The organism is Tessaracoccus flavus (genome assembly GCF_001997295.1).
Lineage (GTDB): Bacteria > Actinomycetota > Actinomycetes > Propionibacteriales > Propionibacteriaceae > Arachnia > Arachnia flava.
In genome coordinates this window covers 2629973-2685115 of sequence record NZ_CP019605.1, presented here as the reverse complement: position 1 = coordinate 2685115, position 55143 = coordinate 2629973, and the positions used below count along the sequence as shown (strand labels likewise).

55 protein-coding genes and 5 tRNA genes (2 of these 60 only partly in view) are annotated in these 55143 nt (G+C 68.9%); 26 read left to right on the top strand and 34 right to left on the bottom strand.

From position 1 onward, the window contains the following. The 10 genes from RPIT_RS12400 to RPIT_RS12355 form a co-directional block, all read right to left on the bottom strand. Positions 1–287, bottom strand: partial view of a NifB/NifX family molybdenum-iron cluster-binding protein gene (locus tag RPIT_RS12400; RefSeq protein WP_077343729.1) — the 5' portion only. Its footprint begins 52 nt before the window's first position; 287 of the gene's 339 nt are visible here — the first part of the coding sequence; its start codon is at positions 285–287; the stop codon falls past the left edge of the window. Positions 288–372: 85 nt separating this feature from the next. Continuing rightward, positions 373–561: a hypothetical protein gene (locus tag RPIT_RS12395; RefSeq protein WP_077343728.1), complete on the bottom strand. Its 189-nt coding sequence runs from the start codon at positions 559–561 to the stop codon at positions 373–375. Between the two features lie 26 nt (positions 562–587). Then, positions 588–1409, bottom strand: coding sequence for an ABC transporter permease subunit (locus RPIT_RS12390; protein WP_077343727.1), 822 nt, complete (start codon positions 1407–1409; stop codon positions 588–590). After that, entirely contained in the window at positions 1406–2308 is a 903-nt protein-coding gene (locus tag RPIT_RS12385) for an ABC transporter ATP-binding protein (RefSeq protein ID WP_077343726.1), read from the bottom strand. The genes RPIT_RS12390 and RPIT_RS12385 overlap by 4 nt, the downstream gene beginning before the upstream one ends. Then, positions 2305–3756 (bottom strand): PH domain-containing protein, encoded by a 1452-nt coding sequence (locus tag RPIT_RS12380; RefSeq protein WP_077343725.1) that lies wholly within the window; start codon positions 3754–3756, stop codon positions 2305–2307. Before RPIT_RS12380 ends, RPIT_RS12385 begins: the two co-directional genes overlap by 4 nt. After that, positions 3753–4229 (bottom strand): PH domain-containing protein, encoded by a 477-nt coding sequence (locus tag RPIT_RS12375; RefSeq protein ID WP_077343724.1) that lies wholly within the window; start codon positions 4227–4229, stop codon positions 3753–3755. The genes RPIT_RS12380 and RPIT_RS12375 overlap by 4 nt, the downstream gene beginning before the upstream one ends. Beyond that, on the bottom strand, positions 4226–4372 hold the full coding sequence (locus RPIT_RS16180; protein WP_162274556.1) for a hypothetical protein: 147 nt from the start codon (positions 4370–4372) through the stop codon (positions 4226–4228). Before RPIT_RS16180 ends, RPIT_RS12375 begins: the two co-directional genes overlap by 4 nt. Before the next feature lie 604 nt (positions 4373–4976). Continuing rightward, positions 4977–5378: a HEPN domain-containing protein gene (locus tag RPIT_RS12370; protein ID WP_077343723.1), complete on the bottom strand. Its 402-nt coding sequence runs from the start codon at positions 5376–5378 to the stop codon at positions 4977–4979. After that, positions 5378–5971, bottom strand: a complete 594-nt coding sequence (locus tag RPIT_RS12365) for a nucleotidyltransferase family protein (RefSeq protein ID WP_077343722.1) — start codon at positions 5969–5971, stop codon at positions 5378–5380. Before RPIT_RS12365 ends, RPIT_RS12370 begins: the two co-directional genes overlap by 1 nt. Before the next feature lie 366 nt (positions 5972–6337). Then, a tRNA-Leu gene (locus RPIT_RS12355) sits at positions 6338–6420 on the bottom strand. A gap of 139 nt (positions 6421–6559) precedes the next feature. On the opposite strand from RPIT_RS12355, the gene RPIT_RS12350 reads away from it, so the two are divergent. Beyond that, positions 6560–7246: a response regulator transcription factor gene (locus RPIT_RS12350; RefSeq protein ID WP_077343720.1), complete on the top strand. Its 687-nt coding sequence runs from the start codon at positions 6560–6562 to the stop codon at positions 7244–7246. Continuing rightward, positions 7243–8349, top strand: a complete 1107-nt coding sequence (locus RPIT_RS12345) for a sensor histidine kinase (RefSeq protein WP_077343719.1) — start codon at positions 7243–7245, stop codon at positions 8347–8349. Before RPIT_RS12350 ends, RPIT_RS12345 begins: the two co-directional genes overlap by 4 nt. Before the next feature lie 101 nt (positions 8350–8450). On the opposite strand, the gene RPIT_RS12340 is transcribed toward RPIT_RS12345, so the two are convergent. From RPIT_RS12340 to RPIT_RS12320, 5 genes are all read right to left on the bottom strand, one after another. Then, positions 8451–9218, bottom strand: coding sequence for a DUF2202 domain-containing protein (locus RPIT_RS12340; RefSeq protein WP_077343718.1), 768 nt, complete (start codon positions 9216–9218; stop codon positions 8451–8453). 574 nt (positions 9219–9792) lie between these two features. Continuing rightward, positions 9793–10194 carry a rhodanese-like domain-containing protein gene (locus RPIT_RS12335; protein WP_077343717.1) on the bottom strand — a complete coding sequence of 134 codons (402 nt, stop codon included), beginning with the start codon at positions 10192–10194 and terminating at the stop codon, positions 9793–9795. Then, positions 10191–10859, bottom strand: a complete 669-nt coding sequence (locus tag RPIT_RS12330) for a PIG-L deacetylase family protein (RefSeq protein WP_077343716.1) — start codon at positions 10857–10859, stop codon at positions 10191–10193. Before RPIT_RS12330 ends, RPIT_RS12335 begins: the two co-directional genes overlap by 4 nt. Before the next feature lie 86 nt (positions 10860–10945). Then, the gene (locus RPIT_RS12325; protein WP_218121584.1) at positions 10946–12253 is read right to left on the bottom strand and encodes an MFS transporter; all 1308 of its coding nucleotides are present in this window, start codon (positions 12251–12253) and stop codon (positions 10946–10948) included. Next, positions 12253–13014: a FadR/GntR family transcriptional regulator gene (locus tag RPIT_RS12320; RefSeq protein ID WP_162274555.1), complete on the bottom strand. Its 762-nt coding sequence runs from the start codon at positions 13012–13014 to the stop codon at positions 12253–12255. The genes RPIT_RS12325 and RPIT_RS12320 overlap by 1 nt, the downstream gene beginning before the upstream one ends. A gap of 123 nt (positions 13015–13137) precedes the next feature. On the opposite strand from RPIT_RS12320, the gene RPIT_RS12315 reads away from it, so the two are divergent. From RPIT_RS12315 to RPIT_RS12280, 8 genes are all read left to right on the top strand, one after another. Further along, positions 13138–14802 (top strand): ABC transporter substrate-binding protein, encoded by a 1665-nt coding sequence (locus RPIT_RS12315; RefSeq protein ID WP_077343715.1) that lies wholly within the window; start codon positions 13138–13140, stop codon positions 14800–14802. A 103-nt stretch (positions 14803–14905) separates the two neighbouring features. After that, positions 14906–15871: an ABC transporter permease gene (locus tag RPIT_RS12310; protein ID WP_068752174.1), complete on the top strand. Its 966-nt coding sequence runs from the start codon at positions 14906–14908 to the stop codon at positions 15869–15871. Then, positions 15871–17952, top strand: a complete 2082-nt coding sequence (locus RPIT_RS12305) for a dipeptide/oligopeptide/nickel ABC transporter permease/ATP-binding protein (RefSeq protein WP_077343714.1) — start codon at positions 15871–15873, stop codon at positions 17950–17952. The genes RPIT_RS12310 and RPIT_RS12305 overlap by 1 nt, the downstream gene beginning before the upstream one ends. Then, a complete protein-coding gene (locus RPIT_RS12300) occupies positions 17949–18737 on the top strand; it encodes an ATP-binding cassette domain-containing protein (protein ID WP_077343713.1) in 789 nt (262 codons plus the stop codon). The genes RPIT_RS12305 and RPIT_RS12300 overlap by 4 nt, the downstream gene beginning before the upstream one ends. A gap of 26 nt (positions 18738–18763) precedes the next feature. After that, positions 18764–19681 carry a dihydrodipicolinate synthase family protein gene (locus RPIT_RS12295; RefSeq protein ID WP_077343712.1) on the top strand — a complete coding sequence of 306 codons (918 nt, stop codon included), beginning with the start codon at positions 18764–18766 and terminating at the stop codon, positions 19679–19681. Beyond that, complete coding sequence (locus RPIT_RS12290) at positions 19678–20607, top strand: ROK family protein (protein WP_077343711.1); 930 nt, start codon at positions 19678–19680, stop codon at positions 20605–20607. Before RPIT_RS12295 ends, RPIT_RS12290 begins: the two co-directional genes overlap by 4 nt. After that, positions 20604–21284, top strand: a complete 681-nt coding sequence (locus RPIT_RS12285; RefSeq protein WP_077343710.1) for an N-acetylmannosamine-6-phosphate 2-epimerase — start codon at positions 20604–20606, stop codon at positions 21282–21284. The genes RPIT_RS12290 and RPIT_RS12285 overlap by 4 nt, the downstream gene beginning before the upstream one ends. Continuing rightward, the gene (locus RPIT_RS12280; RefSeq protein ID WP_077343709.1) at positions 21281–22375 is read left to right on the top strand and encodes a sialidase family protein; all 1095 of its coding nucleotides are present in this window, start codon (positions 21281–21283) and stop codon (positions 22373–22375) included. Before RPIT_RS12285 ends, RPIT_RS12280 begins: the two co-directional genes overlap by 4 nt. 162 nt (positions 22376–22537) lie before the next feature. Here the strand turns inward: RPIT_RS12280 and RPIT_RS12275 are convergent, their stop codons facing one another. The 3 genes from RPIT_RS12275 to RPIT_RS12265 all read right to left on the bottom strand — a co-directional run bounded on the left by RPIT_RS12275 (position 22538) and on the right by RPIT_RS12265 (position 25946). Continuing rightward, positions 22538–23815, bottom strand: coding sequence for an IS110 family RNA-guided transposase (locus tag RPIT_RS12275; RefSeq protein WP_077339774.1), 1278 nt, complete (start codon positions 23813–23815; stop codon positions 22538–22540). A gap of 681 nt (positions 23816–24496) precedes the next feature. Continuing rightward, the gene (locus RPIT_RS12270; protein WP_077343708.1) at positions 24497–25303 is read right to left on the bottom strand and encodes a DUF2231 domain-containing protein; all 807 of its coding nucleotides are present in this window, start codon (positions 25301–25303) and stop codon (positions 24497–24499) included. Between the two features lie 37 nt (positions 25304–25340). Further along, on the bottom strand, positions 25341–25946 hold the full coding sequence (locus RPIT_RS12265) for a GNAT family N-acetyltransferase (protein ID WP_077343707.1): 606 nt from the start codon (positions 25944–25946) through the stop codon (positions 25341–25343). Between the two features lie 129 nt (positions 25947–26075). Between RPIT_RS12265 and RPIT_RS12260 the strand changes: the two genes are divergently transcribed. Further along, positions 26076–27146, top strand: coding sequence for an LCP family protein (locus RPIT_RS12260; RefSeq protein WP_077343706.1), 1071 nt, complete (start codon positions 26076–26078; stop codon positions 27144–27146). A 46-nt stretch (positions 27147–27192) separates the two neighbouring features. Here RPIT_RS12260 and RPIT_RS12255 read toward each other — a convergent pair whose 3' ends face one another. After that, positions 27193–28563, bottom strand: coding sequence for an MFS transporter (locus RPIT_RS12255; protein ID WP_077343704.1), 1371 nt, complete (start codon positions 28561–28563; stop codon positions 27193–27195). A gap of 80 nt (positions 28564–28643) precedes the next feature. On the opposite strand from RPIT_RS12255, the gene RPIT_RS12250 reads away from it, so the two are divergent. Further along, on the top strand, positions 28644–29267 hold the full coding sequence (locus tag RPIT_RS12250) for a beta/alpha barrel domain-containing protein (protein WP_077343702.1): 624 nt from the start codon (positions 28644–28646) through the stop codon (positions 29265–29267). A gap of 349 nt (positions 29268–29616) precedes the next feature. On the opposite strand, the gene RPIT_RS15080 is transcribed toward RPIT_RS12250, so the two are convergent. After that, positions 29617–30858, bottom strand: a complete 1242-nt coding sequence (locus RPIT_RS15080; protein WP_157633352.1) for a hypothetical protein — start codon at positions 30856–30858, stop codon at positions 29617–29619. Between the two features lie 138 nt (positions 30859–30996). On the opposite strand from RPIT_RS15080, the gene RPIT_RS12240 reads away from it, so the two are divergent. Beyond that, a complete protein-coding gene (locus RPIT_RS12240; protein WP_077343701.1) occupies positions 30997–32175 on the top strand; it encodes an SH3 domain-containing protein in 1179 nt (392 codons plus the stop codon). 1 nt (position 32176) lies between these two features. Here RPIT_RS12240 and RPIT_RS15075 read toward each other — a convergent pair whose 3' ends face one another. The 5 genes from RPIT_RS15075 to RPIT_RS12215 all read right to left on the bottom strand — a co-directional run bounded on the left by RPIT_RS15075 (position 32177) and on the right by RPIT_RS12215 (position 37179). Further along, positions 32177–32950: a hypothetical protein gene (locus tag RPIT_RS15075; RefSeq protein WP_143028245.1), complete on the bottom strand. Its 774-nt coding sequence runs from the start codon at positions 32948–32950 to the stop codon at positions 32177–32179. Beyond that, a complete protein-coding gene (locus tag RPIT_RS12230; protein WP_077343697.1) occupies positions 32947–34869 on the bottom strand; it encodes a M15 family metallopeptidase in 1923 nt (640 codons plus the stop codon). The genes RPIT_RS15075 and RPIT_RS12230 overlap by 4 nt, the downstream gene beginning before the upstream one ends. Next, positions 34869–35714 carry a pseudouridine synthase gene (locus tag RPIT_RS12225; protein ID WP_218121607.1) on the bottom strand — a complete coding sequence of 282 codons (846 nt, stop codon included), beginning with the start codon at positions 35712–35714 and terminating at the stop codon, positions 34869–34871. Before RPIT_RS12225 ends, RPIT_RS12230 begins: the two co-directional genes overlap by 1 nt. Positions 35715–35832: 118 nt before the next feature. Beyond that, a tRNA-Ser gene (locus tag RPIT_RS12220) sits at positions 35833–35920 on the bottom strand. Positions 35921–35934: 14 nt separating this feature from the next. Continuing rightward, a complete protein-coding gene (locus tag RPIT_RS12215; RefSeq protein WP_162274554.1) occupies positions 35935–37179 on the bottom strand; it encodes an acyltransferase family protein in 1245 nt (414 codons plus the stop codon). A 187-nt stretch (positions 37180–37366) separates the two neighbouring features. Between RPIT_RS12215 and RPIT_RS15250 the strand changes: the two genes are divergently transcribed. After that, positions 37367–37804: a hypothetical protein gene (locus RPIT_RS15250; protein WP_162274553.1), complete on the top strand. Its 438-nt coding sequence runs from the start codon at positions 37367–37369 to the stop codon at positions 37802–37804. Positions 37805–37813: 9 nt separating this feature from the next. Here the strand turns inward: RPIT_RS15250 and RPIT_RS12205 are convergent, their stop codons facing one another. Continuing rightward, on the bottom strand, positions 37814–39688 hold the full coding sequence (locus RPIT_RS12205) for an LCP family protein (protein ID WP_077343689.1): 1875 nt from the start codon (positions 39686–39688) through the stop codon (positions 37814–37816). Positions 39689–39762: 74 nt separating this feature from the next. Here RPIT_RS12205 and RPIT_RS12200 point away from each other — a divergent pair. Beyond that, positions 39763–39856: transfer RNA gene (locus RPIT_RS12200), tRNA-Ser, on the top strand. Between the two features lie 46 nt (positions 39857–39902). On the opposite strand, the gene RPIT_RS12195 is transcribed toward RPIT_RS12200, so the two are convergent. Continuing rightward, positions 39903–40391, bottom strand: a complete 489-nt coding sequence (locus RPIT_RS12195) for a methylated-DNA--[protein]-cysteine S-methyltransferase (protein WP_077343687.1) — start codon at positions 40389–40391, stop codon at positions 39903–39905. Positions 40392–40495: 104 nt separating this feature from the next. Between RPIT_RS12195 and RPIT_RS12190 the strand changes: the two genes are divergently transcribed. From RPIT_RS12190 to RPIT_RS12175, 4 genes are all read left to right on the top strand, one after another. Beyond that, positions 40496–40568, top strand: a tRNA-Arg gene (locus RPIT_RS12190). A gap of 532 nt (positions 40569–41100) precedes the next feature. Continuing rightward, positions 41101–41376, top strand: a complete 276-nt coding sequence (locus RPIT_RS12185) for a hypothetical protein (protein ID WP_143028248.1) — start codon at positions 41101–41103, stop codon at positions 41374–41376. A 213-nt stretch (positions 41377–41589) separates the two neighbouring features. Continuing rightward, a complete protein-coding gene (locus RPIT_RS12180) occupies positions 41590–42318 on the top strand; it encodes a glycerophosphodiester phosphodiesterase (protein ID WP_162274552.1) in 729 nt (242 codons plus the stop codon). A 24-nt stretch (positions 42319–42342) separates the two neighbouring features. After that, positions 42343–43239, top strand: a complete 897-nt coding sequence (locus RPIT_RS12175) for a 1,4-dihydroxy-2-naphthoyl-CoA synthase (RefSeq protein ID WP_077343681.1) — start codon at positions 42343–42345, stop codon at positions 43237–43239. 81 nt (positions 43240–43320) lie between these two features. Here RPIT_RS12175 and RPIT_RS12170 read toward each other — a convergent pair whose 3' ends face one another. Both RPIT_RS12170 and upp read right to left on the bottom strand, forming a co-directional pair. Next, complete coding sequence (locus tag RPIT_RS12170; protein ID WP_077343679.1) at positions 43321–44085, bottom strand: YwiC-like family protein; 765 nt, start codon at positions 44083–44085, stop codon at positions 43321–43323. A gap of 53 nt (positions 44086–44138) precedes the next feature. After that, positions 44139–44798 (bottom strand): uracil phosphoribosyltransferase, encoded by a 660-nt coding sequence (gene upp, locus RPIT_RS12165; RefSeq protein ID WP_176789325.1) that lies wholly within the window; start codon positions 44796–44798, stop codon positions 44139–44141. 45 nt (positions 44799–44843) lie between these two features. Here upp and RPIT_RS12160 point away from each other — a divergent pair, with 45 nt between their 5' ends. The 3 genes from RPIT_RS12160 to RPIT_RS12150 all read left to right on the top strand — a co-directional run bounded on the left by RPIT_RS12160 (position 44844) and on the right by RPIT_RS12150 (position 46551). Continuing rightward, positions 44844–45467 (top strand): tRNA adenosine deaminase-associated protein, encoded by a 624-nt coding sequence (locus tag RPIT_RS12160; RefSeq protein WP_418361360.1) that lies wholly within the window; start codon positions 44844–44846, stop codon positions 45465–45467. A 23-nt stretch (positions 45468–45490) separates the two neighbouring features. Further along, positions 45491–45940, top strand: coding sequence for a tRNA adenosine(34) deaminase TadA (gene tadA / locus RPIT_RS12155; protein WP_077344324.1), 450 nt, complete (start codon positions 45491–45493; stop codon positions 45938–45940). A gap of 206 nt (positions 45941–46146) precedes the next feature. After that, positions 46147–46551: a hypothetical protein gene (locus tag RPIT_RS12150; RefSeq protein WP_077343673.1), complete on the top strand. Its 405-nt coding sequence runs from the start codon at positions 46147–46149 to the stop codon at positions 46549–46551. Here the strand turns inward: RPIT_RS12150 and RPIT_RS12145 are convergent. After that, positions 46548–47720 (bottom strand): MFS transporter, encoded by a 1173-nt coding sequence (locus RPIT_RS12145; protein ID WP_077343671.1) that lies wholly within the window; start codon positions 47718–47720, stop codon positions 46548–46550. The two genes, RPIT_RS12150 and RPIT_RS12145, sit on opposite strands and share 4 nt — an antisense overlap. An 86-nt stretch (positions 47721–47806) precedes the next feature. Here RPIT_RS12145 and RPIT_RS12140 point away from each other — a divergent pair, with 86 nt between their 5' ends. Then, the gene (locus RPIT_RS12140) at positions 47807–48634 is read left to right on the top strand and encodes an ERCC4 domain-containing protein (protein ID WP_077343669.1); all 828 of its coding nucleotides are present in this window, start codon (positions 47807–47809) and stop codon (positions 48632–48634) included. Positions 48635–48678: 44 nt separating this feature from the next. Beyond that, a tRNA-Ser gene (locus RPIT_RS12135) sits at positions 48679–48763 on the top strand. Positions 48764–48828: 65 nt separating this feature from the next. On the opposite strand, the gene RPIT_RS12130 is transcribed toward RPIT_RS12135, so the two are convergent. Beyond that, entirely contained in the window at positions 48829–49398 is a 570-nt protein-coding gene (locus tag RPIT_RS12130; protein WP_077343667.1) for a LytR C-terminal domain-containing protein, read from the bottom strand. 39 nt (positions 49399–49437) lie between these two features. After that, positions 49438–49731, bottom strand: a complete 294-nt coding sequence (locus RPIT_RS12125; RefSeq protein WP_077343665.1) for a type II toxin-antitoxin system VapB family antitoxin — start codon at positions 49729–49731, stop codon at positions 49438–49440. 181 nt (positions 49732–49912) lie between these two features. On the opposite strand from RPIT_RS12125, the gene RPIT_RS12120 reads away from it, so the two are divergent. Further along, a complete protein-coding gene (locus RPIT_RS12120; RefSeq protein WP_077343663.1) occupies positions 49913–51559 on the top strand; it encodes a helicase HerA-like domain-containing protein in 1647 nt (548 codons plus the stop codon). Positions 51560–51763: 204 nt separating this feature from the next. Here RPIT_RS12120 and ngcE read toward each other — a convergent pair whose 3' ends face one another. Both ngcE and RPIT_RS12110 read right to left on the bottom strand, forming a co-directional pair. Further along, complete coding sequence (gene ngcE, locus RPIT_RS12115) at positions 51764–53149, bottom strand: N-acetylglucosamine/diacetylchitobiose ABC transporter substrate-binding protein (RefSeq protein WP_077343661.1); 1386 nt, start codon at positions 53147–53149, stop codon at positions 51764–51766. A 52-nt stretch (positions 53150–53201) separates the two neighbouring features. After that, positions 53202–54476 carry an aspartate kinase gene (locus RPIT_RS12110; protein WP_077343659.1) on the bottom strand — a complete coding sequence of 425 codons (1275 nt, stop codon included), beginning with the start codon at positions 54474–54476 and terminating at the stop codon, positions 53202–53204. A gap of 71 nt (positions 54477–54547) precedes the next feature. On the opposite strand from RPIT_RS12110, the gene RPIT_RS12105 reads away from it, so the two are divergent. Next, positions 54548–55143 carry the 5' portion of a DUF480 domain-containing protein gene (locus RPIT_RS12105; RefSeq protein WP_218121603.1) on the top strand. It continues 580 nt past the right edge of the window, so only the first 596 of its 1176 coding nucleotides appear in the window; its start codon is at positions 54548–54550; its stop codon lies beyond the right edge, outside the window.

Genomic DNA, 55143 nt, shown 5'->3' with positions numbered 1-55143 from the left:
GGGGAGGACTGCAGGGTGGGTATGCCCATCGTGTGCAGCGTCCGGGCCATGCCATCGCCGACGTGATCAACGACGACGGCCTCGATCTGCTGCTCCTTGAGGAACCGCACGACCCTCGCGTGATGGGACCCGTGCGTTCCCGCATCGTGGGACTCGTCCCATCGCACTTCGTGCACCGTCCAATCAGCAACGGAGCCGTCGCGCACGTCGGCCACGCCGATCCACTGAGCCTTGCCCCAACTGTGGGCGGACCGACCTTCGGGGTCGATCGGTGTCGCAATGATCATGGGTCACGTCCTTTGCATCGTTGATTCGATGCTAGGCCCCACGTATTGGCGTCCTGGACCGGCCCGCCCCAGTCGCGGCAGGCAGCTACACGCCGCGCTTGAAGGCCTTCCCCAGGGTGCCGAAAGCGCCGAGGAGAGCGACCACCGCGAGGATGGTGATCACCACGGGCATTGGTTCCCCCAGGTCCGCGCCACCCTGGGTCCGGTAGACGAGAAGCGCGACGCCGACGGCCAGGAGAACGAGTCCGAGGGCGATGGAAGAGGTGCGGTTCATGGGGTTACCTTTCACTGTTGACGACATCAGGCGGTCTGGCCTTCACGGCGGAACTGGACGCTGGCTCCGACGGCGACGATCGCGACCCACCCGGCCAGCACGGCCAGGCCGGTCAGCGCAACGGGCACAGGGCCCTGGTTGGCGGCCGACACGCTGAGCGACTGCAGCACTGCTACGCCGGGAGTGGCCTGCAGCGCGTAGCCGAGAGCGGGGCCGAGAGCCGGGGGAGCGGCGAGTTGCGCTGCACCTACGGCGAGGGGCAGGACGAGCAGCGCGAACATCGCAATAGCCATCGCGGGCGCCCCACGACGCACGAGGGTCCCGGTGAGAAATCCGAGGAGAGCCGTGAGAGGCGCGGCCACGGCGATCGCGAGGAGAGACAGCGCTACAACGCCCAGGTCGATCCGTGACCCGCCTGACATCGCCAACCCTCCGGCGAGCACCGCGCCAGCGGCGGTGAGAGCAGTGACCTCCCCGATCACCATGGGGGCGACCGCGCGGGCGGCGAGGAGCCGACGACGGTCGGGCACGAGGAGCAGGGAGCTCAAGACGGTGCCGTCGGAGGTCTCCGCCGCCGCCGCACCGAGGGCGCTCAGGCCCAGCAGGATGGCGACGACTCCGCCGGCGGTCTCCATGGCGGTGGGGACAGACCCGCCGGTGGCGGCAGCGCCCTCGGGATCGAACGAGGCCACGAAGGCGAGAGCTCCCATGCCGGCGAGCAGGCCTGCGGCGGCGATGAGCGCCAGCCGGACGAGGTGGCGCCGCGACGACAGATGGCGTCGGAGTTCCGCCCTGACGACGGTGGAGAACCGTTGGTGGCTCCGCACCTGGACTGGGTTCTGGTTCATGCCGCGGACTCCTGCTTCTGCGAGGTGCTGGTGGACGAGAGGAACAGGTCCTCGAGCGAGTGGACGTTGGGGGCGAGGTGGGAGAGCGTCAGCCCGGCCCCGAAGACGATGCGGCCGACCTGCTCCGGGTCGGCGCCGGCGACCAGTGCGCCGTCGCCCTCGGGCCGGGTATCCAGGCCCTGCCGGTGCAGCAGTTCGAGGACGGCTGCCAGTTCGGTCGAGGCGATGTAGACCTCAGGGCGGTTCTCGCGCGTGGAGAGCTCGGCCAACGTGCCGGCCCGGACCACCTGGCCCTCGTGGAGCATGACCACCCGGTCGGCCACCAATTCGAGCTCGGACATCAGGTGTGACGACAGGAGGACGGCCTTGCCATGGGCGGCCTGTTCCTTCAACAACTCGCGCAGCCAGATGACACCGCCCGGGTCGAGACCGTTGACCGGCTCGTCGAGCATGATGTTGACCGGATCCCCGATCAGAGCCGCGGCGATACCCAGCCTCTGTCGCATGCCGAGCGAATAGGTGCCGATCGCCCTGTCGTGGACGCCCCAGAGCCCAACCGTCTCCAGCATCGGCCGCACCCGCGCGGCGGGAATCGACTGGGTGTCGCAGACGAAGCGGAGGTGGTCGCTGCCGGAGCGCCGGGTGGGCAGCCACTCGCCGCTCATGTAGACGCCGAGGGCGCGGCCCGGGACCGCTGCCTGCGTGAAAGGCACGCCGTCGATCAGCGCCGTGCCCGAGTCTGCGGGGAGGAGGCCCGCGATGATCTTCATCAGCGTCGTCTTGCCGGCGCCGTTGGGGCCGACGAAGCCGGTGACGTGGCCGTCGCGTGCCTGGAGTGACACGTCGTGGAGGACCTGCTTCGCGCCGAGGCGCTTGGACACGGAGGTGGTCTCGATCATGGCGTGCTTTCTGTGAGAGGGGAGCGGTGGGTGGCAATTGCGCTGGCCACGGCGGCGAGGTCAGCGAAAGGGGTCCGGAGGGAGACGTAGCGCCGCGGGCCGCCCGCGTAGACCCCCAGCCACGCAGCCCACAGGCGGTGTGGAGCCGACCTCCACGCGGTACTGCCGAGACCGTGGACGGCGCTTGCCCTGAGGGTTGTCTCCCGGACATGTGTGAACTGCGTCGTGACGTGGATCGCCCTCCGCGACGGGTCCCAGGCGAACTGGGTCACGGCGGCCTTTGCGGCCACCGACAGCAGCAGCCAGGCGCTCGCCGCGATGAGCAGGGCGGACCACAGGGGAAGGCCGACCCACTCGGCGGCGAGACCTAGGCCGACGGCGGGGGAGACGAGCCCCACGGCCCACCCCAGCGCCCGGGCGGCCCGGTGGTCGTCCCGAACTCTGGACGGCGCGGGCGAGAGGTGGCCGAAGTGCTCACCTGCGACTCTCTCGACGGTGGCCAGAGGAGCCGAGGGGATCACCGTGTTGCTGGCCAGGCGTGCCCCGGAGTCGCGGGTGAGGACGCCGAGCCGAGCCCGCCCCAGGAGCAGTTCGACGATGTTTCGGTGCACGATCAGGCCCTGGACGGCGTCGGCGTCGAACCGGCGTTCCCGGCGCGCGAACCAGCCGTAGGAGGTCAGCAGCTGGCCATCGGGGAGGCTCTCCACGCGGAAGTCGTGGTAGCGGGCGAGGGTGATCAACAGACCTCCGGAGAGCCCCACCACCAGGCCGACGGCCACCCGCGTCACGAGCGGTAGGTCGCTGACGAGCGGGCCAACTGCGCCCGTCAGGCCGAGCTGATCGGCCAACTCCCAAGCCGAGAGGAGGAGCGCCAGACCAACGACGACGATCTGTCCGTGGGCCACCGACATCACGGCCAAGGAACCCTTGCCGGCGCGGTGGACGATCGTCCCCGCCGGGGACGGCGTGGGGTCGGTGGGGCGTTCCCCGTCTGCGATGGTCGGTCTGGCAGTGTCGGCAAGCCGTGCCCGCAGCGCGTCGACGAGTTGCGGGTCGAGGCCTCGCAGTGCGACGCGGGTCTCCTCTCCACCCGCTTGCGCGATGGTTACCTTGTGCACGCCCAGGAGTCGGTGGGCCCAGGGCGTGTCCACGTCGAATCCGGTGATCGAATCCCAGGGGATCGAGCGCACGGTCTTGTGGATGATGCCGCGGTCGTGGACGAGCGCGGCGGGGGTCATCAAGAACCGGTTGCCCCAGTAGCCGACTGGGGGCTCCAGGACGAGAACCGCGAGGTACAGCCAGCCCGCCACCCGAAGGACCTCGCTCAGTCCCGTGCCGGGCGTCGTCTCGACCACGACGAGCCCGACTATGGCCAAGGCGAGGTTCGGCAGCGCGCCGAGGTACTCGGCCGCGACCGCTCGCCGCGAGTTTCTGAACCACTGCGTCATGACTCGTCCACCGTGCGGCCGGAGCCACTGAGGATCGTGCGGCGGATCGCGTCCGCCTCCTGCGTGGTCACTGGGCCCAGCTCATGGTCGCCCACCACCATCTTGACCCGCACCGTTGCGAGGCCGAACTGGCGGAGCACGGGGCCCTGGATCACCTCGGCGTGGAGGATCTGGGGCACGGCCACCGTGACCGTGGTGAGGAGGAACCGGCCCCGGCTGACGAAGTACTCGTCCTCGCTGACGCGGTAGCGGAACCAGTGGTGCCGCAGGGGGATGAACACGAGGTCTACGGTGAGAAAGAGCGCTCCGACGGCGACGACGAACGGCAAGGGAACGGGCAGGCGCAGGAGGACGACCGCAGCACAGGCCACGGCAGTGAGAATGCCGGCGACGGTAACCGCCTGGATCATCCGGTACGTGCGGGCAGCCTCGGGTAGACGCTTGACACCGTCACCGGTCTGCGTCTCGTTCACGGGGGTCGGCCTCCATCGGTCAGCGGGCAGGGAAGGGCCGTGCAGGGGGAAAGCGTATCCCCCTGCGCGGCGGGTCTGGGTGTCCGAGATCGGCCGATCCCGAGGATGCGCAGGATCAGCTCGATGATCGTGGTCACCGACATGCCACGCTCAATCCACTTCTTGACCGTGCTCCAGTTTGTTCTTGATCCAAGGAGCTGAACCCTGTTGTTCGGCTGCCGTCCGGAACGCTAGGGGCGGCCGGGGTGCAGCCTGCGGGTGCCCTGGCGTCGCGCTGTCGAAGGATGACCTGGTTGTCAACCAGAGGAATGGGTGAGTCAACCGGAGATGACCCGGGCGTGGCTCCCAAGCAACTTTGGTAGCTGCTGCGCGGTTCCTGTCCCTGACGTGAACCCCTCCATGTGCAAAGAGCTGACGGGTGGCACGGCCAGTGGCGTGCGTCCCCGAATGCAAAATCGCCCGGCTGTAACCAGCCGGGCGATCAGTGGTGCGCGTGAGAGGAGTTGAAGCTTTCTGCTATCCAGCGATAATAGCCTCCTGACAAGGCCTTTTGATGGGCCTGAGGCATGTCGTCACCTTGTCGTGGGAAATGTGTGGGGGATTTGTAGAGCCGCCACTGCGCGCGTTGCGGTCAACTGCAATCGCGAGATTGGCGCAGAACGGCTGCATCCTCGGCGCCGTGGAACGGAACAGGCGGAAGCGTAGCAACCGTGCCGGCACGGGGGCTCGGCATCGGCGCGGCGATCGTCACCCGTTGAGGCGGACGACGCGGACGGCGATCTCGACCAGGCTCCGAGCGCGACGGACGAGCGCCTCAGCCTTCACAGCAGACATGAGGCTGACGCCGTACTCGACGTCAGCCTTGTTCGACACCAGTTCGCGGAGTCCCTTCTCGGCACCGGCGGCGTCCGGTCGCTGCCCTAGTGCCCGACGAAGCTCCTTCGCGGCAAGCGCGTGGTCCTTGCCCTTCACCGTCGAACCGGTGAGTTGAGTGACGATGGCGTCCTTGGCGCAGATGCCCGCGTGGATGGCATCCCCCGCAGCAACGGTGTACCGCTCCGCATTCAGATTGGCCTCCGCGGAGGCCAGGTACTCCTCGGCTTTCCTCAGGAAGCTTCGTGCGTGATTGCGGTGTTCGAGCGTCGCCATCACGCCACACCAACGGTCGCCTGCGGGAGCGACCCGAGCAGAACCACCCCGTCAGCGACGATCTGAGCGACGACCGGCTCCTCGCCGCTGCCTGCGAGCCGCCCGAACTCCTCCGGTGTGAACACCAGCACATCGCAGTCGTTGCCCAGCCGAGTGCGGACCGCGTCTTCCAGTTCCGTCCGACCCTCCCAGCCCGAGGGCGCAACGACTGCCAAGTCGACATCGCTCTCGGCCGTTGCCTCCCCCCGCGCCACCGACCCGAACAGGACCACCACATCGACACTCGACCCGACCACTGCCCGAACCGCCTCCCGGAGCGCAGCAATCGGATCGAGCAGGACCCGCAGAGGCTGGATGGCGTAGTGGTCCTCATTGATCGTGTGAACCATCGCCCGGCCCACAGCGCGGCTCTCCACCACACCGAGATCGGCGAGGGAGGCCAGCGCCTGCTGAACCGACCACAGGCTGCACTGATCGCGGACCAGGCCGTGCACCTGCCGCCCGGTCAGCGGAACACCCGTGCGCAGCAGCACGGCCAGCACCGCCCCGCTCGCACCTGGGATCAAGCCCCCGAACGCAACCTCAAATCGCATATGACCAGTCTACCTGCCATATGACTGTATCTCCAGTCACTTGGGGCGATCACGTGGTTAGGCCGCTGAGACCCAAGCGGGGCGACGAATCCCTGATCGGTGTCCCCGGTGTAGAGGCCGACACGCGCCAGCCGATCCAGATCTTTCCCGGCCCGAGCGTCAATGTGCCTGTCGAAGTCGTCTCCGTCGTCGAGCGTAAGCGTGACCTGTGAGTCCAAGGCCGCGAGCAGTCGGGCGACCGTCATCGCGGCCACGGGGAATACGTCGCGAATGGGAGGCCTCTGAAGGCGATCCGTGTCCACGACTGAGAAGGACCGAAGTCCTTGTCAGAGGTTATTTGATGCAGTCAGGGACCATGCATCGTTGTGCGCGTGAGAGGAGTTGAACCTCCACGCCCTTGCGGGCACCGGCACCTGAAGCCGGCGCGTCTGCCATTCCGCCACACGCGCATCCGGACCTTGCGATCCGACGTCAAAGACTAGCACCGCTTCGGCGGACGGCCAAACGACGGCGGGTCCGGTCGCCACGCCCCGAACGCCTTGCCGCGCCGATACCCTCAGGGGTACCGTCGTAGTGAGGTGAGCGCCCATGAGCCCAACTGTCCTCGTCGTCGACGACGAACCCGACATCGCTTCGCTGCTGCGCCGATACCTCGAGACCGACGGGATGTCCGTGCTGACGGCCGCCACCGGGGCTGAGGCGCTTCGGCAGGTGGAGCGCGCCGACGTCGTCCTGCTCGACCTCGGGCTGCCCGACCAGAGCGGGCTGGACGTGCTGGCCCGAATCAGAGCCACGTCGTCGGTGTACGTCATGGTTGTGACGGCCAGGGCCGAGGAGGTGGACCGGATCGTCGGGCTCAGCCTCGGCGCCGACGACTACATCGTCAAACCGTTCAGCCCACGCGAGGTCGTGGCCCGGGTCCATGCGCTCCTGCGCCGCCCGCGTGGGGAGGGGCCGTCGGACTCGTCGCTCAGCTTCGGCGAGCTCGCGATCGACCCCGAGCGGCGCGAGGTGACCGTCGAGGGTCAGCAGGTGGCGCTCAGCGCCCTCGACTTCGACCTGCTGCTGGCGCTGGCCCGCAAACCGGGGCGCGTCTTCTCCCGAGGTCAGCTGCTCGAGCAGGTGTGGGGCTACGACTTCTACGGTGACGAACGCGTGGTCGACGTCCACATCCGCACCATCCGGGCGGCGCTGGGGGAGGCTGCGGCCGGCTTCGTCGGGACCGTCCGGGGGGTGGGCTACCGGTTCCTGCCCGACCCGGGTGGCGCGCGATGAGGAGCCTCCGGGCGCGGCTGACGGCCAGTCACGTGGCCGTCGTACTCGTGGCCGCCGCGATCACGTTGCTGCTGACCCGGGCCATCACCCCGGCGCTCTACGACCGCCTGGACCGCGGGCCGCACCGTGGCCCGCCCACCGCGTTGGGGTTCAGGCAGCAGATGCTCGACGCCGTCGACCTGGCCCTGCTCATCGGTGCCGGGGTGGGCGTGCTCACCGCCACCATCCTCGGCTCAGTGGTGGCCTGGCGGTTCGCTGGCCGGATCCGCTCCCTCCAGCAGGCTGCGCGGGAAATCGCGGCGGGTGGTTACGACACCCCCGTGCCGCGCCCGCCGGAGCGGGAACTCGCTGCCCTGGCGGCCGACCTGGACGGGCTCGGGGCCTCGCTCGGCGATACTGAGGCGCGTCGGGTGAGGCTGCTGGGCGACGTCGCGCACGAGCTGCGCACCCCGCTGACCGTCGTCGGCGGTTACGTGGAGGGGATGATCGACGGCGTCGTGCCCACGACCCCCGAGCAGTTGGCGCTCATCAGCCGTGAGGTGGAGCGGATGCGCCGGCTCTCCGACGACCTGACGGCGCTGTCCAAGGCCCAGGAGCCCGCCGGGCTCGAGCTGCGCCGGTCCAGGATCGACGTGTCGCACGTGGTGGAGGAGGCAGCACGGAGGCTGGCGCCGCAGGCGGCGGACGCGGGCGTCACGCTGAGCGTCGAGGCCAGCGAGGCGTGGGCGGAGGTCGACGGGGAGCGCGTCGCGCAGATCGTGACGAACCTCGTCGGCAACGCGCTGCGCGCCGTGAACGACGGCGGGCGCGTGGAGGTGCTGAGCCGACCGGTCGGGGACCGGGTCGAGGTCACCGTCAGCGACGACGGCGAAGGGCTGGCCGCCGACGACCTGGAGCGAGTCTTCGAGAGGTTCTACCGCGTGCATCGGCGCTCCGGCGACGAGCGCGGCGGCGGCTCCGGGATCGGCCTGACCATCGCCCGCCAGATCGCCCGCGCGCACGGCGGCGACCTCGTCGCCCGCTCTCCGGGGCCGGGTCTGGGTGCCACGTTCACCCTGCTCCTCCCGGCGCTGGCTGAGCGGGGGGTGAGGTTGAGCAAATGAGATGGGTCAACGAATAGAAACGCTGTTATCCCGGCGTGTCGCAGCAACGACCCATCTCAGTTGCTCAACTCACGCGCGAGCCCGGCCGGAGGGGAGGGAGGTCAGCGACGGCCGCCCTGTCCGCGTGGCCCGCCGCCCTTGCGGTCCTGCTGGGGTCCGGTGCCGTCGCAGGTCTCCGGGCGATCTTCGCGCTGAGCGGCGCGCGGGGCGTCGGCGCGGGGACCCATCTGGCCCGGCTCCCGCTGCCCCATCTGACCGGGCTGCCCCTTGCCCGGCTGCCCCTGCTGGTTGCCCCGATTCGGGCCGTTGCCGTTGGGACGGTTGCCCGGCTGACCCATCGTCTGGTCGCCTTCGGACCAGCGGGTGAAGGCGGCGAGATGGTTCTCCGAGCCCTTCAGCAGCCGCTCGTAGACGTTCTCGACGGCGTCGTCATCGACGATCTTCAGCTGAGCCTTGAGGTCGGCGATGTCGCGCTCCTCGAGTTCGATCGCTGCCTTGAAGGCCGCGTCCTCGTTCGCCTTGCCGTCGGCGAGCCAGTCGTCGTAGAGGTTCTGCAGCGTAGCGTCGCTGTAGGTGCCGGCCGCGAGGCCGGCGCTGGGGTCGTCGAGCTCATACGTCGTGAGCAGCCGCCCGATGGCGTCGAAGTGGCGTTGCTCGCTTCTTGCGATGCGGTCCCAGACGACCGAGTCGTACAGTTTGCCGAACTCGGTGTAGAGGTCTCGGGCCAGCCGCTCCTCTTCGCGGCTGAACGCGACGCTGGCCTTCTCGTCAGCGTCGAGAGTGTCGTCAGCGGAGGCGACCATCGCCCCGCTGAATGCCAGGCCAGCAGCGGTGACGCTGACGGCGATGGTTCGAAGTGTTGCCTTCATGGGAGTGCTCCTTCTTGAGTGACCCTTCACCACTCAGTGCACCCTGCGGGGATGAAGGAACCCCCCGCGACAGTGTGAAGCTTTCGTGAAGCACGTCGTTCTCTGACGTTCCCCTGAGTAGCGTCCGTGAGGAACGGGCGGCTGGCCTTTGCCGTTTCCCTGAGTGGCGTCCGTGAGGAACGGGCGACCGGCTCTCACCCGTTTCCCTGAGTAGCGTCCGTGAGGAACGAACGGACGCGTATCGAAGGGCTCGTGACCTCGATCGCTGACCCGGGTCATTGCGATGTGGCGGGAGCCCTTCGATACGGTCGCTCGTTCCTCGCTCCCTACTCAGGGAGACGTCGGGGTGCGGCGGCTCGTTTCTCGCCCCTAGTCAGGGAGACGTCGGGGTGCGGCGGCTCGTTTCTCGCCCCTAGTCAGGGAGACGTTGGGGTGCGCCGGCTCGTTCCCCACTGCCCAGCGATGGGGTGCGGCGGCTCGTTCTTCGCTTCCGTTCACCCTGAAAAAACGTTCCTCGAGGGCTACCTGAGGGATGGCGCGTCAATTCTTCAGGGCGAACCCGCGCTCAGTGTGCTCAGCTGACGATGTCGTAGCCAGCGGACTGCCAGGCGCCGATGCCGCCGGCGAGGTGGAAGGCCTCGAAGCCGCGCTCGGTCATGATGTCCAGGGCCACCTGCGAGCGGTTGCCAGAGCGGCAGTACACCGCGTAGGGGACCGCGTTGTCGAGCGACGCGACGTCGTCGGCGAACGTGGGCGACTGGACGTCGAGGTTGATCGCGCCCGGGATATGGCCGGCGGCGAACTCCTCCGGGGTACGCACATCGAGGATGACCGTGCCCTCCTTGGCCATGCGCTCCTTGAAGCCGGCGGCGTCGTACTCGGTCTGCTGCGACGTGGCGTCGGCCCCGGCGCTGCAGGCGGCAACGGCCAGCACGGAGGAGGCGGCGAGGGCGGTGAACAGGCGACGGGTGATCATGAGTTCTCCTGAGTGGGGTCGGTCAGGCGGAGGTATTCGTGGTTGCCGAGCAGTTCAAGGCGACGCCATAACAGGCTACCCGGCACCGCCTGGCTGGCGTGTTCGGCGGCAGCGGCGAGCTGGCGCGTGCGGTCAACCTCCAGGACGATGGGCAGCTCGGATTCGCGGTAGCCGGTGAACGCGACGCCGTACTCCTCGGCCAGCGCGTCGGTCACGTGGAGAGGCAGTGCCCACTCCAGCGTCGGGAGGCCCCGCTCAGCGGCGACGGCAAGAGCGGCGCGGCTGGCCGCCTCGTGGTCCGGGTGCCCGGTCACGCCACCTTCGGGGGAGAAGACGAGGAAGGCGTCGGGCTGGACGGTGTCGGCAGCGAGTTCGACGTCACGCACCAGCAGCTCGGGGTACTGCGAGAGCCCGCCGTCGGGGTGGGCCAGGAGCGTGGTGTTGTGGCAACCGAGAGCAGCGGCGGCCGTCTCGAGTTCGAGGGCGCGGATACGCGCCAGGTCCGGGTGGGCGCCGAGCGTGGAGGCCTCGCCCGAGGTGAGGCAGAGCACGCTCACCTGGCTCCCGGCGTCGATCAGCGTCGAGATCACCGCGCCGAGGCCGAAGGACTCGTCGTCGGGGTGCGCGACGACGGCGAGCACGTGCGGCAGGGGAGGGAGTTGCATGTCACAAGCTTATACCCCTGGGGGTATTAAGTCCAGCTCTGCGGATCGGCATTGACGAGCGCAGAGGTCGGCCCTGGACGGTCAGTTCAGTGTGCACGTCCGTTCAGGTCGACGCGGTAGCGGCGGAAGGCGGGGGAGGCCACGGCGACCACTGCGATGCCGGTCAGCACCAGCAGGCCGCCGCCGCCCGTGGCCCACGCCGGACCGACCACTTCGGCCGCCCCTCCGTGGACGACGTCGGCCAGCCGCGGCCCGCCCGCGACCACGACGATGAAGACCCCCTGCAACCGTCCCCGGACGGCGTCGTCGGTGGCGCCGAGGAGGATGGACTGGCGGAAGGCGGCCGAGGCCATGTCGGCGGCCCCGCCGATGACCAGCATGCCGAGCGCCAGGCCGAGCATCGCGTTGGTGGCCCATGGTGCCAGGCCGACGGCTGCGCCCATCACCGCCATCGCCGCGCCCCACACGACGATCGCCCAGAGTACGGCCAACCCGTGGCGCGACACCCGCGATACCCAGCCCCCGAAGACGCCGCCGAGCACAGCCCCGGCGGGCATCGCTGCATAGAGCAGCGCGAACTGCAGGCCGCCCTCGGCCGGGCCACCGAAGGAGACGTGGGCCATCTGCGGGAACAGCGCCCGTGGCATGCCGAAGATCATCGCGATGAGGTCGACGACGAAGCTCAGCAGCAGGATCTGGTGGGCGCCCAGGTACCGCAGCCCCTCGACGACGGACTTCAGCCCCGGAGCCCCACGGGGTCGGTCCACCGGCAGGGGAGGCAGGCGCCACACCGCGTAGAGGGTGGCCAGCAGGGTCAGGGTGTCGGCGAAGTACAGCCAGCTGTAGCCGAGCACGGGGATGAGCGCACCGCCCACGAGCGGTCCGGCGATCGCCCCGGCCGACATGACCGTCATGTTGAGCGCATTGGCGGCGGGGAGTTGGTCGGCCGGCAGCAGCTTGGGCAGGATCGCGGTCCTGGTGGGCTGGTTGACGCCGAAGAACGCCTGCTGCAGTGAGAACAGTGTGAGCAGCACCCAGACGTTGTTGAGGCCGAGGAAGGCCTGCACCCAGAACAGTCCCGACGTGACGATCAGCCCGAGGGTGGTGATCGCGAGGAGGCGGCGGCGGTCCATGTGGTCGGCCAGCGCCCCGCCCCAGAGTCCGAACACAATGAGGGGCACGAGGCCGAAGAGCCCGGTCAGCCCGACCATGCCCGAGGAGCCGGTGATCGCGTAGATCTGCGCCGGCACCGCGACGACGGTGAGCTGCGCGCCGATGACCGTGACGATGTTCGCCACCCAGAGCCGACGGAAGTCGGGCGTCTGGAGGGGGCGGGTGTCGGCGAACAGGCGGCGCAGCCTCCTCGCCAGGCCTGCGCCGCCCCCGGTATGCATCACGCGGGTGAGGCTACCTCCTCCAGCCCGTACCCGTCCCCGGCCGCGTCGTCGGAGGAGACGGCGCCGCCGGTGAGCACGCGCATGAGGGGGGCGTAGTGGCTGAGCACCGCTTCCTGGTAGGTCTCCAGCTCGCCGGCGATCGCCGCGTCGCACATGGCCTGGTGGGCCGCGACAGTATCGGCGATGTCGCGGGGTGTCGGCACGCCGAGGCGAGGGGCCACCACGGTGTGGACGTCCCAGAACGCCGCCACCAACTGGCCGTAGAGAGTGTTGTCGAGGACGTCGGTCAGCGTGAGATGGAACGCCCGGTCCTCGGCGGCGAACGTGTCGTTGCGCGCCTTCTGGGCCGCCATCGCGTCGCACAGGGCGTAGAGCGCCGCGCCGTCGCGGCCGGCCCAGTGCGCCACGATCTCCGGCGCCAGCGCGAGGTCGAGCGCCTGGCGCACCTCGACGATCTGCCGGAGCGTCTTGAAGTCGTCGCCGGGCAGCACCACTCCCTTGAACGTGAGCCCCTCGACGAGCGGGCGCATGGACATCTGGCCGACGAAGGTGCCGGTCCCGTGCCGAACCTCGAGGATGTCGAGGGCGACCAGCGTGCGCACCGCCTCGCGCAGGTTGGAGCGGGATACGCCGAGCTCCTCGACCAGCTGCACCTCGGTCGGCATCGGATCACCGGGCTTCAGCCCCTGTGTGAGGATGTGCTCCTTGACGGCCTGGATGGTCTGTCGGAGCCGCTGGGGCTCGCGTGATCCTGACACTTCTATCTCCCTTGATTGAGCGTTATGCAAATGTTATTGATCGTTTGTTCACTCGGATCGATCTCGTGCCATAATCTTAGCGATGTCAGACATCGGATGTCCGATAACTAGGAAGAGAGTTCAATGACGAATCCGCAATTCGATCGCCGGAGCCTGTTGAAGGTTGCCGGGGTCTTCGGCGCCGCCGCCTCGATCAGCGTGGGCGTCGCCGCTTGCAGCCCGGCCAACACCACGGCCACCACCCCTGCCGGCACCACCCCCGCGGGCACAGCCTCGGCCGGCGCCACCACCAGCGCCGCGGCACCTGCCACCTCGACGGCTGCGGCCAGCGAGGACGGCACCATCACCGCCGGTATCTCCTACGAGCTCGGCACCAACGGCTACGACCCCATGACCACGACGGCAGCCCTCACCGTGGCCGCCAACTGGCACACCATGGAGGGCCTCACCGAGATCCACCCCGCCACCCGCGAGGTCTACGCGGCGCTCGGCGCCGACATGCCCACGCAGGTTGACGACACCACCTGGGAAGTCACCCTCCGCGACGGCGCGGTCTTCCACGACGGCAGCCCCGTCACCACCGAGGACGTCGTCTTCTCCTTCGAGCGCGTGCTCGACCCGGCCAACACGTCGCTCTACGCGAGCTTCCTCGGCTTCATGGAGGGCGTCGAGGCCAAGGACGACACGACCGTCACCATCAAGACGAAGTACCCCTTCTCCCTGGTGCCGGCCCGTCTCTCCGTGGTCAAGGTTGTCCCCAAGGCCGCTGTTGAGGCCGACGCCTCCGCCTACGATCTCAACCCGATCGGCACCGGCGCCTACAAGATGACCGACAACGGCGCCAGCTCGCAGCAAGTTGTCTTCGAGCGCAACGACGACTACAACGGCCCCTACCCGGCCCGCGCAGCGACTATGACCTGGCAGATCCTGCCCGACGCCGCCACCCGCACCAACGCGATCTCCTCTGACACCGTTCAGGCGATCGACTCGGTGCCCGCCGCCGACCTCGCCACGCTCGCCCAGACCAAGTCGGTCGCCGCCGAGCAGGGCTTCGGTCTGGTCTTCATCATGTTCAACATGGGGCTGGCCCCCATGGACGAGGTCAAGAACCGCCAGGGCGTCATGTACGCGCTCGACTACGACCGTATGACCAAGGTGGGCATGGCCGACCTGGCCACCCCGGCCACGTCGTTCCTGCAGAAGGAGCACCCCTCCTACCAGGAGGCCTCGACCGTCTACACCCTCGACGTCGAGAAGGCCAAGTCCCTCTTCGCCGAGACCGGCCTGACCTCGGTGCGCTTGCTCGCCTCGAACCACGACTTCTTCGCGGCCGTGCGCCCGATCATCAAGGAGTCGCTGGAGGCCGCCGGCCTCACCGTCAACTACGAGGAGAAGCAGTCGGCCGACGTCTACGGCACCATCGACAGCGATCCGAACTCGTTCGACATCGTGGTGGCCCCCGGCGACCCGTCGGTGTTCGGCGACGACGCTGACCTCCTGCTTCGCTGGTGGTACAGCGGCGACGTCTGGACCGACACCCGCATGCACTGGAAGGGCCAGGAGTCCCACACCAAGATGCAGGAGCTCCTCGACCAGGCCGTCGCGGCCTCGGGCGACGAGCAGCAGGAGCTGTGGGGCCAGGCGTTCGACCTCGCTTCCGAGACCCTGCCGATGTACCCGCTGTTCCACCGCAAGACGCCCACGGCGTTCGACGCGGAGACGCTGGTCGACTTCAAGCCCATCGCGGTGACCGGCCTGTCCTTCGTGGACGTCGGCACCACCGAGTAGTCAATCCCAACTGAGAGGGGGGTCGGCCCGCAGCCCGGCCGGCCCCCCCTCTGCCTGCCCCGAAGACGGCTGCACCCACTGAAGATCAGGAACTTACGACGCCGTGTCCAACTTCATCCGCCTCCTGCTGCGCAGAGTGCTGGCTATGCCCATCATGGTGCTGGGCGCCACGCTGCTGGTATTTCTGGTGATGTCACTGTCGACCGCCGACCCCGCTCGGCTCGCCCTCGGCGAGTCGGCCACGCCGGAGGCCCTCGAGAACTACCGTGAGCGCTTCAACCTCAACGACCCCCTCCTCGTCAAGTACGTCCGCTACCTCGGCGGCCTCGTCCAGGGTGACCTCGGCGAGTCCTTCACCGGCGTGCCGATCGGCGAGATGGTGGCGAGGTCGTTCCCCATCACCTTGCAGCTCACGTTCATCGGCCTGTTCCTCGGAGTCATCATCGCGCTCGTGCTCGGCATCATCGCCGCGCTCTTCCGCGACAAGTGGCCCGACCAGGTCATCCGGTTCGTCTCGATCGCGTCGCTCGCCACGCCGTCGTTCTGGCTGGCGCTGCTCTTTATCCAGTGGTTCGCCAACATCCCGGGTGGCCTCGGTTGGTTCCCCGCGGTGATCACCAACTGGATCAACTTCTCCGATGATCCCGCCGGCTACATCAACCAGGTCACGCTGCCCGCAGTCGGCATGGCCATCCCGCTCTCCGGCTCGTTGACCCGCGTCGTGCGCACCGCCATGGTCGAGGAACTCGACCGGGACTACGTGCGCACCGCCATCGGCGCCGGCATCCCCAAGCACATCGTCGTGGCGCGCAACGTGCTGCGCAACGCGCTCATCACCCCGCTCACCGTGCTCGGCCTCCGCGTCGGCTACATGATGGGCGGCGCCGTGGTCATCGAGATGATCTTCAACATCCAGGGCATGGGCAACCTCATCTTCCAGGGCATCATGCGCAACGACGTCAACATCGTCCAGGGCGTCACGATCACGATCGCGCTCGCCTTCATCATCATCAACCTGGTGGTCGACCTCCTCTACGTGCTGGTCAACCCCCGAATCAGGAGCATCTGATGCTGTCGCCTGAGTCCAGAAAGAAGCTCCAGCAGCCTGGCCTGCGGTTCGAGGGCATCCGCGCGCTGCCGATCAGCTCGAAGATCGCGCTGGCCGTGATCTCGCTGCTCGCTCTCGTGGCGATCTTCGCACCCATCGTCGCCCCCTTCGAGCCGGGTGCCTCCGGCCTCGTGCCCGAGGACAAGATCGTCTACTCCGAGGTCACCATCGAGGGCGTGGGCACCCAGCTCATCCCCGACAACGCGATCCCGCCGGACGGCGAGTTCCTCTTCGGCACCGACGACCGGGGCCGCGACACGTTCTCCCGCGTCCTCCACGGCACCCGGGTCTCGCTGCTCGTCGGGCTGGCCGCCACCGGGCTGGCGCTCGTCGTCGCCGCGGTGCTCGGCTCGATCGCCGGCACGGCCCGCAAGACCGTCTCCGAGGTGCTGATGCGCACGCTCGACATCGTCATGAGCTTCCCCGGCATCGCGCTAGCCGCTGTCATGGTGACCGCGCTGTCGTCGCGGCTGCCGATGCTGCCGGTGGTCGTCATCTCGATCGCGTTCCTCTACGTGCCGCAGCTCACCCGAGTGGTGCGCGCCAACGTGCTCTCCCAGTTCGGCGAGGACTATGTGGCCGCCTCCAAGGTGATGGGCGCCAAGACGTGGTGGATCCTCTTCAAGCACGTGGCGCGCAACTGCCTGGCCCCGATCCTCGTCTTCGCGACGGTGCTCGTGGCCGACGCCATCGTGTTCGAGGCGTCGCTGTCGTTCATCGGCACCGGCATCAGCTCGGTCAACGCCCCGACGTGGGGCAACATGCTCTCCGAAGGTAAGGCGCTGCTCCTGTCCGGCCACTGGTGGGTGACGTTCTTCCCCGGACTGTTCATCCTCATCACCACGCTCAGCCTCAACGTCTTGTCCGAGGGCCTCACGGACTCGTTCGCGTCGCCGCGGATCAAGACGAAGGTCAACGTGCAGTCCGACGAGGACAAGCTGAAGGGCGAGGTCGGCGCCGCCGGCATCGCGGCCTCCCACATCTCCCAGGTCGACTCCCTCAGGTCGCGGCTGGCAGCGCTCAGGGAGGCCGAACTGGCCCGCAGCGACCGGCTCGTGCTCGCCAACCCCGACGCCAAGCCGCTGCTGGAGGTCAAGAACCTCTCGATCTCCTTCCCCGGCGCGCACGGTGAGGTGAGGATCGTCGACGACGTGAGCTTCACCGTCCGCGAAGGCGAGACGATGGGCCTGGTCGGCGAGTCGGGCTGCGGAAAGTCGATCACCTCGATGGCGATCATGGGCCTCCTGCCCGAGAACGCCCGGATCGAGGGCTCGGTCAAGTTCGACGGGCGCGAGCTGCTGACGCTCGGCCCGAAGGACCGCAACGATCTCCGCGGCCACGAGATGAGCATGATCTACCAGGACGCGCTGAGCTCGCTCAACCCGTCGATGCTCATCCGCGCGCAGATGAAGCAGCTCACCAAGCGGGGCGGCCAGCGCACGGCCGAGGAACTGCTGGAGCTGGTCGGGCTCGATCCGGTCCGCACGCTCAAGTCCTACCCCCACGAGCTCTCCGGCGGCCAGCGCCAGCGTGTGCTGATCGCCATGGCGCTCACCCGCAACCCGCGCCTAGTCATCGCCGACGAGCCCACCACGGCCCTCGACGTCACCGTCCAGGCCCAGGTGGTGGATCTGCTCAACGAGCTGCGCGAGAAGCTCGGCTTCGCGATGGTGTTCGTGTCGCACGACCTGGCGCTCGTCGCCGAGGTGGCGCACCGCATCACCGTCATGTACGCCGGCCAGGTGGTCGAGCAGGCTGTCACCAGGGAGCTGCTCACCAACCCGACCCACGAGTACACCCGCGGCCTGCTCGGCGCGGTGCTCTCGATCGAGTCCGGCACCGGCCGCCTGCACCAGGTGCCCGGCGTCGTGCCCAGCCCGCGCGAGTTCGTCGCCGGCGACCGGTTCGCCCCGCGCTCCTCGCACCCGCAGGCCGGCCTCACCGAGAAACCGACCCTGCATCTGGTGCCCGGCACCGATGACCACTTCTACGCGAGCACCAGCGAGCTCGACGCCCTGCTGGAGAAGGAGGGACTGCGATGAGCACCACCCCCGTCGTCGACCTGCGCGACGTCCACGTCGTCCACAAGTCGCGCACCGGCAAGCTGTTCCGTCCCGACCGGGTGCACGCCGTCAACGGCGTCAACATCTCGGTCAGCAAGGGCGAGACGCTCGGCCTGGTGGGCGAGTCCGGCTGCGGAAAGTCGACCCTGGCGCGAGTCATGGTGGGCCTCCAGCCCGTCACCTCCGGCGAGGTGCGTTTCAAGGGCGAGCAGATGAAGCTGAATGCCGCCGGCAGGAAGAAGCTGGGGCGGGCCGTCTCCGTGGTCTTCCAGGATCCGGCCACCGCGCTCAACCCTCGCATGATCGTGCGCGACACCCTGCTCGACCCGTTCAAGGTGCACGGCGTGCTCGAGCCCTCCGAGCGGGAGAACCGCGTCAAGGAGCTGCTCGACCTCGTCGGTCTGCCGCAGTCGGCCCTCGACGTGCTGCCCCGGCAGATCTCGGGCGGCCAGCGGCAGCGCGTCGCCATCGCCCGCGCGCTGGCTCTGGACCCGGACGTCATCATCGCCGACGAGCCGACCTCGGCCCTCGACGTATCGGTGCGCGCCCAAGTGCTCAACCTGCTGAGCGACCTGAAGGACCAGCTCGGGCTGGGGCTGGTCTTCATCAGCCACGACATCAACACCGTGCGCTACATCTCCGACCGCATGGCAGTCATGCTGGCCGGGCAGATCGTCGAGACCGGACAGGCCGACCAGATCTTCGCCAACCCCACCCACGAGTACACGCGGACGCTGCTCAGCGCCGTGCCTTCCCTCCTGTGACAAGAGAAACGGAACAACAGATCACCATGCCCAATTTCCGCGGGATCGTGCCCCCGGTCATCACGCCCATGCACACCGACGGCTCGGTCGACTTCGAGAGCCTGGACCGGCTCGTCGACCACCTCATCGACGGCGGCATGCACGGCCTCTTCATCCTCGGCTCGTCTGGGCAGGTGGCCTACCTGACCGACTCCGAGCGCGATGAGGTCACCGCCCGCTGCGTCAAGCGCGCCGCCGGCCGGGTGCCGGTGCTGGTCGGCACACCCGACTTCACCGCCCGCCGCATCGCCGAGACCGCCAAGCGCGCCGAGGACCTCGGGGCCGACGCAGTCGTCGTCACCGCCCCGCTGTACGCCCTCAACGACGTCGCGGAGATCGAGCGTCACTTCCGGATCATCGCCGAGGCGGTGAGCGTGCCGGTCTTCGCCTACAACGTGCCCGTCCGCGTGCACAGCTACCTCGGCCTCGCCACGCTGATGAACCTGGCCAAGGACGGCGTCATCGCGGGCGTCAAGGACTCCTCGGGCGACGACGTCGGCTTCCGCCGCCTCGTGGCCGCCAACCGCGCCGCCGGGCACCCGCTCGAGCTCCTCACCGGCCACGAGGTCATGTGTGACGGGATGTTCCTGCTGGGCGCCGACGGCGCCGTGCCGGGACTCGGCAACGTCGACCCCGCCGGGTACGCCCGTATGTGGGACGCGGCGCAGGCCGGCGACTGGGTGGCCGTCCGCGACGAGCAGGACCGCATCGCGCGTCTGTTCGAGATCGCCTTCGTCCCGCAGGGCCGCTCCGGCGACGCCGGCGGCATCGGGGCGTTCAAGCAGGCACTGGCCAGCCTCGGCATCATCGCCTCCGGCGCCATGCCGGCGCCGATGGAGCCCCTCACCAGCGACGACGTCGCCGGTATCGAGACGATCCTGCGCGAGGTCGGGCTGCTGGCATGAGCCACGTCGTCGGGGTTGACCTGGGGGGCACCAAGACGGCCGCGGCCCGCGTCGCCCCTGACGGAACGCTCGGTGAGATCGTCTCCGCCCCCACCCCCGCCCTGCGTGGGGGACAGGCAGTGCTCGACGTCGTCGCCGACCTGGTCCGCCGGGTCGGGGGCGACGACACCGTCGGCCTGGGCGTCGGGACCGCGGGCGTCGTCGACGCCACCGTCGGCCGGATCATCTCGGCCACCGACACCTTCTCCGACTGGGTCGGCACCGACGTCGCGGGCGGCCTCCGGCAGCGCCTCAGCTGGTCCGACCGCCCCATCGAGGTCATCAACGACGTCGACGCCCACGCGCTGGGCGAACAGTGGCTGGGCGCGGCGCGTGACCACGGCTCGGTGCTGATGGTCGCCGTCGGCACCGGCGTCGGGGGTGCTGTCGTGCTCGATGGTCGCCTCTGGACGGGCGCCCACCACGTCGCTGGGGAGATCGGGCACGTCCCCACCCCCGGCGCGGAGGGCCTCTACTGTGCCTGCGGCCGCCCCGGCCACCTCGAGGCCGTTGCCGCCGGGCCTGCCATCGAGCGGATGTACGGGGTCGACGGCGTCGACGGTCGGGCCATCATGGCCCGCGCCGAGGCCGGCGAAGAGAAGGCACTCGCCGTCGTCGAGCGCGCCGCGTCATCGCTCGGGCGCGCGATCGCCGGGCTGGTCACCGTGCTGGACCCCGCCTGCGTCGTCATCGGCGGGGGAGTGGCGCTCGCCGGCGACGTCTGGTGGGGGCCGCTTCGACGGACCATCCGCGACGAACTCGTGCCCATCCTCGCCGACATTCCGGTGCTGCCCGCAGCGGCCGGTCCCTCCGCCGCGATTCTGGGGGCCGCGAAACGCGCCCTCGACTCCGTCGCGGCCCATCCTCACCAAAGGAGCCTCACATGAACGCCATCCTCGATTCCCTCCGCGGCCAGCTCGTCGTCTCCTGCCAGGCGTACCCCGGCGAGCCGATGCTGGATCCGCGCACGATGAGCCAGGTGGCCCAGGCCGCCGTCACCGGCGGCGCCGCCGCGATCCGGGCGAAGGGCCTGGACGATCTGCGCGCCATCCGCGCGGCCGTCGACGTGCCGATCATCGGCTTGGTGAAGGAGGGCGCCACCGGCGTCTACATCACGCCGACGCTGGAGAGCTGCATCGCGGTCGCGGAGACCGGCTGCGAGATCGTCGCGCTCGACGGCACCCGCCGCGATCGCCCCGACGGCCTGACACTGGCCGAGACCGTCGCCTGCCTGAAGGAGCGCTTCCCGGAAGTCCTCGTCATGGCCGACTGTGGGTCGGCCGGTGACGCCGCTGCGGCTCAGGAGGCGGGGGCCGACATCATCGGGACCACGCTGGTCGGCTACTCGGGCGAGCGCCCGAAGACCGACGGCCCGGACTGGGAGGCGATCGACGAGATCATCGCCCTGGCCGACCGCCCCGTTCTCGTCGAGGGCCGTGTTCACAGCCCCGCCGACGCCGCGGAGTCCATCCGCCGCGGGGCCTGGGGTGTCGTCGTCGGCACCGCGATCACGCACCCCGCCACCATCACCTCGTGGTTCGCGAAGGCAGTGGCTGAGGCATGATCACCTCCGTGCTGACGCAGCGCGGGGACCCGTTCGACGGCGCCGCCTTCACCAGCCCCTGCTACCGCATCCCGGCCCTGGCCGTGACGCCCGCCTGCCGGCTGCTGGCCGCCTGGGACGTGCGCGCCGACTGGCGCGACCTGCCCGGACCCTTCGATGTGGTGTACAGGTGCTCCGACGACCTCGGGCACTCCTGGGGCCCGCTGCGGGTGCTGCGCCGGCACACCGCCTCCGAGGGCTTCGGGGATGCGAGCTTCGTCGTCGGCCCGGGCGTCGTGCACTGCTGGTACGTGTCCTCGGCAGGCCGCAGCTTCTTCGACGCCGAGCCGGGCGCCGGTGAGGGGCTGCGCCTCTGGCTGGCCTCCTCGTTCGACGACGGCCAAACCTGGCAGCACCGAGACCTCACGGCGAGCCTCAAGCCCGACGACGTGACGGGCATGTTCGCGTCGTCCGGGAACGGTCTGACGCTGCGCGAGGGTGCCCGTGCCGGCCGACTGCTCCAGCCGTTCGTGCTCCGCACCGCGGCCGGGCAGCACTTCGCCGCAATGGCCTACTCCGACGACGACGGCACCACGTGGGCGCTCGGCGAGCGCATCGGCCCGGACTGCGACGAGAACAAGGTCACCGAGCTGCCCGGCGGGCGCGTCCTGTTGCACGCCCGCGCGACTCCGCGTCGTCGCTGGGCCGTGTCCGACGACGGGGGAGTGACGTTCGGTGATCCGGTCGCCCACGAGCAGCTCGTCGACCCCGCGTGTAATGGAGGGCTGTCCCGCTGGGGGAGCCAGGTGGTCGCCACAATCCTCAACCATCCGTCCGAACGGCGGGAGCTGGCGATCCGCCGGTCGGCCGACGGAGGCGAGTCGTGGACGCCGGCCCTCGGAATCGACGACGGCGCCTGCGCCTACTCGGTGGCCCTCGAGCTTCCCGACGGCGCCCTGGCCGTAGCGTGGGAGTCGGGCGACTACGACGTCATCGTCTTCGCCCGAATCGCGCGCGACGAGGTCGGCTTTGACGGCGGCGAGCCGACGCTCAGAGCGATCCGGGGCCGCGCCGGGGCAGCCGCCCCGCCGGAGGTCGCCCCCGCCCGCTGAGCCACGTTTCCCTGAGTAGCGGCCGGCAAGGGACGAGCGGCCGGTGTCCATTACGTTTCCCTGAGTAGCGGCCGGCGAGGAACGAGCGGCCGGTGTCCATTACGTTTCCCTCACCTGAAAGTAAGTGACCACCGTTGCCGTGGCGCGCGGTGTTGGGGCTTGTCAGGTTTGTGTGAGTAGGAGTCCTTCGGGGGTGGGGGTGATGGTGAGGCCTGCTTGTCGTAGATGGTTCAACGCGTTGCGGATGGCTACTCCGGGGCGCCGTTTGTCGTAGTAGTCCGCGCCGAGTTCGTGGTACGGCTCCCCAGTGGTGAGGATGTGCCAGCAGATCGTGATCAGGGTGCGGGACAAGGCGACCACGGCACGTTGTGAACCGCGTCGCGTGAGTCGTCGGAACCGGGCAGCGAGGAAGGTGTGTTTGGAGTTGGCGGCGCTGAGGGCTGCCATCCCGAGTGCACCCTTGAGGTGTTTGTTGCCCGGGCGGCACGTGGAGGAGTGACGTTTCCCGGCGGACTCATTGAGTCCTGGAGCGACGCCCGCCCATGAGGCCAACTTGCCGGGAGAGTCGAACACGCTCATGTCGATGCCGATCTCGGCCAGGATCTGCTCGGCTGTGGTGTCGGAGACACCCGGGATCGTGCTCAATAATGCCCGGGCCTTGCCCCAGGTCATGGCGCCCTCTGGAGCGGGGTCGTTGTCGGTGAAGTAGCCCTCGATCCGGGCGTCGAGCTCGCTGATCTGAGCGGCGTAGTCATCGATGAGGTGCAGGTGCAGCCGGGCCAGGAACCCGTGATGCTCGGTGAACCGACCCGTCAGAGCCTCGGCGAGTTCGTCAGTGCTGGCCTTGAGACGACACCCCAACCCGGCCAGGACCTGCGGGTCACGCTCGCCCTCGATCAGTGCCTGCAGCATCCGACGCCCCGACACACCGTTGATGTCAGAGATCACCGACGACAGTTTGATCGAGGCCGACTCCAGCAGCTTCTCCAACCGTTGGATCTCCTGACCACTGAGCCTGACCAGCTGGGTACGGTGACGCACCAGATCCTTGATCTCGCGCTGCGCCTGGCCAGGCACGAACGATCCCCGCACCAGCCCGTGAGCCGCGAGATCCGCCAACCAGGCCGCGTCAGCGACATCGGTCTTACGGCCAGGGATCTGACGCACCTGCCGGGGGTTGGCCAACACCACCGACAACCCCGCCTCGGACAACAAGTAGAAAAAGGGCTTCCAGTAATCACTGGTGGCTTCCATCACCACACAGCTGACCTTCTCCCGTACCAGGTACTGACCCAGCTCCAGAATCGACGAAGCCCGAGCAGGCCACGTCGTGATCTCAGTGCTCGTCCGCCGCGACCCGCGCCCCTGGACCCGGACACACACCTTCGCGTCGGACTTCGACACATCCATCCCAGCACACCGCTGGTGAACAACATCCATAACAGCCTCCCTTCACAGGCCGTGATCAATGACCGTCCAGAAGGGCCCCGAGAGGGAGCTACAAGGGGAAAAGATGAACAATCTCACCCGCGTGCTCAAAGCAACAATCCACGGTTCCCGATCCGTGAAGAAACAGCTCCCATCCCAAGCTGAGTAGCGGGCTCGCCCGCACCAGGGAGACGACGGGATGATCCCGGAACCCCTCCACCGCAACCATCCACCCAGGCCGCGGCCCCACGCAAGACTTTCCCCACCCACGGTGCCGGAACGGCCAGAAAGCTGAGTAGCGGCCGGCGAGGAACGAGCGGTCGCGTATCGAAGGGCTTCGTGACGGGCGTGCTTGCCTGAGTTGGCGGGCCGTCGCGAGACGCCCCTCGATACGGTCGCTCGTTCCTCGCTCCCTACTCGGGGAGACGGACAAGACGCCGCTAGTTCCTCGCTCCCTACTCGGGGAGACGGACAAGACGCCGCTAGTTCCTCGCTCACTGCTGTGAAGGGGGCAGTTTGGTGACACGCGCGACCATAGTGGTCGTACGTGTCGCTGTATGGCACCTTTCGGGACGTGACGCCTTCCCAAACCCACAGTGGCGGAACGGCGGGGGAAGCTGAGTAGCGGCCCGCGAGGAACGAGCGGCCGAATATCGAAGGACGTCGTGACGTACCCGCTCGCCCAAGCCAGGTTCAGCCGACGGGGCCGAGAAGGTGTCTGGAGAGCGCCTCGGCGGGGTTCGGCTGGCCGTCGTGCTGGCCGGTGAAGGCGGCGGTGGCGTCGGTGCCGCACAGCGCCTCGATGCGGGATGCGCCGCCGGGGTGTAGGGCGATCCAGTCGGTGAGGTCGTACATGTTGCCGTCGATCACGGCCCAGCAGTCCTCGGCGGTGGCGTGGTCGGCGAGCATGTCAGCGCTGTACAGCGAAGCGACGGTCGACGTCGGGGCCGCGCTTGGTGCGGGTGTCGTCGTCGACGGCGGAGTGGATGCGGGTGAGCTGGCGGAGGAGACCGCGGAGGGGCTGGCCGCCGGCGTCGGGTCCGTGGCCGGTGCCTCCACCATCCAGTGGGCCCAGACCGCGCTTGAGCCGCTGTGGCCGACGGCGATCGTCAACGCCACCACCGCGACGGAGGCGATCGACGCCACCCATCCAGTGGCGTTCTGCGGCGTGGTGGGTTCCTTCTCCGCGCGGCGGACCCACCACAGCCAGTAGCCGGCCAGGAGGAGATAGGCCACGGCCGTGACGGCTAGCAGGGTGCCCAGCTGCTCGTGCTGCACCGGGGTGCCGACCCGCTCGGCCAGGCTCCGCCCCGACAGCATCGCGACGATCGCGGAGACGGCCGCCACCGCCAACAGTCCCAGCAGCGGCAGCGCGAGCCGCGGCCGCCAGGCTGGCCGCACCGTCAGCGCGATGACGCCGACCGCGACCAGCGGTAGCAGCACGACGACGGCGTGCACCACCAGTGGGTGAAGTGGGAGTCCCAGCACGCCGTCCAACATGGCGAAAGTCTAGCGACGGCGCTCAACGCCGCTTGGGTCAGGCCAGCGCCTTGACGAGCCGGTCGCCGTCGGGTTCGAAGCCCATGTGGCCGAGGTAGCTGCGGTGCACCTCAGTGGTGGGCGATGCCGTCACCTTGCGGATGCCGTGAGCGCGTAGGGCGCTGGAGCGCGACCCGTAAATCCACTTGCCGAGCTGGGAGTCGCGGTAGGCGGGTAGCACGTAGTCGAGGTTGAGGTGGAGCGTGTCGCCGTCGCGGTTACCCATGACGGCCCCGGCGGGCATGCCTTCGCGCATGAGCACGAATGCGGTGTCCGACGGCGCCTGCTCGTATTCGGGCTGAGTCTTCGCGATGTCGGCGGTGTGCGAGTGGAGGAAGTCGGCGAGGAACGGGGCGTCGGGCGCGATCGGCGTGGCGCCGAGCTCCGTCTTGCGGCTGAACTCCTTGGAGAGCGCCACCAGATGGAAGACGACGATGGTGCCGTTGGCCAGGATGATCGGGATCGAGCCGATCAGGATGCCGTAGGCGACGTAGAACGCTGAGCCCACCAGTGAGATCGAGCGGATCTTCACGATCGAACTCATCGCGAACGACAACACCACGAATGCCGACGCGATGTAGCCGACCAACTCAACCCAGTCCATGCCCAACTCCCCTCGATCCGGAGCAAGGAGAGTACAGCCAGAGCGCCGAAATGGTGTTATCTTTCGCGACTCTCCGAACTGATCGCCGATGATTGCGGGAAAGTTGTGGGCGCGGGGGACAATGGCGGTATGGGTAGAGCGATTGATGACGGCCTAGAGGTCTTCGAGGACGACGACTACCAGGCGGAACCCCGCCGACGCAGGGGCCCCGGGTTCGTCCTGCTGATGCTGTCGGTCGGCGTGCTGGTCATCGCGCTCGGCGTTGTCGGCTTCTACGCCGCGCGCGGGTTGCTTGCGCTCAACTCGATCGACCGCGACGAGAGCCTCACCCCGACCGACTACACGGGCCGCCCGGCCCTGACCAAGCCGAAAGCCCCCGTCGGCGACGAGGAGCCCGGGAAACCGCCCGTCAACTTCGTGCTCATGGGCGCCGACACCACCGAAGGTGACGCCGGCCGTAGCGACTCGCTGATGGTCGCCCACGTCACCGGCGACAGGCAGGCCGTCTACCTCATCTCCTTCCCACGCGACATGTGGGTCGAGATCCCCGGCCGCGGTGAGGGCAAGATCAACTGGGCCTACGCCTTCGGCGGCCCCCAGCTCACGGTCCGCACGCTGGAACAGATGACCGGGGTGCGGATGGACCACACGGTGAGCATCGACTTCGACGGGTTCATGCGGCTCACCGACGCCGTCGGCGGCGTGACGGTCTACAACCCGTGGGACTCCAACCAGTTCGCCAAGGGGGAGGTGGACCTCCAGGGGGAGCGGGCGCTCGCCTACGTGCGGGAGCGCTACGACCTGCCCAACGGCGACCTCGACCGCGCCTTCCGCCAGCGCACCGTCGTCAAGGCCATCATCCGCAAGCTGCTGACGCCCGAGACCATCGCGAACCCGGTGACGTTCAGCAACGTCATCGGGCAGGTGGCCGACACCATGACTGTCGACGACCAGATGACAAACCGCTACGTCACGGAGCTCGCGCTCTCCATGCGCATCACGAGCGGAGAGTCGATCGGGTTGATGCAGGCGCCGATCGAGGGCTTCGCCACCATTGGCGGCCAGGCCGTCGACGTCGTCGACTGGGACGGCGTGGCTGAGCTGTCTGGGGCGTTGAGCGGCGACACGATGGACGAGTACTACGCGAAGCACGGCAACGCGCAGCAGATTGAGCTGGGACAGGTGGAGCCGCCCGAGTGAAGCTCGTTGAGCGAGCAGCCGCCGGGGACCGACCTGCCTCGGGTCGTTAGACCTCGTCGAGCGCCTGGTCGGTGTACTCGGGCAGGAACCACGCTGCGACCATCGCCATGGCGAACATCGCGCCCAGCACGGCGAACAGCGTTGCGCGGCCAGCCGCACCGACGATGAGCGGCACGACGAGCGGCGCGGCCATGGCCGCGATCCGGCCGAACGCGGTGGCCGCCCCCGCCCCGCCCGCGCGCATCGCCGTCGGGTAGACCTCCGGGGTGATGGCGTAGAGGGCACCCCACGCGCCCAGGTTGAAGAACGACAGCACGCAGCCGGCGGTGAGCGCGATCGCGTAGGCGGCGCCATCGTCCCCCGGAGCGATGGACGCCGCGAGAGTCGGGGCCAGCGCGAACGCGGCTGCGCCCACCATCGAGCCGCCGAGGAACGTGACGAGCGTGGGCCGGCGGCCCCAGACTTCGACGAGGATCGCGGCCGCGAGGTAGCCCGGCAGCTGCGCGAGCGTCATGTAGAGCGTGAACTCGAACGAATCGCGCAGGTTCATGCCGCCCTCGGACGAGAGCAGCGTCGGCAGCCAGATGAAGGCGCCGTAGTACGCGAAGTTGATGCCGAACCAGGTGAGCCAGAGCGCGATGGTGCGCGTGCGGAACCGCGGACCGAAGAGTTCGCGCTTGGTGACCTTCGCGCCCGCCTGCAGCGGGGCATCCGGAGCCTTGTCCTCGTCGCGGACGGTGACGCCGGCGGCTTCCTCGAACTTGGAGACCACCTGCTCTGCCTCGTTGTGGCGGCCCTTGCCCTCGAGGAACCGGACCGATTCCGGCAGCCCGAAGCGGATCACCATGGACCACGCGGCCGGCACCGCCCCGAGCGCGAGCGCCCAGCGCCAGCCGTTGTCCATCGGGACGATGAAGAAGCCGATTAGCGCGGCGGCGAGCCAGCCGACGGCCCAGAACGACTCCAGCGCGACGACGACCCGCCCGCGGATCTTGCGCGGCGCGAATTCGCTCACGAGCGTCGACGCCACCGGCAGTTCGGCACCGAGCCCGAGGCCGACGATGAAGCGGAGCGCAATGAGCATGACGAGCCCGGTCGAGAGCGCGGACAGGCCCGTGGCAACGCCGTAGATCAGCAGGGTGAGGGCGAACACCTGGCGGCGGCCGATGCGGTCGGCCAGCAGCCCGCCCAGCGACGCGCCGAGCGCCATCCCGACGAAGCCGACAGACCCCAGGAAGCTCAGCTCGGTGCTGGAGAGCTGCCACTCGGAGGCGAGCGCGGCCATGATGAACGAGATCAGCCCGATGTCCATGGCGTCGAGGGCCCAGCCGACGCCCGAGCCCATGAGGAGCTTGTTGTGCTTGCGGGTGTAGGGCAGCTCGTCTAGGCGTTGCGAGCGCGTCAGGTGTCCGGACATGCGCGCAGTCTAAGCCCGCCTGACGTTGTCGGTCCGGGAGCCGGCGACGGCGGACCTCACCAGTGCGGCAAGATGGTGCCATGGATCAACCCCTGCGCGGCCTCATCGTCTGCCTCCCTGACGCGTCGTTGGACGACTACATCGGCGCCGTCGAGGTGCTGGTGCAGGAGGGGTTCAGCGCGCTGGCGCTGCCAGCGTCGGCCGAGGCGTTCGGCGATGTCGCCGCCATCTTCGGCGCCCGCATCACCGTCGGCGCCTCCCGCGTCGCGTTGCCCCAGCAGATCCACGCAGCGGCCGACGCCGGGGCGCGGTTCATCCTCGCCGACGACACCGGCTCGGCCATCGCCGACGCCGCGGCCGAGCGAGGGTTGCCGTGTTACCTGCCGGCGATGACCCCGACGGAGGTCCGCGCCGTGCTGGAGATGCCGGTGGCTGGTGCTTTGATCTTTCCCGCCGATGTCGTGGGCCACGCGATGGCGGCGAGGTTTCAGCAGCTCGGCCTGAGCGACCGCGTGGTCCCGCTCGGCGGCATCGGCGCCTACGCGGCCGGCGAATGGAGCAAGGCAGGCGCCCCCGCGGTCTGCGTCGACACCGCCCTTCTCGGCGATGCCCTGACCGGCGGCTCTCTCAGCTCTCTCCGCGACCGGTGTGGTTCCTTCCGCAGCGTTGAGCAGCGCATGCTGGAGTCGAAGTCCACCGCGTAGCTTCCTGAGCTTTGCTCCCTGAGCTTGTCGGTCCTGCTCCCTGAGCTTGTCGGTCCTGCTCCCTGAGCTTGTCACCCGATCCCTGAGCTTGTCGAAGGGTTGCGGCCGGGATCGTGGTCGCCGCCCTTGCGGTCCGGGGGCGGCGGTAGGTGGTAGGTCGTTACCCTTCGACGGACGCTCGCTCGTTCCTCGCGAGCTGCTCAGGGACCACCCTTCGACGGACGGGCTGCTCGCTGCGCTCGCCGGCCCTGCTCAGGGAGCGATGCGACGGACGTTCCTTAGCTCTTGCGCTCGTCACTGCTCAGGGATCGATTCGACGGACGTTCCGCGCGTGCTGCTCAGGGAGCGATCAGTCCTGGCCGCGGCGGGGGCTGGGGGAGTCGGGGACGGGCGGCATGGGCTGAGTGGGCTCGTCGCCGAAGCTGACCGCGCGCCCATCGTCGAGGACCGCCGTCGGCTCACCGGCCCCGCCGAAGAAGGGCTCGTCGTCGGAGTCCATCTCCTCGTCGAGGAAATCGAGCCCAGCGACATCGGTGTGGGCGGGACGCCTGCTGAAGCCTCCCCGCAGCAGCAGCGCCGCGGCGGTGATGATGGTGAGCCCGCCGAGGACCACCAGCACGATCGTCAACCCCAGCCACGGGTTGTCCTCATCCTCGTCGACCGCGTCGACCGGCGGCGCGGTCGACACGGCGACCGACGGCTCAGCCGTGGCCGCGCCCCCGCTGGGCAGGGCGGACGGGGTAGGGGAAGCCACCTCGGGTGCCTGGTACGTCACGGGCACGACGACCGTCGTCGTCGCGGGCTCGTAGGTACCCGCCCCATCGAACGCCAGGGTGAGGGTCAGCGGGCCGTCGGGTTGGCTGGCCGGGATCGCGTACGTCGCCTCAAAGGCTCCTGCCGACGTGAGGGCATAGACGTCCGGCACGTCTCCCTCAGGATCGCTGACGGTGACCTCCACCCCGTCGATCCCGGTGCCGTCCTCGTCGACCAACTGGCCGGTGAGCGTGATGCGGTCGCCGCTCAGCGCCGCGGCCGGACCAGTGGCCGTCAGGGCGGCAGTCGGGGGCCCAGCCGGAGCGGGCGGAGGCTCCGGGGTGGGGGTGGGTTCCGGCTCGGGTTCCGGCTCAGGCTCGGGCTCGGGCGGGGCCTGGGTCGGGGGCGGCTCGGGAGCCGTTGTGGGGGGAGCCGGCGGCGGGGTGGGCGCGGCGGGCTGACCCGCGACCGTGAACGAGCCGGTCGCCGAGGCCGGCGAGGCACCCCTCCCGCCTGCGAAGGTCACGGTGACCGTGTGGGTGCCCCCGCCGAACTGGGCGCCGGAGAAGTTCAGCCGGAAGTCGCCGTTACCGCGCGTGCGCGCCTGCCCCACGTAGGTACCGCCCACGCTCGCCTCCACGACCTCCTGCCGGACGGCCCGTCTGTCGTCGTCGGTGAGGGTGCCTTCGAGCGTCACCTGGTCGTCCCTCGCGGTGACGGTGACCTCGAGCGAGGAGGCCAGCGCGGGGGCGGCGACCAGGCTGAGGGTGAGCGCGAGGCACACGGCAAGTGCACTGCGCAGCGTCCGTCCGAGCATCTTTGAATCAGTCCCGTTCATCCTTTGGGGTGGAGGCAGCCTAGCCCACCGTGACGGGGCTGCCGGGGAGAGGGTTGGGATCACCGGCGTTCCCTCTTTGGTAATCGACCTGTCGCCGCGTATTCTGACACAACCTTAAAGTTTCTCAGGAAGGACGACATGGTCGACGCACGCCGCGCAGCTCCCGACGATTCTGTCGCCGAACTCGGCTTGGTGGTCCCCGCGAGGAGGGCTGCGTCCGGTGCGCTAGCCAGGCCGCGGATGGCACGTCTGGTGATGGCGCCTATCGCGATCCTGTCCGTCGTCGGCCTCGCCGCCGGCCTCATGGTGGTCCCGCGCCCCGAGGTGGCTGCAGTCACCGAGCCTGCCAAGGCGACCGTCACTCTCCCGCTCGGCATCTCGCGCAGCCAGTCCAGGCCGTCACTGTCGACCCCCACCCCGAGCCCCAGCGCCTCCCCCTCGCCGACGACGTCGCCCAGCCCGTCGACATCCCCCAGCCCAGCGCCGTCCCCGAGCGTCAACGCCGGACCCCTGCCGGGCCTGCCGATCGCCCCGACGCCAGCCCCGACACCCACCCCCACGGTGACTGCGCCGGCGCCTGCACCCTCGACGCCCCCGGCCGAGAAGCCGGCAGCCGTCAAGGCTGAGAAACCTGCGGCCCCCAAGGTCGACTACGCGAAACTCGGGGCCGAAGCCGGCACGCGTTACTCAACCGCGTCCGTGAACGTCCGGACCGGCCCCGGCACCGGGTTCGACGTACGCACCTCCATCGCGGAGGGCAAGGCCGTCACCATCACCGATCGCGAGGTCGACGGATGGCGCCAGGTGGTCATCTCCAAGCGGTCCGGCTGGATCAAGGGGAGCTTCCTCACGAAGACGGCGCCGCCGAAGCCGTCCCCCAAGCCTGCTCCGAAGGCGACCGCGACCGCCACGAAGACACAGTCGTCGTCGGGCGGCGGCGAGTCCTCGTCCAGCACCTCGACGGCCGCGTGCGCGAAGGCCAGCGGGATCGAGTCGGGACTGACGTCGCGGACCCGCACTGTGCTCCGCGCCGTCTGCGCAGCCTTCCCCAAGGTGAGCAGCTACGGCGGTCGTCGCTCCGGCGGCGGCTCCTACCACAGCTCCGGGCAGGCGATCGACGTCATGGTCTCAGGCGACTACGGCTGGCAGATCGCGCGCTGGGCGCGCGCCAACGCGGGGTCACTGGGCATCATCGAGGTCATCTACTCGCAGAAGATCTGGACCTCGCAGCGCTCCGGCGACGGCTGGCGCTCGATGTCCGATCGCGGCTCAGCCAGCGCGAACCACTACGACCACGTGCACATCAGCGTTCGTTAGGTCAGCCGACCGCGGCCGCAACGTCAGCGTCCGGGTCGTCCAGGATCAGCAGCCGCACGCTGGTGCCGCTGAGCGCCACGGCCTCTGACCACACCGTGTCGAGCAGGCGTCGCCCCACCCACGTCTCGTCGTCGAGCGAGACCTTCTCCGTCACGGTCCCGACGCAGGCCTCGGCCTGCCGGGTCCACTCCGCAAAGTAGGCGGCGGCGTCGTCCTGGGAGCCAAACTCCAACGCGAGGCCCACCCCCGGTTGCCCGTCCGGCCCGACGATCGTTCCCTCCAAAGCGGCCACCGGCGTGGGGTAGGCGCCGACGTCGGTGCAGCCGAGCGCGATCGCCGCGTAGGCGGAATGCTCGGGCGACGTGGCATGCACCCAGGTGCCGTTGCCCAGATACCCCTCCTCGGGTGAGCCCGGCCTGGCGGTCGGCTCCCACCCGTCGGGGACCGTCAGATCGGCCTCGCTGAGTCCTCCGGCCGTCGACGGGGCCGGTGCCGTCGGCACAGGCGGTGGCGCCGTCGGGGCACGGTCGTTGGGCGGGAGGCTGTTCGGCGCAGTGGGGGGCGGAGCCGGGGCGGTCTGAGTCGGGGACGGCGCGCGCGACGGGCTGGGCTCCGTCGTCGGCGGGTCGGTTGGGGCGCTTGGGGTTGGCGCTGCCTCGGAGGCAGACATGCCCACCGACGGCGCGGGCGCGGTCGGGTCCGACCCGGCACAGCCGGCCAGGACCCCCGCCAGGGCCAGCGCGGCTGCCGAGACCACCCGACGCACGCTGCTCACCGCTTCTCGAAGTGGTGCCAGTCCCACCCGGAGAACCAGCGCCAGCCGTGGTCCTTCATCGCCACCACAGGGGCGCTGGACTCGGTCAGTTGTCCGGGGACGACAGGCGTTCGGGAGACGTGGTCGGTGGAGGGCCACCACTTGCCCGTCGGGTCGCGGTAGGGGTTCTGCCACGGGTTGACATCGACGGCGTAGCCATAGGAATGCGGCGACATCGCGTACGGGTTACCGACGACACGGCGGCAGTTGAACGCAGACGTGTTGTTGGCCGCCATCATGCGCGGGTCGTCGGCACCGAAAGCGTTGGGGTTGGTCATCTGATAGACGGGGAAGCCTGCGTCGAAGGTGCGCCGGAACACGTCGGCCACCTCCGCCGCGCGCTGGGTGCGCACGATGATCTCACCGCGGTAGATGCGTCCGTCCATCGACTGCTGGTTGATCCGCACTGTCCGCAGCCCCGACGGGCCGACTGGGCAACCGGCCCGGTAGGTGGCGGCCACCTCGTCGGCGGTGGTCGCGGTGATCTCCGGATTGGCGAGCCGCGCGCGGGCGAGCGTCGTCGCCGCGGGCCCGGGAACGGTCGCACCCCAGGCCGTGGTGGCGCACACTCTCACGTCCGCCGAGCCCAGTTGGCCGGACCCGTGGCTGTAGGGAAGCGCGTACGAGCCGTCGGCAGCCGTGCGGGCGTAGGAGACGGGCAGCCAACCGCCGGCGGTGCGGATCTGCGCGCTGATCAGGACGCCGTCGACGGCGGGCGTCAGGGCGCCGGTGATGGTGGCGGGGGCGACGGGATCGAGGCTGGTCGCGGAGGTCTGCGTCACGGTCGCGGGCTGCACCTCGATCGCCTGGCTCGCCTGGCCGTTGGCGGAGATGACAACCACCGTCGCCTTGCCGGTGAACCCGCCGGGCACGAGTGCCCGGTACGCGCCGCCGGTGCCCGTCGTCAGGTCTTCCCGGTGCAGGACCGCGCCGGCGCTGTCGCGCAGTTCGACGCGTAGCCACCAGCCCGCCCCCGACGTCGACGTGCCGGTCACCTCGATGTCTCCGAACCGGTCGTAGAGCCCGCCGCTGAAGTCGCGGTGGCGGACCGCGCTGATCGTGGGCGGTGGGGTCGAGAGGGGGACGACGTCGGAGGCCGGTTCCTCGGCCTCCACGGTATCGGCCGGTGGGCTGCTCGGCTCGTCGGCTACGTCGTTGCTGGGCCTCGCGGCCTCGGGCTCGGGGGCGGCTACGGCCGCATCGGCAGTGGCAGGTGCCGACGGCGTCGCGGGTGTCACGGCGTCGACGTCCGCGGGGGCGGGCGGGGAGGCGAGGTCGTCTGCGGCTGGCGCGTCCGTCGGGGGCGAGTTGTCGGGTGCCGGTGCGCTCGCGGTGATCACGGATTGGACGGCAGCGCTGGCCGGTGCGGCACAGAACGCGCTGGTGGGTTGCGCCGGCGTGAACCGCACGATGTTGTTGAACACCCAGGTGGGCACCTTGACGTAGCTGCTGCCGCGTCGGTGGAACGTGTCGGTCCAGATCGACGAGCGGCACGCGCCGTCGCCGGTCCAGGGCGTGTCGCACTCGGTCTTCCACCGGCGTCCGTCCACGACGTGCTCACCGGGCCGGGCGAGGATGTTGTCCACCCACTGGTCCCGCGCGCTGGGTTTGTAGGTGAGGTTGTTGAACGCCCACCCCCGCTGCTCGACGAACCGTCCGTCGGCGTAGACGACGACGCTGGCGTCGATCTCGGTGCGGCAGCGCTCCACCGACGAGGAGTAGGGCTCGCACGCGGTGCGCCACAGCCTCCCGTTGTACTCGTGGGTCCCGGGGGTGGTGTAGACGTCGAAGGGCTCGTCGGCGTCCGCAGTGGGCGGCGCGGCCACGAAGCTCGCGACCACTGCCGCCGTCGCCAGCAGGGCGCGCCACGGTCCTGCCATCAGATACCACCTCCGTCGGCCAACATACGCGTTGGCCAGGTCAGTTGTCGCCGGCTGACGAACCTGCGGTGTTCGCCGTCGACGGGATCGCGGAACTCCAGGGAGTAGGCCAGGAGTCGGAGCGGGGTGGAGAAGTCGTCGATCTCTGTAGGGAGGACCTCGGGGTAGAGGGGGTCGCCGACGAGCGGGATGCCGAGCTGGTTGAAGTGAGCGCGGATCTGGTGGGTCTTACCGGTGAGGGGACGCACCTCATAGAGGGCGTGCTGGCCCCGGACCTCCAGCAGGTCGATCTCGGTTGCGGAGTTCGGCGGGAGATCGAGGGTCTCTGCCTGCATGGTGCCGACGCGCTTGATGAGGTGGGAGTCGACCCGCAGCGGGAAGGACAGATCCGGATCGTGGGGGGCGATGGCGTGGTAGACCTTCACGGCCGACCGGTCGCTGAAGACCGTGTGGTACGCCGCCCGCCATCTCTTCTCGGTGGTCATCAGCAGCACGCCGGCGGTGCCGCGGTCCAGCCGATGGGCAGCGGACAGGTGGGGCAGGTCGAGCGCCTGGCGCGCCTTGACCACGGCGCTCTGCACCACGTGCCGGCCACGCGGGATGGTGCTCAGGAAGTGGGGCTTGTCGAGCACGACGATCCGCTCGTCCCGGTGCAGAACGGTCAGCTCGCCGGGCACCTCCGCCTCGTCGCGCAGCTCGCGGTGGAACCAGACGAACGTGTGGGGCCGGTACACCTCGCGGCCGGTCCAGGGTCGGCCCCGGTCGTCGACGAAGGCGCCTCGGCGGAGCATCTCGTCGACGTCCTCGGGGGAGGGGGCGAGCTTGTCGATCAGCCAGTCGCGCATCGTCGGCCAGGGCAGGGCGTTGTCGGGGTCGCGATCCGGGGTGCGCACCCACGCGGCCTGGAGTCCATGTCTGGGGGGCAGCGGAGACTTGGGTGGCATCTGTACCTCAGGACGACTGTGGCGGCGAGGGTGGGATTCGAACCCACGGAGAGTTGCCCCTCGGCCGCTTTCAAGGCGGCTGCACTAGTCCACTATGCGACCTCGCCAGCGCTTGCCCATGTTAGCGCAGGCGTTGCGGAACCGCGGATTCTGCGGGGCTGGGCTCACGCTGGGCAGCTCTCACCGGCCAGCGGTAGAGCCACGGCAGGCGGTGGCGCGTGGCGTCGTACGCCAGGCAGGCGATGGCCACCGCGCTGATCACCAGGATCGGGACGAGCGGGATCACCACGACGCTGCCCACCCCGTCGTACTTGGGCAGCGTCAGGACGAGCAGCGCGAGGAGCAGGGGGTGATAGAGGTAGATCGGGAGCGTGCGGGCGGCCAGGTAACTGCCGAGCCGCGCCGCCGGCGCCCAGCGCGCGAGGAGGCGGGCGAACACCAGGATCGCGGTGATGCCGACGACGGTGGCGGTCGGGGTGAGGTCGTCCATGCCGCGCTCGTACCTGAGCCAGGCAAGCGGCCAGTAGGCGACGAAGGCGATCAGCCCGAGCCACCAGGGTGCCCTGGCCCAGCGGACGACGAGCGGCCGGGCGAAGGCGCCGACCGCGAACCAGATCCAGAAGATGCAGAATCGGATCAGGGTCAGCATGGCGTCGTTGAGGAAGACGCCGCCGATGTCTCTCGGCATGGGTCCGGACCAGAAGTACAGCAACACCCCGAGCGCCACCGCGAAGAGCGGAGCGCCGCGCAGCATCCGCGCGGTGAGGAAGAACGCCACCAAGAGGGGCAGGTACCAGTAGTTGCCCGCGAAGTTGACGAGCCACCCGGCCTGGCGAGGGAGGTAGCCGAACGGGTCGGTGGCCACGTAGGCCAGCGCGAACGGCACGGCGAGCAGGGCCGTCCACAGCACGAACGGCCACAGGATGTCGGCCACCCTCGGCCGCCACACCGCGCGCCACGGACGGTGGAGCGCCCGGACGGAGAGCATGCCGGAGATCAGAAAGAACAGCGGCATCCGCACGGGCAGCAGCCAGGTGGTGAAGCTGGCGTAGAGGCCCGCCGCCCGGTTGGTGCCGACCATGAGGTGGCCCATGGTGGTGGGGCTGACGTGATACGCCACGACCAGCACCACCGCGATCGCCTTGGCGAGGTCTGCCCAGGCCAGTCGACGTGCGTCGACCTCGGGGATGGATCCCTGCCTCCCGTTCAAGTGGCGCGCCGCCGCGACGATCGCGACGGCTACAGCGAGGAACCCCGCGAGCGAGCCCAGCGCCGTCCACCCGTTCAGCCGCAGCAGCGGTTCCACCAGGAACTGGGAAACAACGACGGCGGCGGCCGCCAGTACCACCTGCAAAGCTCTACTCATCCCGGCCGAGTCTAGGCACCCTGGGCGGATGACTTCCTTCCGGTCGTCCTGAAGAAATGAGGTGCCAGCGCGTATAGAGCCGTCGAGGGACGTTCTTTCAGGATGAATCGGTTGGCGACTGCTACTCAGGCGGGGAATCGGAAGGGAAGACCGGGCACTCCGAGGCCCCCGTCGGTAGTGTTGGGCCATGAGCAAGACCGTGCACGTCATCACACCCCGGCCGCCGGTGCGGGCCCTGGTCATCGCCGCCGTCGCGAGCCTCGTCGGCGCGGTCCTGCTCGTCCTGGCGCTGGGCAACGACTGGCACCCGGTCGCTGTGATTCTCAGCGCACTGCTGCTCGCGGCCGGCTTGCTCCTCGCCGTCGCGGCGTTCATTGCTCCCAGCCGGCAGGCGGTGACCCTCACGATCGACGACGAGGGGTACCGGGTGAACGGTGGCGGTAAGGAGTCATCGGGTCAGTGGGCCGACGTCAGCCGCCTCACCCAGTCCGAGGATGGGAGCCGCCTGACCATCCACCACGGGCCTGAGCGACGCAACCACCTGGTGTTCCAGGGTTCGGATCCCTCGCAGATCCGCCGCGTCGCCACCGACATCCGCCGGCAACTGCAGCGCTTCTCGGCCTGACGGGGATCGTCAGTCGCCGCGGTAGGCGCAGGCGTCGGTGACGTCCTGGCTGCCCTCCGTGACGAAGGGGGTCTCGCTCGGCGACGGGCTGGCGCTGGGCGAACCCGGGTCGGTCGCCGTCGGCGACACCGACGTCGACGGCGAGGGCGACACCGACGGCGTCGGCGTGGCGGAGGGACCCTCGATCGCCTCCTCGACGGCCTGGCGCATGGCCTCGAAGTCCGGGTCGTTGTACTCGTAGCCGTTCTTGCCGTCGACGAAGACGAGGCGGTTGACGTCACCGTCCTTGACCCGGAAGGCGAGCTCGACCATCTCCGGGAAGTCGCGCTGAGGGATGTCGGTGACGATCATGTCCGATGATGCGGCGGCGACGGCCTCGAAGCGCTGCAGCAGGTTGGTCGGGTTGGCCTGGTCGATCACGGCACCGATGAGGCACGACTGGCGGGCCATCCGGTCGTAGTCGTCGTGGCGGGATCGGCTGCGCGCGAACCACATCGCCTCGAAACCGTCGAGGCGCTGGTCGGGCCCCTTCTCGAGCCACCCCATCGACGGCTCACTCCACGGAGGGTTGCGGTCCACGCCCATGGGGTAGCGGTCGTTGACGTTCAGCGTCACCCCGCCCATGGCGTCGATCAGCTCCTGCAGGCCGTCGATGTTGAGCATCGCGAAGTAGTCGATCTTGAGACCGGTGATGCCCTGGATGCCTTCCTTGAGCGCCTCAGCGCCCCGGTACGTGCTGCCGGAGAAGAGCTCCTCGTGGTAGAGCTCGACCGTGCCCCAGATGCCGTTGACCATCCATGCGCCGCGATCCCCTTCGCCGGGGTAGCTGAAGCCGTCGGGGAACGCCTCGTCCATCTCGCTCCCCTCGGGGAAGGGGGTGTATTGGACGTTGCGTGGCACCTGGACGAGCGTGGTGTCGCCCGTGTGGGTGTCGATGGACGCCACCATGATGGTGTCCGTGCGCACCGAGTCGGTCGCGACGACGTCGGCCCTGGCCTCGCTACCGTCGGCCCCGAGCAGGAGGATGTTGAGGCGCGGGATCTTCGCCCACGGGTCGTGATCCTCGAGCGTGGGGCGGGAGGTGGACACGACCTCCTTTTCGCCCGTCGGGGCAACCTTCTCGATGGCCAGCGTCGTGTCCCGCGAGTAGCGCGCCGCGAGGGCCGACGGGGCCGTGACACCGAAGGCGAGGGCGGTGACCAGCGCCGCGCTCAGCGCGCGCTTGCCGACGCTCAGGCCGGCCGGCCGGGTGACGATGTTGGTCGCCGCGATCAGCATGGCCCAGACGAGGCCGATGACGATCATCGTCAGCATGGTGGTCTGAAGCACCGACGGATCGGTGAACCGGGCGATGAAGCGACCGGGGTTGGCGCTGTAGCGCGAGTAGAGGACGGCCGCGGCAATGATGGCCGTCAGCGACGACAGGGCACCGACGGCCTTGTGAGCAAGACGGGGAGCGCCGAGAAGACCCGATCCGGGGAGGATCGTCGAGGCGGCCGTGAGCAGAAATGCCGTGCGCAGCTTGCGTCCGCTGGGCCCTGAGCTTGTCGAAGGGTTGCCGGTGGTCCCTGAGCTTGTCGAAGGGTTGCCGGTGGTCCCTGAGCTTGTCGAAGGGTTACTCCCGATGCGTCCACCGATGTGGGGATCATCGCCGCTGGGCAAGTCGGCAACCCAGGGCTCTTCAGGCGAGACAGAAGCGGTGGCTCGCTGGTCCCCGGACCGGTACCAGTCCGCGTTGAACGCGGGGCGCCGGACCGTGTCCGCCATGTCGTCGGGGAGGCCGTCGTCGGCGGGAGGCTCCGGTTCGAAGGCGCGCGACGGCGTGGCCCCGAAGACCGCTTCCTCGCCGTCTGCGTTGCGGCGCGGCGTACCTTCGTTCGACATGAAACCTCCAAAGCCAGTGTAACCCCGCGCTGTTTGCCGCCCACCATGCTGCTCGGCTACCCTTGCAGGGCACTGGAGGTGTCGCCTAGTCCGGTCTATGGCGCCCGCCTGCTAAGCGGGTTTGGGGCTTCAACCCCATCGCGGGTTCAAATCCCGCCACCTCCGCCAGTGTGGACCCCCGCCTTGTCGGGGGTCCTTGTGCTTCCGCGGGTTGTCACGCTCGACGCGAAAGAGCTTGCCCGCGTTCGTGAGCCAGGAGAAACTCCTTGCGCGCCATCCCGCCGGCGTAACCGGTGAGCTTCCCGTTGGTGCCGACCACCCGGTGGCAGGGCACGACGATGCTGATGGGATTGCGACCGACGGCCATCCCCACGGCCCGCGCGGACGAGGGACGGCCAAGTCCGGCGGCGAGCTGGCCGTAGGTGCGGGTTTCGCCGTAGGGGATTTCAGTGAGTGCGGCCCACACCTGTCGCTGGAACTCGGTGCCCGCCGGGTTGAGGGGGATGTCGAACTCGCTCCGCTCTCCGGCGAAGTACTGCCTGAGCTGCTGTGTGGCCTCCGGGAGGGCGTCGTCCACGCGCTCGCCGCGAGCAGCGGTGCCCGGCGCGTGCGCGTGCTCGGCCATGTAGAGCGCAGCAAGCCCCCCGTCGCGCTCGATGAGAGTGAGGGGTCCGATGGGGCTGTCCAGAATGCTGTGGCGCATGGGTCCAGTCTGGCTCACGATGTCGGCGGGGCCTAGGACATCGCTGATCAGGGCTGCGTTTTGGCGAATCAGCGGGAGCCCACGTATAGTCTCTTCTTGCCCAAGCGCTCGTGGCTCAATGGATAGAGCAGCTGACTACGGATCAGCAGGTTGGGGGTTCGAGTCCCTCCGAGCGCGCAACACGTCAGGCCCCGTCTCCGACGGGGCCTGACCCGTCTCCAGCCACACCAGCGGAACGCCAGTGACCATGGCCACCGCCATGAGGGAGCGGCGATCCGGTATGCCGCGAGCGCTCAGCCAGCACCGACGCGGGCGCATCGCTCCTCGATGGGCGCAGAGTCGACGCCCTCAGCGTTGGAGTCGAGGCGACCCAGCATGACGATCTCGATCACGTCCGCTACGTTGTGCTGGCTCAGCAGTCCAGTTCATCACGATGCCTCACCGTGGTCACCGGTGACACCTGCCTGGTTTTCCCTCCGTGCGCGTGGCCAGTGATCCTGTTCGGATCTGTGACCCCCCCGGAATGTGACCCGGGCCCGCGGCTCAAGCTGGCGCTCGATGGCCAAACCCCGACTGGGTCACGCGGTCCGCATGACGGAGACGGCGTGCCCGGAGCAACCCCTCCATCGGGGGTGCGGCTGCCCCTAGACGCGAGAAACACGATGCGTCACTGGATCGGCTCGTTTTCCAGAATGCGTGACTTTCGTGAGTGAGACTTGAGACAAAGCGCGAGCTGTGGGCAGGAAACCCATTGGGCAATGCCGGTCAGTGGACCGCTTCGGACGGACGGAAGTGGCGAACCGAGTGCGACACGCCCCAAACCGGCCGCGGCGCTTGCCGCTCGTGGGCAGGGGTCGACTTCATCAAGTCCACGCAGACCTCCAGCGGCACCACCTACGCGTGGGACGCAGACTGGGTCTTCAACAACATCGTCTACTTCGACAGCTACAACCCGTACCCGGCTTGGCCAGCACCCAGCCCCTAACAAGCCGGCGATAACATGACGACGGTCTGGGTCCTCCCATGGTGGAGGGCCCAGACCGTCTGTGAAGTTGCACCAGGCTGCGGGACAAGCGGGTCATGAGACGGTCACCGACGCGACTTCCCGTGACTCGATCCTAATCCGTCTCTTGCGCAGCGCTTCCTGTTCGGCGTCGGAAAGGTGCGATGCCCAGCCCGAAGGTGGGAAGATTGCCGGGTGACTGCAATTTGGGGCCATCGTGGGGCGTCCGCCTACGCGCCAGAGAACACGCTCGCGTCCTTCCAGCAGGCGATCCAGCTGGGGGTTGACGGCGTCGAGCTGGATGTCCAGCGCACGGCCGACGGACACATCGTCGCGATCCACGATGAGTCGGTGAACCGTACCTCCAATGGCTTCGGTCGCGTCGTTGACATGACCCTCGACGAGCTGCGCCACCTTGACTTCGCGCACGGCTTCGCGGGACGCCGCAATGTGAAGATCCCAACTTTGCAGGAAGTTCTCGAACTCTTCCGCGAGACCACGCTGACCGTGAACATCGAGCTGAAGAACACCATCGTCCTTTACCCGGGGATGGAGGACGACGTGGTGCGGATCGTGAACGAGTTCGGGATGTTGGATCGCGTCATCATCTCGTCGTTCAACCACTACTCGCTGGCCAACCTCCGCGGGAAGATCCCCCCGCAGCACGTAGGAGCGCTGACCTCCGACGGCCTCTTCGAACCGTGGCGCTACGTCTCGTGGTTGGGCGCGGGCGCCATCCATCCCCACTTCGCCGCGCTGCAGCAGCCGGACTACGTGTGGCTCTGCCACGAAGCCGGCATCAAGGTCCACACCTGGACGGTGAACAAGGACGAGGACGCCATCGCGCTCGCAGCCAAGGGCGTGGACGCCATCATCACCAACCTCCCGGACCGCGTCGCGCGCGCCGTCCACGGACCACGGTGAGGGCGTTTCGCTAGGCTCAGGTCCATGACGAACCCGTTCCGCGCGGAACTCTGGGAGCCCGTGGCGGGCTTCGAGTTCACCGACATCACCTACCATCGCGCCAAGCACGTGCCAGCCGTGCGGATCGCCTTCGACCGGCCCGAGGTGCGCAACGCCTTCCGGCCTCACACCGTCGACGAGCTGTACCAGGCGCTGGAGCACGCGCGCACCTCGTCCGACATCGGATGCGTGCTGCTCACCGGCAACGGCCCGTCGGAGAAGGACGGCGGGTGGGCGTTCTGTTCGGGCGGGGACCAGCGGATCCGCGGTCGTGCCGGCTACCAGTACGCCGAGGGCGAGACGTCCGAATCCGTCGACGCGGCGAAGCTCGGCCGCCTCCACATCCTCGAGGTGCAGCGGCTCATCCGGTTCATGCCGAAGGTGGTCATCGCGCTGGTCAACGGCTGGGCCGCGGGTGGGGGGCACTCGCTGCACGTGGTCGCCGACCTCACGCTCGCGTCGCGCGAGCATGCGAAGTTCAAGCAGACCGACGCCGACGTCGGCTCGTTCGACGCCGGCTACGGCTCGGCGTACCTGGCGCGCCAGGTGGGCCAGAAGTTCGCGCGGGAGATCTTCTTCCTGGGCGATGTGCACGACGCCGAGGACGCGCACCGCATGGGCATGGTCAACCGGGTCATCCCGCACGCCGAACTGGAGGACGTCGGCCTGGAGTGGGCCGCCAAGATTTGCGGCAAGTCCCCGACGGCGCAGCGGATGCTGAAGTACGCGTTCAACGCCATCGACGACGGGCTGGTAGGCCAGCAGGTGTTCGCCGGCGAGACCACGCGGTTGGCCTACATGACCGACGAGGCGGTCGAGGGCCGCGATGCCTTCCTCGAGAAGCGCGACCCCGACTGGAGCCGCTTCCCCTACTACTACTGAGGCCTTCACGTCTCCCGAGTAGGGAGCGAGGAACGGCCGCTACTCAGCTCAGGAGACGTGAAGCAGCGTCGCCTGACAAGCTCAGGCGAAGAGCACGAGGAGCAGCGCCCACGTCGACAGCGCGATCTCCACGAGCCCGATCTGCAGCGGGCGACGGGGAGCGCGGGGCATTCGGAAGGAACGCCCGACGAGCGCAACTCCCCAGAGGCTCCAGGGCCAGGTGAGCCAGCCGAGCCCAATGCCGGCGACGAGCGCGGCTAGCACTGCCGTGTGGTAGATACCTGAGCGGCGGGCCGAGTGCGGGTCGTTCCGCTCCCGGATGAGCGCCTTGACGTGGAAGACGGTGCCGACGAAGTAGAGGGTAACCGCAGCCATGACCGCTAGGTCGGGCAGCCGGGCGGGGTCGTCGGCCGGCCATGGTCGCAGCACTGCCATCAGGCCGCAGGAGGCCACCACGGTCAGGACCCCCGAGAGCAGCGACCGCTCGCGCTTCGAGGCCGCGAGCCAGAGCGAGATGCCGAGAACGACGGCATAGGGGGGCACCCAGATGAGGATCGGCCATCCCTTCTGGATGAGCGTCGCCACACCGAAGACGGCGGAGATACCGAGGTAGGTGATCAGGGGCGTCTGGAAGGAGGCGCGCCGCCTGGCCGGTGCCTTGAGCCACAGCGTCGCCGCGTTGAAAGCGAAGTAGCCGACCAGCCACGTCAGCCCCAGCGTCGCGTCGCTCCACTCGAGTGGCCGCAGCCGTGCGGCGAGGAGCAGCCCCGTGACGTACGGGACGATGATCATCGCCCAGGCGCCGTGCTGCTTCGGTACCCAGCCCGCAGGGATCTTCCTAGCCATTCAGTCAATCTATCGGGGCTGGCTGGCCGCCTCTCTCCGGGGATCGGCGAGTGCTATTGGGCCAGTCCGTAGAGCCGGTCGCCAGCGTCGCCGAGGCCGGGGACGATGTAGCCCACCTCGTTCAGCCGCTCGTCGACCGCCGCCACGACGAGGTTGCAGGGCACGTGAAGGCCGGCCAGCAGGTCGCGCAGTTTCTCGATCCCCTCGGGGGCGGCGAGGAGGCAGATGGCCGTGATGTCGTCGGCGCCCCGGTCGACGAGGAACTGGACGGCGCCCCCGAGCGATCCGCCGGTCGCCAGCATCGGGTCGAGCACGTAGCATTGCCGTCCCGACAGGTCGTGGGGCAGCCGCTCGGCGTAAGTCATGGGCTGCAGCGTCTCCTCGTCGCGGATCATGCCGAGGAAGCCGACCTCCGCCGTCGGGACCAGCCGGAGCATGCCGTCGAGCATCCCGAGACCTGCACGGAGGATGGGCACGACCAGCGGCGCGGGCTGTGAGAGCTTCACCCCGGTGGTGCTGGTGACGGGGGTCTCGATGTCGACCGACCCGACGCGGACGCCACGCGTCGCCTCGTAGGCCAGCAGGGTGACGAGCTCCTCGACGAGGCGCCGGAACACGGGCTGCTCCGTGTCCTTCTTACGCAGCAGCGTCAGCTTGTGATCGACCAGGGGATGGCTTACGACGGTAACTTCCACGCCCCAACTTTCCCACATCCGGGCACCCACGCGTAGCGGATCGTCGGCCGGTGGTGTGTCGCGGTGGATTGCGTGCGAAGATGGGTGCCCGAGCCGAGGAAGGGAGATGTCGTGGACGTGTTTGACGAGGACGCTGAGCCGTTCGACCTCAATGATGAGGGTGACGACGTCGACGACGAGGACCTCGACTTCGACGATCTTGAGGACGCTACCGAGGACGACGTGGATCTGGTCGTCGCGCTCTACCGCGAGGACGGCAAGGCCGTGGCCGTGCCGCTCGATTACGACCTTGCCAACGACCTGGATGAGCTCGTCAGCCAGCTAAGCCGGCTCCCGGGCGACTCCGGAGCCGACGGCTGGGTGTCGGTCGCCGGCGAGTTCTTCGTCATCTGCCGGGTCCGGGGCCGCACTGTCGAGGTGCTGCTGAGTGACATCACGGCGGCCCAGGACTGGCCCATCGCGCGCGACGTCGTCGACTATCTGGGCGAGGAGATGCCCGACGAGGACGACGATTCCGTTCCGCTTGGAGACCTGGAGATGTACGCCGCGTCCGGCCTGAGGGCGTTCGAGCTTGAGGCGATCGCGACGGACTACGACGAGGATTCCGACGTGCTTCTGGGGCGCATCGCGAAGAAGCTCAAGGTCGCCGACGTGTTCGAGCGGGCGGCCGAGGCCTTCGACGAGTAGTGGGCACTCGCTGGCACGCCGCGATGGGCGAGGCTCTGGCGGAGGCCGTGGCTGCTGAGGCCCACGGTGACGTGCCCATTGGTGCCGTAATTCTCGACGCCGAGGGGCGCGTCATCGCGCGGGGCGGCAACGAGCGGGAGCTGACCGGCGACCCGACCTCCCACGCGGAGATTGTGGCCATCCGCCGCGCTGCCGAGGCGCTGGGGGAGTGGCGGCTGACCGGCTGCACCATTGTCGTGACCCTGGAACCCTGCACGATGTGCGCGGGCGCGATCGTCGCCGCGCGCCTCGACCGGCTTGTGTTCGGCGCTTTCGACGAGAAGGCCGGCGCCGTCTCGTCGCTCTGGGACGTGGTCCGCGACCCTCGCCTCAACCATCGACCCTTGGTGACGTCGGGCGTCATGGCGTCCGAGTGCGCGAACGTCCTCGGGGGCTTCTTCGCGGAACGCCGGTCTTCCTCCTCGTCTCCCTAGCAGCGGCCGTGAGGTACGAGCTTTCGATACGGGGGTTCGTTCCTCACCCCCTACTTAGGGAGACGCTTTGCTTTCACGGGGTACAGGCCCGCTCGGCGCGGGGTCTCAGCGTGGTCGCCCGCCCAGAGGTGGCGCCGAGCAGTCTTTCTCACGGTTGGGCCGCCGATCAATCGTCCTTGATCGATGAACAGGGCTAGCCTGCGGTCATGAGTACCACCCCCGAGCGGCCGGCAGACCGGCCGGCGCGTGTCCGCAGCACCATCATCGTCTTGTCGGTCGGCATGGGGCTGCTGCTGCTCTTCGCCTACGCCGCCGAGACCCTCTTCGACCGGGCGCCGGGGGGCGCGTTCTTCTTCGTGGTGCCGGTGATCGGATTCCTCATCCCCATGTTGCTGTCTGCACTGTCGGTGCCCCGCGAGAGGCGCGGCCTCGTCGTCGGCCTGGCGTTGGCCTCCGCGGCCGTCGCCGCGGCGACCTTGGTGGTCTCGGCGATCTTTGAGTGGACGCACTGGCTCCCATGGATCGCGGGCACGGTCGCCAGCGTCGCCCTGGGTCTGGGGGCCGCACTCGGCGCCGGTGATGCGGTGCCGCGTACCGAAGTCGCCGACTAGTCGATGACCGGCGCGCTGGGGTCTGGCTGCGCCGTGCGGAACACCAGCGCGGTGACGAACGCAAGCACCGCGATCCCCGCGGCGACGTAGATGCCGCCGGTCCCGCCGGCGGCGTCGATCGCAATGCCCGCCGTCGCGCTTCCGATCGAGGCGCCCAGAAGCTGCCCGGTGCCGATCCATCCGTAGGCTTCGGCCGTCTCGGCGAAGGAGACGCTGCCGGCGATGATGTTGGAGACCGCCGCCAGCGCCGGCGCGATCCCGAGCCCCGCCACGAACAGCGCAACCGCGAGCCCCCAGAAGCCGGAGGACACGGCGGCGATGCCGAACCCGCCGACGATGATGACCAGCCTCAGCGCCAGCGACCAGCGTCCGATCGGACGGTTCCCGGCCGCGAGACCGCCGAGGAGGGAGCCGACGGCGGAGATCGCCAGCACGATGCCGGCGTTGATGCTTCCTTCGCCGAACGACGCGACGACGGCCGCCTCGACCGCAGCGAACGACCCGATCATCAGCAGCGAGACCACCACCATGAGCACCACCGACGGGCTGCTCAGCACGCGGCCGAACTTTCGGGTGGCGGCGGGGATGCGGAGTTGACGCACCAACGGATCCAGCGCGAACACCAAGCCACCTGCCACCTGGATGGCGACGACGACCAGCAGCGCCGTCGTCGACCCGAAGACCGCCACGAGCACCGTGATGAGCACCGGGCCGATCACCCAGATGATCTCCTGCAGAGCGGCGTCGAGGCTGAACAGCGCCGTCAGGAGGTTGCGTGGCGACAGCCGCGGGTACAGCGTGCGAACTGTCGGAATGACCGGGGGCATGGCCGCGCCCCCGACGGCCGCCATGGCCATGACGGCGGGGAGCGGGAGGCCCGGGAACAGGGCGACCCCGACGAACGCAGCGCACGAGAGCGCGAGCGTGAGGAGGAGAACGAAGGTGGTGCCGAACCGGCTCAGCTGACGCGAGACGATCGGTCCGGCGACGGCCATCCCGACGGAGAAGGCGGCCAGCACCATGCCGGCGGCGGTGTAGTTGCCCTTGGCGTGCTCGACGTGGATGAGGAGGCCGAGGGAGTACATCCCGGCAGGGAAGCGGGCGGCGAGCTGCGTCCCGAGGACCCGGGCCAGTCCTGGTTGGCGCACCAGCTCCGCAAAATGTCGCACCGGCCAACTCTAGGGCTCAAGTGTCACCCGGACCAAAGGGGCTGCCCGATCGTGCCCGCGGGGCCGGGAGACAGCAGAATGGAGGGATGTTGACGCTGCAGATTGCCCGCAACCCCGAGGAGTCCTCCCTGCCCTTCCTGGTGAGGATTCCGATCGGAGACGGGATTGTGCTGCGGGTGAAGGACACGTGGCCGAGGACGTCGAAGATCTACTGCCATCCGCACGGGCTGCCCTGGCCCGAGGAGCCCGAGATCGTCGAGGAATTGTCTCTTCGGTCCTGCGTGAAGCGCGGCGCGGCGATCGACATCGAGGTGGATCGGACGCGCGAGAGCCGCTCGCAGTTCGTCTTCGCGCGCGCTCGTGGGCGGGAAGTGATCTTCTGGCAGAGCCGACGCACGTCGAAGACTGCGCGCCCCGACGTCAAGCTGCCGACCGCCCGAGCCTCGGGCCTCGCGGAGCTGGAGATCCTCGTCGACACCCGGGAGCGGTACGCCTGGAAGTTCGCTGCGGAGCAGGCCACCACCGTCAAGCGCGCCCTGCCCGTCGGTGATTACGGGGTAGAGGTCGACGGCGAACTCGTCGCGGCCGTTGAACGGAAGTCGCTGGAGGACCTGGTCGGCAGCCTGCTTCAGGGCAAACTCTTCGAGCAGCAGGCTGCTCTCGCGGAGCTTCCGCACGCCGTGGTCCTCGTGGAGGACCGGTACTCGTCGGTATTCAAGCTGACGCACGTGCGGCCGTCGGTGGTCGCCGACATGCTCGGGGAGGCGCAGGTCCGGCACCCGACGGTGCCCGTGATCTTCGCCGAAACCCGCCCGCTCGCCGAGCAGTGGGCATTCCGTTTCTTCGGCGCCGTTCTGCGGGAACGAGCGATGAGCGAGGAGCTCGATCGCAGGATCGGGGCCGGGGAGCTGTAGGCCACGATTGGCGAAGGGTCCCAGGCTTCGTTAAACTGATCGGCGGTGATGTGTCTGAGCGGCCGAAAGAGCTCGCCTCGAAAGCGAGAGTAGGGAAACCTACCGGGGGTTCAAATCCCTCCATCACCGCCGCAGGCCCCCGGGAAACCGGGGGCCTTCTCACGTGTAGTGGGTTTGCGCGGGACCGTAGCTCGTCAGGGGGTCTCGGCTGCCGTCGGGCTCGGCGACCCGGAAAGTGACGGCGACGGAGACGGGCTGGGCTCGGGGACGACGCAGATCTGGCCGTCGGGGGCGGAGACCTGGAACAGCGGGGGGTTGGCCGGGTCGGAGCCGTCGTTGGCGCCCAGGAAGTCGGTGCCGAGGTAGATGTCGACGGTGCCGTCGATGCGGTCGTCGTACTCGACGGTCGGCTCGAGGAAGTAGGACTTCACCAGCCGGATCTGGCCGGTCTGGTTCTCGTTGGCCCGGATGACCGTCCCACGGATGCGCTCGTCGGTGTTGTCCACTCGGATGACCTTGAACCCCACTTCGGTGAGCCGACGGGCCTCACGGTTCGCGAGTCCGCTCGTGAATCCACCGTTGAAGATGCGCACGGAGACATGCGTCACGTTGAGCAGCTCGGCTTCTTCCACCACGCACGGGGTCGGCGAGGGCGACGGCAGGGGCTCGGTCAGCGCCTTCCACCCCCAGGAGGCTCCCCAGATCAGCAGAGCAAGCAGCCCCAGCAGGATGACTGGGGTGGCGATGAGCCTGAAGATACGCACGGTGGGGAAGTCTACTTTCTAGGGTTCTGCGAAGGTAACCTACTTCAACTCCAGCACCCGCGCGTGCATTGTCTGCCTTTGCTGAAGCGCGGCGCGCAGGGCGCGGTGGAGGCCGTCCTCGAGGTAGAGCTCCCCACGGTAGGCGACGACGTGGGCGAACAGGTCGCCATAGAACGTCGAATCCTCCTCGAGGAGGGCTTCGAGGTCGAGGGTTCGTTTGGTGGTGACGAGCTCGTCCAACCGCACCTGGTGGGGCGCGATGGCGATCCACTGTTTATGGGTGTACCCGTGGTCCGGGTAGGGGCGGGTGTCACCGACTCTCTTGAAGATCACCGCACCAGCCTACAGTCGCGGCCCTCACCGAGGGTCCCTGGCCGGGGGATGCGTTGAGCAAGTGAGATGGGTCGACGAAACCAAACAGCGTTACACCGGCGTGTCGCGTCGTTGACCCATCTCATTTGCTCAAGTCACCGACCGCACCGCGCCCAGTCGTTCCGTGTGGGAAAGTAGGGCGGTGAGCAACGACGCATTGATTCAGAAGATCACAGACGGCTACACGTTCGAGGCGCCGGCCGCGACGCTCGGGGTGCTGGTCGACGGCGACCCTGTGCCCGACGCGAAGGTCCGGATCCCGCTCAAGATGTTCAACCGGCACGGCCTGGTGGCCGGAGCCACCGGCACCGGCAAGACCGTCACCTTGCAGGTCATGGCCGAGGCGCTGAGCTCGGCCGGGGTGCCCGTTTTCGCCGCGGACATCAAGGGCGACCTCAGCGGCATGGCCACCCCTGCCGCCGGCAGCGAGAAGCTGCTTGCCCGCACCGAGAAGCAGGGCCAGCCGTGGGAGCCCAAGGCCTTCCCGTGCGAGTTCTACGCCCTGGGCGGCATCGGCATCGGGGTCCCGGTACGCGCGACCGTGTCGTCGTTCGGCCCCATCCTGCTCAGCAAGGTGCTCGGGCTCAACCAGGTGCAGGAGTCCTCGCTCGGCCTGATCTTCCACTACGCCGACCAGGAGGGGCTCGCGCTCCTCGACCTCAAGGACCTGACGGAGCTCATCAAGTACCTCATCTCCGACGAGGGAAAGGCCCAGCTCAAAGGCATCGGGGGGATCTCCACCGCGACCGCGGGCGTCATCCTGCGCAACCTCGTCACGCTGTCCAGCCAGGGCGCCGACGTGTTCTTCGGCGAGCCGGAGTTCGACGCGGCCGACCTCATGCGGGTCGCGCCCGACGGCCGCGGCGTCGTCTCCCTGCTCGAACTGCCCGAGTTGGCAAGCCGCCCGGCGCTGTTCTCGACCTTCCTCATGTGGCTGCTGGCCGACATGTTCGCCGAGCTGCCCGAGGTCGGCGATCTCGACAAGCCCAAGCTCGTGTTTTTCTTCGACGAGGCGCACCTCCTCTTCAACGACGCCTCCAAGGCGTTCCTCGACGCCATCACCCAGACGGTGCGACTCATCCGCTCCAAGGGCATCGGCGTGTTCTTCGTCACCCAGACGCCGAAGGATGTGCCGGACGATGTCCTGGCCCAGCTCGGCTCGCGCGTGCAGCACCAGCTGCGGGCGCACACCCCCAACGACGCCAAGGCGCTCAAGGCGACGGTGTCGACCTACCCCAACTCCGACTACGAGCTGGAAGACGTGCTGCAGCAGCTCGGCATCGGCCAGGCCGTCGTGACGGTCATGAGCGAGAAAGGCGCCCCCACCCCGGTGGCCTGGACGCAGATCTGGGCGCCGACGTCGACGATGGGTCCCACTCCCGAGGACCAGTTGCGCGCGGGCGTCGCCCAGTCCGCGCTGATGGAGAAGTACGGCGAGGCGCTCGACAGGGAGTCCGCCTACGAGGTCCTCACGCGCCAGCTGGAAGAGGGCGCGAGGAAGGCCGAGGAGGAACGCCTCGAAGCTGAGCGGCTCGAGGAGGCCAAGCGCATCGAGGAGGAACTGGAGGCGCTCGAGAAGGAGCAGGCAAAGCGCGAGCGCGAGGCCCTCGCGGAGCAGCGGCGCCTGGAACGCGAGCGCAAGGCGGAGGAGGCGGCGCGTCGCCGCTACGAGAGGGAGAACCCGTCGCTCGTGCAGCAGGTGACGAAATCGCCTGTGTTCAAGGATTTCGTCCGTACCGCGAGCCGCGAGATCGTGCGCGGTCTCTTCGGGACCGGCCGCCGCCGATGATCCCGTCTCCCCGGTGAGCGAGAAGCGGGGGATCCCCAATTCCGTTTCCCCGAGCGTATCGAGGGTGCTGGTCGATGCACGTCCCGAAAGGTGCCATTCAGCGACATGTACGACCACTATGGTCGCGCGTGTCAGCAAACTGACCCTTTCAGAGTGGGTAGAGAGACGCCCCAGTTCTAGGTGAGGGCGACGCCGGTGGCGACCTCAGTCGACGGTGTAGCGCTCGATGTCGGGATCGTTGCGCACCGCGTCGGTCAGGCTCTGCAGGCGCTCGGCAAGGACTGCGGCGCCGTACTCGGCGCGGAGGAAGCCGCGCCAGGCATTGTTGGTCTCCTGGCCGAGCCCGTAGTGCGAGTCGAACCGCCACGTGAAGACATCCTCACCCGCGTCCGCGAGGAGTCGGGTCTGTGACGCGAGCGCCGTCGACTCGACATCCGCAGGGACGCTTCCCCGCACGACCGTGGGGATGAGGTTGGTGCGGGAGAAGTCGGCGGCAGCCTGCTGCGACAGCATGATCCGCAGCAACTCCTTGCCCCCGGCGGGATTGTTCGCCCTCTCGGGTACGAGGAACTGTTCGGTCGGGGCGGAGTGGATGGCGGTGGCCGGGAGGGTCGGGGCGGCGGTAAGGGTCGGGACCGGGGCGACGGTGAAGGCGAAGTCCGCCGACGCCGTGCCCGCCATCTCGTGGGCGATCCACGCCCCGGAGGGGTAGAGGAGGGCCTCCCCGTCGCGGGACCAGCGTTCCTGGGCCTCGAGGTACGGCCCGCCGTCGAGGAGGAATCCCTCCGCCACGCAGAGTTCCAGCTGATCGAGCACCCCGGAGACGGCCGGGTGGAACCAGCAACCCTCCTCCAGGTTGTCCAGCGCCCGACGCACGTCGTGCCCGCCCTCCTTGATGGCGGACGTGATGGCCAGCTCCTGGTAGTAGGACTCGGCCCCCTCTCCCCAGACGAACAGGTACCGACCCTCGCGGCGCGCCTCCTCGCCGAGCTCCAGCAGCGTGTCCCACGTGGCGGGCACGGCCCAGCCGGCCGCGGCGAACGCTGTGGCCGAGTGCCAGAGCCCGTAGACGGACAGGGCGTAGTTGATCGCGATCAGGCGACCGTTGAACGTCCCAGCGTCCAGCACCCCGTGGTAGAGGGTCTCCGCGATCGGGATCCCCTCGAGGTTCTCGGACTCGACGACGTCGTCGAGCGAGGCGAAGTCGTCAGCCATCGACGCGACGCTGAGCTTCCCGACCCCGGAGTTGTCGATGAGGTCGGGCGGGGTGGCGCCGTCGGCGAAGAGGTCGGCCACGGTGCCCGAGATGTCGGTGGTCGGGGTCACCAGCACCGTCACGCCGTCGTACAGGTCGCTCAGCAGTCCGGCGGCGGCCCGCACGTAACCCGTGCCGAAGCCACCGTCGAACACGACGGCCTCCACCCGCGACGGGGTCTCCAGCCCGAACGGCAACGCGCTGGGGGAGGCCGACGGCGACGCGGCGGGAGAACTGGGACCGGACGGCGCCTCAGGGGGGTCCGGCTGGCACGCCACCGCGGCGACGGAGGACGCGGCCAGGGTCGCCAGCACGTGGCGACGGCTGATCTTCACAGAGCCAAGACTAGCCTGCGCCGGGGGCCGCCCCGACCGGCAAAGTGTCCCGTCAGCGGCCGGTTCCGGCGTAGACCGTCGCGGCCTCGTCGGCGTCCAGGCCGAACGCTGAGTGAGAGGCGCGGACCGCGGCGTCGACGTCGTCGGCGCTCACGATCACGGAGATGCGGATCTCGGAGGTGGAGATCATCTGCAGGTTGACGTTGGCCTTCGCGAGGGCGTCGAAGAACGTGGCGGAGACGCCGGGATGCGAGCGCATGCCCACCCCGACGACCGAGACCTTGCCGATCTGATCGTCGTACAGGAGCTCTTCGAAGCCGACCTCGTCGCGGACGGCCTCCAGCGCCTCCATCGCAAGGGCGCCGTCGGTCATGGGCAGCGTGAACGAGATGTCGGTGGCGGCATCGGAGAGGCGCGACACGTTCTGCACGATCATGTCGATGTTGATCTCCTTGTCGGCGATCGCCCTGAAGATTCGAGCAGCCTCACCGACCTTGTCGGGCACCCCGACGATGGTGACCTTGGCCTCGCCGCGATCGTGCGCAACCCCGGTGATGATGGCTTCTTCCATGGCTTCGTCCTTCGTGATCTCGTCCTGGCTCTTGACCCAGGTGCCTTGCTTGTCTGTGAACGAGGAGCGCACGTGGACCGGCACCCCTTCGCGGCGTGCGTACTCGACGCAGCGCAGGTGGAGGATCTTCGCGCCCGAGGCGGCCATCTCCATCATGTCTTCGTAGCCGATCTCGGCGATCCGGCGGGCCGACGGCACGATGCGCGGGTCGGCCGTGTAGACGCCGTCGACGTCGGAGTAGATCTCGCAGTAGTCCGCGCCGAGCGACGCCGCCAGTGCGACGGCGGTGGTGTCGGAGGCACCACGGCCGAGGGTCGTGACGTCCTTGGTGGTCTGCGCGACGCCCTGGAATCCCGCCACGATCACCACGTTGTCCTCGGCGAGCGACTTCTCGACGCGCCCCGGAGTGATGTCGATGATGCGCGCGTTGCCGTGCGTGGGGGTGGTGATGATGCCGGCCTGCGATCCGGTGTAGCTGACGGCGTCGACGCCGAGGTCGCTCAGCGCCATGGCCAGGAGCGCGGCGGACTGGCGCTCGCCCGTGGTGAGCAGCATGTCCAGCTCGCGCGATTTCGGCCGCGGCGATACCTGCAGCGCGAGGTCCATCAGCTCGTCGGTGGTGTCGCCCATCGCGGAGATGACGATGATGACGTCGTGCCCCTCGCTGCGGGTTCGCGCGATCCGGCGGGCGACCCGCTTGATCGACTCGGCGTCCGCCACCGACGATCCGCCGAACTTCTGAACAATGCGTCCCATGAAACCTCCTGATGAACCGCTCACCAAGGATAGGTCCACCGGCGCGGGACCGCGCGGGTAATCTCAGGCAGGTGACGACGCTGCCGATCCTTTCCCCCGAAGAACAGCGCGTGCTGGGCTGCCTCCTCGAGAAGCAGATCACCGTGCCGGATTCGTACCCGCTCACCATGGCGGCGCTGCGCACCGCCTGCAACCAGAAGTCGAGCCGCGACCCGGTGACGGACTACGACGAGCGGACCGTGCAGGACACCGCGCGGATGCTCAAGGACCGCGGCCTCGTCCGCGTCACCTGGCTCGACTACGGCAGGCGCACCCTGAAGTACGCGCAGACCGCCGTCGAGGCGCTCGGCCTCGCCGACGACGAGCGGGCCCTGCTGACCGTCCTCCTCCTACGCGGACCGCAATCGCCCGGGGAACTGAAGACCCGCGCCGACCGGATGCACGAGTTCGACGACCGGGGCGAGGTCGAGGCAGTGCTGCAGCGCATGGCAGCGCGCGAGGAGCCGCTCGTCGCGCGGCTCGAGCGCCGGCCCGGCCAGCAGGATCACCGCTGGGCGCACACGTTGGGTGAGGCACCGGTGGACGCCCCTGCGCCCGCCGTCGACCGCGAGCAGGTGCTGGCCGAGGGATCCGAGGCGCGCGACCGCACGGTCGTCGAGGCCTACGA

Bases quoted from the DNA above. Each gene is read 5' to 3' on its own strand.
- RPIT_RS12395 (WP_077343728.1), bottom strand. From the start codon at position 561: ATGAACCGCACCTCTTCCATCGCCCTCGGACTCGTTCTCCTGGCCGTC.
- RPIT_RS12390 (WP_077343727.1), bottom strand. From the start codon at position 1,409: ATGAACCAGAACCCAGTCCAGGTGCGGAGCCACCAACGGTTCTCCACC.
- RPIT_RS12385 (WP_077343726.1), bottom strand. From the start codon at position 2,308: ATGATCGAGACCACCTCCGTGTCCAAGCGCCTCGGCGCGAAGCAGGTC.
- RPIT_RS12380 (WP_077343725.1), bottom strand. From the start codon at position 3,756: ATGACGCAGTGGTTCAGAAACTCGCGGCGAGCGGTCGCGGCCGAGTAC.
- RPIT_RS16180 (WP_162274556.1), bottom strand. From the start codon at position 4,372: ATGTCGGTGACCACGATCATCGAGCTGATCCTGCGCATCCTCGGGATC.
- RPIT_RS12370 (WP_077343723.1), bottom strand. From the start codon at position 5,378: ATGGCGACGCTCGAACACCGCAATCACGCACGAAGCTTCCTGAGGAAA.
- RPIT_RS12365 (WP_077343722.1), bottom strand. From the start codon at position 5,971: ATGCGATTTGAGGTTGCGTTCGGGGGCTTGATCCCAGGTGCGAGCGGG.
- RPIT_RS12350 (WP_077343720.1), top strand. From the start codon at position 6,560: ATGAGCCCAACTGTCCTCGTCGTCGACGACGAACCCGACATCGCTTCG.
- RPIT_RS12345 (WP_077343719.1), top strand. From the start codon at position 7,243: ATGAGGAGCCTCCGGGCGCGGCTGACGGCCAGTCACGTGGCCGTCGTA.
- RPIT_RS12340 (WP_077343718.1), bottom strand. From the start codon at position 9,218: ATGAAGGCAACACTTCGAACCATCGCCGTCAGCGTCACCGCTGCTGGC.
- RPIT_RS12335 (WP_077343717.1), bottom strand. From the start codon at position 10,194: ATGATCACCCGTCGCCTGTTCACCGCCCTCGCCGCCTCCTCCGTGCTG.
- RPIT_RS12330 (WP_077343716.1), bottom strand. From the start codon at position 10,859: ATGCAACTCCCTCCCCTGCCGCACGTGCTCGCCGTCGTCGCGCACCCC.
- RPIT_RS12325 (WP_218121584.1), bottom strand. From the start codon at position 12,253: ATGCATACCGGGGGCGGCGCAGGCCTGGCGAGGAGGCTGCGCCGCCTG.
- RPIT_RS12315 (WP_077343715.1), top strand. From the start codon at position 13,138: ATGACGAATCCGCAATTCGATCGCCGGAGCCTGTTGAAGGTTGCCGGG.
- RPIT_RS12305 (WP_077343714.1), top strand. From the start codon at position 15,871: ATGCTGTCGCCTGAGTCCAGAAAGAAGCTCCAGCAGCCTGGCCTGCGG.
- RPIT_RS12300 (WP_077343713.1), top strand. From the start codon at position 17,949: ATGAGCACCACCCCCGTCGTCGACCTGCGCGACGTCCACGTCGTCCAC.
- RPIT_RS12295 (WP_077343712.1), top strand. From the start codon at position 18,764: ATGCCCAATTTCCGCGGGATCGTGCCCCCGGTCATCACGCCCATGCAC.
- RPIT_RS12290 (WP_077343711.1), top strand. From the start codon at position 19,678: ATGAGCCACGTCGTCGGGGTTGACCTGGGGGGCACCAAGACGGCCGCG.
- RPIT_RS12285 (WP_077343710.1), top strand. From the start codon at position 20,604: ATGAACGCCATCCTCGATTCCCTCCGCGGCCAGCTCGTCGTCTCCTGC.
- RPIT_RS12280 (WP_077343709.1), top strand. From the start codon at position 21,281: ATGATCACCTCCGTGCTGACGCAGCGCGGGGACCCGTTCGACGGCGCC.
- RPIT_RS12275 (WP_077339774.1), bottom strand. From the start codon at position 23,815: ATGGATGTTGTTCACCAGCGGTGTGCTGGGATGGATGTGTCGAAGTCC.
- RPIT_RS12270 (WP_077343708.1), bottom strand. From the start codon at position 25,303: ATGTTGGACGGCGTGCTGGGACTCCCACTTCACCCACTGGTGGTGCAC.
- RPIT_RS12265 (WP_077343707.1), bottom strand. From the start codon at position 25,946: ATGGACTGGGTTGAGTTGGTCGGCTACATCGCGTCGGCATTCGTGGTG.
- RPIT_RS12260 (WP_077343706.1), top strand. From the start codon at position 26,076: ATGGGTAGAGCGATTGATGACGGCCTAGAGGTCTTCGAGGACGACGAC.
- RPIT_RS12255 (WP_077343704.1), bottom strand. From the start codon at position 28,563: ATGTCCGGACACCTGACGCGCTCGCAACGCCTAGACGAGCTGCCCTAC.
- RPIT_RS12250 (WP_077343702.1), top strand. From the start codon at position 28,644: ATGGATCAACCCCTGCGCGGCCTCATCGTCTGCCTCCCTGACGCGTCG.
- RPIT_RS15080 (WP_157633352.1), bottom strand. From the start codon at position 30,858: ATGAACGGGACTGATTCAAAGATGCTCGGACGGACGCTGCGCAGTGCA.
- RPIT_RS12240 (WP_077343701.1), top strand. From the start codon at position 30,997: ATGGTCGACGCACGCCGCGCAGCTCCCGACGATTCTGTCGCCGAACTC.
- RPIT_RS12230 (WP_077343697.1), bottom strand. From the start codon at position 34,869: ATGGCAGGACCGTGGCGCGCCCTGCTGGCGACGGCGGCAGTGGTCGCG.
- RPIT_RS12225 (WP_218121607.1), bottom strand. From the start codon at position 35,714: ATGCGCGACTGGCTGATCGACAAGCTCGCCCCCTCCCCCGAGGACGTC.
- RPIT_RS12215 (WP_162274554.1), bottom strand. From the start codon at position 37,179: ATGAGTAGAGCTTTGCAGGTGGTACTGGCGGCCGCCGCCGTCGTTGTT.
- RPIT_RS15250 (WP_162274553.1), top strand. From the start codon at position 37,367: ATGAGCAAGACCGTGCACGTCATCACACCCCGGCCGCCGGTGCGGGCC.
- RPIT_RS12205 (WP_077343689.1), bottom strand. From the start codon at position 39,688: ATGTCGAACGAAGGTACGCCGCGCCGCAACGCAGACGGCGAGGAAGCG.
- RPIT_RS12195 (WP_077343687.1), bottom strand. From the start codon at position 40,391: ATGCGCCACAGCATTCTGGACAGCCCCATCGGACCCCTCACTCTCATC.
- RPIT_RS12175 (WP_077343681.1), top strand. From the start codon at position 42,343: ATGACGAACCCGTTCCGCGCGGAACTCTGGGAGCCCGTGGCGGGCTTC.
- RPIT_RS12170 (WP_077343679.1), bottom strand. From the start codon at position 44,085: ATGGCTAGGAAGATCCCTGCGGGCTGGGTACCGAAGCAGCACGGCGCC.
- upp (WP_176789325.1), bottom strand. From the start codon at position 44,798: ATGTGGGAAAGTTGGGGCGTGGAAGTTACCGTCGTAAGCCATCCCCTG.
- tadA (WP_077344324.1), top strand. From the start codon at position 45,491: ATGGGCGAGGCTCTGGCGGAGGCCGTGGCTGCTGAGGCCCACGGTGAC.
- RPIT_RS12150 (WP_077343673.1), top strand. From the start codon at position 46,147: ATGAGTACCACCCCCGAGCGGCCGGCAGACCGGCCGGCGCGTGTCCGC.
- RPIT_RS12140 (WP_077343669.1), top strand. From the start codon at position 47,807: ATGTTGACGCTGCAGATTGCCCGCAACCCCGAGGAGTCCTCCCTGCCC.
- RPIT_RS12110 (WP_077343659.1), bottom strand. From the start codon at position 54,476: ATGGGACGCATTGTTCAGAAGTTCGGCGGATCGTCGGTGGCGGACGCC.